Origin of the sequence: Mesorhizobium tamadayense (assembly GCF_003863365.1) — a bacterium.
Taxonomy (GTDB): Bacteria; Pseudomonadota; Alphaproteobacteria; order Rhizobiales; family Rhizobiaceae; genus Mesorhizobium; species Mesorhizobium tamadayense.
In genome coordinates, this window is sequence record NZ_RQXT01000036.1 from 1 (window position 1) to 57,671 (window position 57,671).

General features: G+C 63.1%; 51 protein-coding genes and 1 pseudogene (1 of these 52 running past the window's edge). 30 read left to right on the forward strand and 22 right to left on the reverse strand.

Annotation, left to right across the window (positions count from 1 at the left end; all coding sequences use genetic code 11):
* The 14 genes from EH240_RS24560 to EH240_RS24635 all read left to right on the forward strand — a co-directional run.
* A partial coding sequence (locus tag EH240_RS24560; RefSeq protein WP_148101151.1) for a Fic family protein occupies positions 1 to 964 on the forward strand: 964 nt, incomplete at its 5' end.
* 526 nt (positions 965 to 1,490) lie between these two features.
* Positions 1,491 to 1,817 (forward strand): DUF736 domain-containing protein, encoded by a 327-nt coding sequence (locus tag EH240_RS24570; protein ID WP_125003454.1) that lies wholly within the window; start codon positions 1,491 to 1,493, stop codon positions 1,815 to 1,817.
* 187 nt (positions 1,818 to 2,004) lie between these two features.
* Positions 2,005 to 2,265, forward strand: a complete 261-nt coding sequence (locus EH240_RS24575; protein ID WP_125003456.1) for a DNA -binding domain-containing protein — start codon at positions 2,005 to 2,007, stop codon at positions 2,263 to 2,265.
* Between the two features lie 121 nt (positions 2,266 to 2,386).
* Positions 2,387 to 2,710, forward strand: coding sequence for a transcriptional regulator domain-containing protein (locus EH240_RS39180; protein WP_245436336.1), 324 nt, complete (start codon positions 2,387 to 2,389; stop codon positions 2,708 to 2,710).
* Complete coding sequence (locus EH240_RS24585) at positions 2,661 to 3,152, forward strand: DUF2285 domain-containing protein (RefSeq protein WP_125003458.1); 492 nt, start codon at positions 2,661 to 2,663, stop codon at positions 3,150 to 3,152. Before EH240_RS39180 ends, EH240_RS24585 begins: the two co-directional genes overlap by 50 nt.
* Before the next feature lie 128 nt (positions 3,153 to 3,280).
* Positions 3,281 to 3,562, forward strand: coding sequence for a helix-turn-helix transcriptional regulator (locus tag EH240_RS24590; protein ID WP_125003461.1), 282 nt, complete (start codon positions 3,281 to 3,283; stop codon positions 3,560 to 3,562).
* Between the two features lie 102 nt (positions 3,563 to 3,664).
* Positions 3,665 to 4,183, forward strand: coding sequence for a DUF2840 domain-containing protein (locus EH240_RS24595; RefSeq protein WP_125003463.1), 519 nt, complete (start codon positions 3,665 to 3,667; stop codon positions 4,181 to 4,183).
* 20 nt (positions 4,184 to 4,203) lie between these two features.
* A complete protein-coding gene (locus EH240_RS24600; protein ID WP_425374830.1) occupies positions 4,204 to 4,725 on the forward strand; it encodes a S26 family signal peptidase in 522 nt (173 codons plus the stop codon).
* Between the two features lie 70 nt (positions 4,726 to 4,795).
* The gene (locus EH240_RS24605; RefSeq protein ID WP_125003468.1) at positions 4,796 to 5,131 is read left to right on the forward strand and encodes a DUF736 domain-containing protein; all 336 of its coding nucleotides are present in this window, start codon (positions 4,796 to 4,798) and stop codon (positions 5,129 to 5,131) included.
* Positions 5,132 to 5,179: 48 nt separating this feature from the next.
* Positions 5,180 to 5,908 (forward strand): lytic transglycosylase domain-containing protein, encoded by a 729-nt coding sequence (locus EH240_RS24610; protein WP_245436338.1) that lies wholly within the window; start codon positions 5,180 to 5,182, stop codon positions 5,906 to 5,908.
* 243 nt (positions 5,909 to 6,151) lie between these two features.
* A complete protein-coding gene (locus EH240_RS24615) occupies positions 6,152 to 7,891 on the forward strand; it encodes a relaxase/mobilization nuclease domain-containing protein (RefSeq protein WP_125003472.1) in 1,740 nt (579 codons plus the stop codon).
* A gap of 22 nt (positions 7,892 to 7,913) precedes the next feature.
* Positions 7,914 to 9,893: a conjugal transfer protein TraG gene (locus tag EH240_RS24620; RefSeq protein WP_125003474.1), complete on the forward strand. Its 1,980-nt coding sequence runs from the start codon at positions 7,914 to 7,916 to the stop codon at positions 9,891 to 9,893.
* A gap of 5 nt (positions 9,894 to 9,898) precedes the next feature.
* Positions 9,899 to 10,354 carry a CopG family transcriptional regulator gene (locus EH240_RS24625; protein ID WP_125003476.1) on the forward strand — a complete coding sequence of 152 codons (456 nt, stop codon included), beginning with the start codon at positions 9,899 to 9,901 and terminating at the stop codon, positions 10,352 to 10,354.
* A 492-nt stretch (positions 10,355 to 10,846) separates the two neighbouring features.
* Entirely contained in the window at positions 10,847 to 11,182 is a 336-nt protein-coding gene (locus tag EH240_RS24635) for a hypothetical protein (protein ID WP_125003478.1), read from the forward strand.
* A gap of 45 nt (positions 11,183 to 11,227) precedes the next feature.
* Here EH240_RS24635 and EH240_RS24640 read toward each other — a convergent pair whose 3' ends face one another.
* The 6 genes and pseudogenes from EH240_RS24640 to EH240_RS24665 all read right to left on the reverse strand — a co-directional run.
* Positions 11,228 to 11,587, reverse strand: a complete 360-nt coding sequence (locus tag EH240_RS24640; protein WP_125003479.1) for a helix-turn-helix transcriptional regulator — start codon at positions 11,585 to 11,587, stop codon at positions 11,228 to 11,230.
* 9 nt (positions 11,588 to 11,596) lie between these two features.
* Complete coding sequence (locus EH240_RS24645) at positions 11,597 to 11,851, reverse strand: type II toxin-antitoxin system RelE family toxin (protein ID WP_245436340.1); 255 nt, start codon at positions 11,849 to 11,851, stop codon at positions 11,597 to 11,599.
* Between the two features lie 62 nt (positions 11,852 to 11,913).
* Complete coding sequence (locus EH240_RS24650) at positions 11,914 to 13,530, reverse strand: ABC transporter ATP-binding protein (RefSeq protein WP_125003483.1); 1,617 nt, start codon at positions 13,528 to 13,530, stop codon at positions 11,914 to 11,916.
* A gap of 1 nt (position 13,531) precedes the next feature.
* Positions 13,532 to 14,656 (reverse strand): ABC transporter permease, encoded by a 1,125-nt coding sequence (locus tag EH240_RS24655; RefSeq protein WP_125003485.1) that lies wholly within the window; start codon positions 14,654 to 14,656, stop codon positions 13,532 to 13,534.
* Positions 14,649 to 15,572: an ABC transporter permease subunit gene (locus EH240_RS24660; protein ID WP_125003487.1), complete on the reverse strand. Its 924-nt coding sequence runs from the start codon at positions 15,570 to 15,572 to the stop codon at positions 14,649 to 14,651. Before EH240_RS24660 ends, EH240_RS24655 begins: the two co-directional genes overlap by 8 nt.
* 425 nt (positions 15,573 to 15,997) lie before the next feature.
* Positions 15,998 to 17,338 (reverse strand): annotated as a pseudogene (locus tag EH240_RS24665) (peptide ABC transporter substrate-binding protein); the annotation flags it as partial.
* 241 nt (positions 17,339 to 17,579) lie between these two features.
* Here EH240_RS24665 and EH240_RS24670 point away from each other — a divergent pair.
* Together EH240_RS24670 and EH240_RS24675 are read left to right on the forward strand one after the other, a co-directional pair.
* Positions 17,580 to 18,077, forward strand: a complete 498-nt coding sequence (locus EH240_RS24670; protein WP_425374831.1) for a TadE/TadG family type IV pilus assembly protein — start codon at positions 17,580 to 17,582, stop codon at positions 18,075 to 18,077.
* Entirely contained in the window at positions 18,077 to 18,538 is a 462-nt protein-coding gene (locus tag EH240_RS24675; protein ID WP_206075320.1) for a pilus assembly protein TadG-related protein, read from the forward strand. The genes EH240_RS24670 and EH240_RS24675 overlap by 1 nt, the downstream gene beginning before the upstream one ends.
* A 9-nt stretch (positions 18,539 to 18,547) precedes the next feature.
* Here the strand turns inward: EH240_RS24675 and bglA are convergent, their stop codons facing one another.
* The 10 genes from bglA to EH240_RS24725 form a co-directional block, all read right to left on the reverse strand.
* Complete coding sequence (gene bglA / locus EH240_RS24680) at positions 18,548 to 20,203, reverse strand: beta-galactosidase BglA (protein ID WP_125003494.1); 1,656 nt, start codon at positions 20,201 to 20,203, stop codon at positions 18,548 to 18,550.
* Positions 20,203 to 22,203 (reverse strand): glycogen debranching protein GlgX, encoded by a 2,001-nt coding sequence (glgX, locus tag EH240_RS24685; RefSeq protein WP_125003496.1) that lies wholly within the window; start codon positions 22,201 to 22,203, stop codon positions 20,203 to 20,205. Before glgX ends, bglA begins: the two co-directional genes overlap by 1 nt.
* Positions 22,204 to 22,264: 61 nt before the next feature.
* Positions 22,265 to 23,893 (reverse strand): alpha-D-glucose phosphate-specific phosphoglucomutase, encoded by a 1,629-nt coding sequence (locus tag EH240_RS24690; RefSeq protein ID WP_125003498.1) that lies wholly within the window; start codon positions 23,891 to 23,893, stop codon positions 22,265 to 22,267.
* 3 nt (positions 23,894 to 23,896) lie between these two features.
* A complete protein-coding gene (gene glgA, locus EH240_RS24695) occupies positions 23,897 to 25,342 on the reverse strand; it encodes a glycogen synthase GlgA (RefSeq protein WP_125003500.1) in 1,446 nt (481 codons plus the stop codon).
* A gap of 147 nt (positions 25,343 to 25,489) precedes the next feature.
* Positions 25,490 to 26,755 carry a glucose-1-phosphate adenylyltransferase gene (gene glgC / locus EH240_RS24700; RefSeq protein ID WP_125003502.1) on the reverse strand — a complete coding sequence of 422 codons (1,266 nt, stop codon included), beginning with the start codon at positions 26,753 to 26,755 and terminating at the stop codon, positions 25,490 to 25,492.
* Between the two features lie 52 nt (positions 26,756 to 26,807).
* A complete protein-coding gene (glgB, locus tag EH240_RS24705; protein WP_125003504.1) occupies positions 26,808 to 29,030 on the reverse strand; it encodes a 1,4-alpha-glucan branching protein GlgB in 2,223 nt (740 codons plus the stop codon).
* A 340-nt stretch (positions 29,031 to 29,370) separates the two neighbouring features.
* Entirely contained in the window at positions 29,371 to 31,833 is a 2,463-nt protein-coding gene (locus EH240_RS24710; protein WP_125003506.1) for a glycogen/starch/alpha-glucan phosphorylase, read from the reverse strand.
* A gap of 143 nt (positions 31,834 to 31,976) precedes the next feature.
* On the reverse strand, positions 31,977 to 32,759 hold the full coding sequence (locus EH240_RS24715; protein WP_125003508.1) for an ATP-binding cassette domain-containing protein: 783 nt from the start codon (positions 32,757 to 32,759) through the stop codon (positions 31,977 to 31,979).
* Between the two features lie 2 nt (positions 32,760 to 32,761).
* Positions 32,762 to 33,826 (reverse strand): ABC transporter permease, encoded by a 1,065-nt coding sequence (locus tag EH240_RS24720; protein WP_125003567.1) that lies wholly within the window; start codon positions 33,824 to 33,826, stop codon positions 32,762 to 32,764.
* A gap of 158 nt (positions 33,827 to 33,984) precedes the next feature.
* Positions 33,985 to 34,962, reverse strand: a complete 978-nt coding sequence (locus EH240_RS24725) for a sugar ABC transporter substrate-binding protein (protein WP_167484148.1) — start codon at positions 34,960 to 34,962, stop codon at positions 33,985 to 33,987.
* Between the two features lie 283 nt (positions 34,963 to 35,245).
* On the opposite strand from EH240_RS24725, the gene EH240_RS24730 reads away from it, so the two are divergent.
* The 4 genes from EH240_RS24730 (at position 35,246) to EH240_RS24745 (ending at position 39,225) form a co-directional block, all read left to right on the forward strand.
* A complete protein-coding gene (locus EH240_RS24730) occupies positions 35,246 to 36,460 on the forward strand; it encodes an ROK family transcriptional regulator (protein WP_425374832.1) in 1,215 nt (404 codons plus the stop codon).
* A 2-nt stretch (positions 36,461 to 36,462) separates the two neighbouring features.
* Entirely contained in the window at positions 36,463 to 36,909 is a 447-nt protein-coding gene (locus EH240_RS24735) for an RbsD/FucU family protein (RefSeq protein ID WP_125003514.1), read from the forward strand.
* Positions 36,906 to 37,829: a carbohydrate kinase family protein gene (locus tag EH240_RS24740; protein ID WP_125003516.1), complete on the forward strand. Its 924-nt coding sequence runs from the start codon at positions 36,906 to 36,908 to the stop codon at positions 37,827 to 37,829. Before EH240_RS24735 ends, EH240_RS24740 begins: the two co-directional genes overlap by 4 nt.
* A gap of 253 nt (positions 37,830 to 38,082) precedes the next feature.
* On the forward strand, positions 38,083 to 39,225 hold the full coding sequence (locus EH240_RS24745) for a DegT/DnrJ/EryC1/StrS family aminotransferase (protein WP_125003518.1): 1,143 nt from the start codon (positions 38,083 to 38,085) through the stop codon (positions 39,223 to 39,225).
* Positions 39,226 to 39,230: 5 nt separating this feature from the next.
* On the opposite strand, the gene cysQ is transcribed toward EH240_RS24745, so the two are convergent.
* Genes cysQ through cysD form a run of 3 tightly spaced genes read right to left on the reverse strand, consistent with a single transcriptional unit; the run spans position 39,231 to position 42,875 of the window.
* Positions 39,231 to 40,019: a 3'(2'),5'-bisphosphate nucleotidase CysQ gene (gene cysQ / locus EH240_RS24750; RefSeq protein ID WP_167484149.1), complete on the reverse strand. Its 789-nt coding sequence runs from the start codon at positions 40,017 to 40,019 to the stop codon at positions 39,231 to 39,233.
* 10 nt (positions 40,020 to 40,029) lie between these two features.
* Entirely contained in the window at positions 40,030 to 41,967 is a 1,938-nt protein-coding gene (gene cysN / locus EH240_RS24755) for a sulfate adenylyltransferase subunit CysN (protein WP_167484144.1), read from the reverse strand.
* A 2-nt stretch (positions 41,968 to 41,969) separates the two neighbouring features.
* Positions 41,970 to 42,875: a sulfate adenylyltransferase subunit CysD gene (cysD, locus tag EH240_RS24760; protein ID WP_125003524.1), complete on the reverse strand. Its 906-nt coding sequence runs from the start codon at positions 42,873 to 42,875 to the stop codon at positions 41,970 to 41,972.
* A gap of 454 nt (positions 42,876 to 43,329) precedes the next feature.
* Between cysD and EH240_RS24765 the strand changes: the two genes are divergently transcribed.
* A complete protein-coding gene (locus EH240_RS24765) occupies positions 43,330 to 44,619 on the forward strand; it encodes an O-antigen ligase family protein (RefSeq protein ID WP_125003526.1) in 1,290 nt (429 codons plus the stop codon).
* On the forward strand, positions 44,616 to 45,551 hold the full coding sequence (locus tag EH240_RS24770; protein ID WP_125003528.1) for an NAD-dependent epimerase/dehydratase family protein: 936 nt from the start codon (positions 44,616 to 44,618) through the stop codon (positions 45,549 to 45,551). Before EH240_RS24765 ends, EH240_RS24770 begins: the two co-directional genes overlap by 4 nt.
* On the opposite strand, the gene EH240_RS24775 is transcribed toward EH240_RS24770, so the two are convergent.
* The 3 genes from EH240_RS24775 to EH240_RS24785 all read right to left on the reverse strand — a co-directional run bounded on the left by EH240_RS24775 (position 45,539) and on the right by EH240_RS24785 (position 48,872).
* Complete coding sequence (locus EH240_RS24775; protein WP_125003569.1) at positions 45,539 to 46,033, reverse strand: sugar transferase; 495 nt, start codon at positions 46,031 to 46,033, stop codon at positions 45,539 to 45,541. The two genes, EH240_RS24770 and EH240_RS24775, sit on opposite strands and share 13 nt — an antisense overlap.
* 38 nt (positions 46,034 to 46,071) lie before the next feature.
* The gene (locus EH240_RS24780; protein ID WP_245436342.1) at positions 46,072 to 46,638 is read right to left on the reverse strand and encodes a glycosyltransferase; all 567 of its coding nucleotides are present in this window, start codon (positions 46,636 to 46,638) and stop codon (positions 46,072 to 46,074) included.
* A gap of 203 nt (positions 46,639 to 46,841) precedes the next feature.
* Positions 46,842 to 48,872 carry a UDP-N-acetylglucosamine 4,6-dehydratase gene (locus tag EH240_RS24785; RefSeq protein WP_167484145.1) on the reverse strand — a complete coding sequence of 677 codons (2,031 nt, stop codon included), beginning with the start codon at positions 48,870 to 48,872 and terminating at the stop codon, positions 46,842 to 46,844.
* Between the two features lie 299 nt (positions 48,873 to 49,171).
* Between EH240_RS24785 and EH240_RS24790 the strand changes: the two genes are divergently transcribed.
* From EH240_RS24790 to EH240_RS24825, 8 genes are all read left to right on the forward strand, one after another.
* Entirely contained in the window at positions 49,172 to 50,602 is a 1,431-nt protein-coding gene (locus EH240_RS24790) for a phosphomannomutase (RefSeq protein ID WP_125003574.1), read from the forward strand.
* Complete coding sequence (locus EH240_RS24795; protein ID WP_125003530.1) at positions 50,602 to 52,017, forward strand: mannose-1-phosphate guanylyltransferase/mannose-6-phosphate isomerase; 1,416 nt, start codon at positions 50,602 to 50,604, stop codon at positions 52,015 to 52,017. Before EH240_RS24790 ends, EH240_RS24795 begins: the two co-directional genes overlap by 1 nt.
* Positions 52,018 to 52,099: 82 nt before the next feature.
* A complete protein-coding gene (gene gmd, locus EH240_RS24800) occupies positions 52,100 to 53,092 on the forward strand; it encodes a GDP-mannose 4,6-dehydratase (protein ID WP_125003532.1) in 993 nt (330 codons plus the stop codon).
* A gap of 21 nt (positions 53,093 to 53,113) precedes the next feature.
* Positions 53,114 to 54,070 (forward strand): GDP-mannose 4,6-dehydratase, encoded by a 957-nt coding sequence (locus tag EH240_RS24805; RefSeq protein WP_125003534.1) that lies wholly within the window; start codon positions 53,114 to 53,116, stop codon positions 54,068 to 54,070.
* Between the two features lie 21 nt (positions 54,071 to 54,091).
* Complete coding sequence (locus tag EH240_RS24810) at positions 54,092 to 54,877, forward strand: ABC transporter permease (protein WP_125003535.1); 786 nt, start codon at positions 54,092 to 54,094, stop codon at positions 54,875 to 54,877.
* A 2-nt stretch (positions 54,878 to 54,879) separates the two neighbouring features.
* On the forward strand, positions 54,880 to 56,115 hold the full coding sequence (locus tag EH240_RS24815; RefSeq protein ID WP_125003537.1) for an ABC transporter ATP-binding protein: 1,236 nt from the start codon (positions 54,880 to 54,882) through the stop codon (positions 56,113 to 56,115).
* Positions 56,112 to 56,972, forward strand: a complete 861-nt coding sequence (locus EH240_RS24820) for an FkbM family methyltransferase (RefSeq protein WP_125003539.1) — start codon at positions 56,112 to 56,114, stop codon at positions 56,970 to 56,972. Before EH240_RS24815 ends, EH240_RS24820 begins: the two co-directional genes overlap by 4 nt.
* A protein-coding gene (locus EH240_RS24825; RefSeq protein ID WP_125003541.1) for an FkbM family methyltransferase crosses the window boundary here: on the forward strand, positions 56,972 to 57,671 show its 5' portion. Its footprint extends 698 nt past the window's final position; only the first 700 of its 1,398 coding nucleotides appear in the window; its start codon is at positions 56,972 to 56,974; its stop codon lies off the right edge, out of view. The genes EH240_RS24820 and EH240_RS24825 overlap by 1 nt, the downstream gene beginning before the upstream one ends.

The window sequence follows — 57,671 nt, forward strand, 5'->3', positions numbered from 1 at the left end:
ACTCGAGGCCAAGGCGCACGTTATCGTCCAGCGCAAAATCGATGAGATGTACTCCAAAGGAGATTTGCCGAGCCCGACGTCGGTTGAGTTCATCGCTTGGGTGCATCGCATATTCTATCGCGAGATGCCCGCAGAGTTCAGGTTCATGGAACGACCAGATGGATCGAAGGTCGAGATCGTTCCCGGCGAGTTCAGAAAGATTTCGAACGACGACGTGGTTGTCGGAAGACATCAGCCCCCCTCTTCAGATCGGGTCGAGGCCTTCATGGCGCACTTCTCAAAGCGTTTTAGAGTGGCGGAAAAATGGGCGAGCACCCGTATCATTGCCATCGCTTCCGCTCACCACCGTTTCAACTACATTCACCCATTCCCTGACGGGAACGGCCGTGTGTCCCGGTTGATGTCGCATGCGATGGCGTTGAAAGCAGGCATCGGGGGACATGGCTTGTGGTCGATTTCCAGAGGCCTGGCCCGCGGTCTTAAGGATCGAGGCGAATACAAACGGATGATGGACCACGCAGACAGCCCTCGTCGCGGAGACCTCGATGGTCGAGGCAATCTCTCGGAAGCAGCTCTTAAGGACTTTTGCGAGTGGTTCCTTACCGTGGCACTCGATCAAATACGCTTCTGCACAGCGATTTTCGACCTTGATCGCCTGGAAGATCGGTACCGCTTGCTGATCAAGGACATCAGCGACGACAAACGCGCGCCCGATCTCTTAGCGGCAGTCCTCAAACACGGATCACTCGAGCGCGGTGATGTTCATCTTGTTCTCAAGACATCGGAAAGAACGGCACGGAACACGATGTCAGCACTGGTTAGACAAGGTTTCCTAAAGTCCGAAACGCCCAAAGCCCCTGTCCGCATTGCTTTCCCGCTGGACTATCGCGAGAGACTCTTCCCGAATCTGTTCACCGATGCGGAATTGACTATACCCGATCCGCGACCCCTAGCGTTCCGCTGACAGCGGTCGACGCGACAAGCTTAAATGATTTGGTGGCGGTTGCTACCGAATGGCGCCTTTGTGGCAGCGCCTTCGCAGTGCAGCGGCACGACCTGGGTACGACTACGCTACATTCTCCCCTATGCAGGCCGGTTCGACGATGCGAGTTCTGGGATCGGACCCGGGGAGAGCGGGACGATCGGCCGGGAGCCCGTTTGCCGGTTGGTGGTGAGATTGCATCGGGTCGCCATCGCGGATCTCCCTGATCCCGGCCCGTCACAGCGAGCGCACCCAAGCGGTCTCATCGATGGGTGTATCTGGCCGAAGGACGGCTTCGCCTCGATCGCCTTCGACGCAACGGCGTATCACGACTTTCTTCCCCTGACGGCTGCGCCGTCATTCCTCGCGAAGCAACAAAGCCCTTCCCACGCCATCCTCCGCTGACGCTTCGGCCCAAGGGTGCGCCGGCGATCGCCTCCGGCCTGTCGATCACCATCGAGACCGCAATGGTGCGGGCTCGAGACAGACAGGATCAAGGAGAACTGCAATGGCTACCATCGGTACCTTCAAGAAGTCCGGCAACAACGAGTTCACTGGCGAAATCGTCACGCTCAGCGTCCAGGCCCGCGGCGTCCGTATCGTCCCCGAAACCCGCGCCAGCGGTGAAAACGGCCCCAGCCACCGGGTCTTCGTCGGCCGGGCAGAGATCGGCGCCGCCTGGGCCAAGCAGTCCAACGAGGGCCGCAACTATCTGGGCCTCAAGCTCGACGATCCGAGCTTCACCGCCCCGATCTTCGCAAACCTCTTCGACGACGAAGACGGTGAGGGCTACAGCCTGATCTGGTCCCGCCCGAGCCGCCGCAACGCAGAATAGGAGGCAAACAACAGGTTCCGCCCGGCCCAACCGGGCGGAACCTCAAGTGACTAACTGGAGTGGTACGGCGCACAGCCGGAGCGATGCCAGCACAGCATCGCGTGATGCTCTTTGAGCCTCCTCCACCGCAGAGGTGACATGTGTAAGGTTCGTGTTTTAGGTCTCGCATGTTGGGGAAGTGCAAATCATGATCGAGCCATTCGACGACACCGCTCCCACGGGGGACGGCCTTACCGACTATGATCGCAGCCACGTTAAGCTCTATATGCGCTTGTTCGACGCCGATGCCGACGGTGCTGATTGGCATGAGGTGGTCAAAGTTCTCTTCGGGATCGACCCGGCCATGGAGCCGCAGCGGGCTCGACATGTCCACGATACCCACTTGGCGCGGGCGCGCTGGATGACGCGCACCGGTTACCGCCACCTTCTGCGCCAAACTGATACCTAGCGAATATTTCCAGGGTGATGCTGAAAGAGCATCACCCGATGCGTCCGAAGGGCCTTCCGCCAGTCTCCAGGGTCGGGAATCGATTCGTGCACAACTTGCAGTTTTAGCGAGGAGCTGCACGATGAAGCCCGACACGTCGCATTGGCGAGACAACAGCAGCTACGCGTTCTTCGACGACCTGCCAATCGAAGGCCTAGCCTGGGAATGTCTGCGCCGCTCAGACTCTTATCAGCGGCATTATCTGGCACTTGTGCGTGAGGGAATTGAGAGGGATCCCTTCCCAACCGAAGCACAGAAACGCTGGGGGTTGCGATTTCGCGGCCCGACCCGACTTGTCCGCATTGACGCAAGACGTTGTGTGGTCACCTCTCGCCAACCCCGCGGTTGTGACCCTCATGGCATCGCCAGATTTCCTGTCACGCGAATCTTCTACAGCGCCCGTTGAGCTTGGCAAACAGCACGAGAGTCCACAGGGATTTCATGCCATCCGCGATAGCGGGATCGCGACACAGCTTCTTCTCCTTCCTGGGAGCGCGGCGAGCCGTTCCCTCACGGCCTTGATCCCGCTCGATTCCCAAACGCTCGGACGGGTTGAGGCCCTCGTCCGTTTCTGGCGCTCCTGTCATAGGCGGCCCGTGCCGCCGGATACACGAATGACCAATCAGCAGAGGCGCCGCCTGCGCCTCATGATGCAGGCCGCCGATGGCCGCAAGAACGGCGCCAGCTACCGTGAAATCGCGACTGCTTTCTATGGGACAGGACGTGTTGCCTCCAACCCATGGAAAACCTCGTCCCTTCGCGACACCGTGATCGGTCTCGTCAAGGGCGGCGGAGCCATGATTTCCGGCGGTTATCTGCAACTCTTGCGCCACCGCAAGCGGGCCTAGCGCCCCGGGGGGTGGCAAATTGAGCCCCCCAATCTTCCCCATCCCTCACGAAGCCGCCTTTCCGCCACCGTGATCGCAATCCGCCGCTAAGCGCCGGCGGCTCACCAAAGCTCCACGAGGCCCGACAAATGCGACCTGATCTAGCCGTTTTGCCGCCGTGCTTTCTGCGTACCAAGGAAGCTGCCCAGTTCCTCAGCCTGTCTTCGCGCACGCTCGAAAAACACCGCACCTACGGCACTGGTCCCGCCTACCGCAAACTTGGCGGCCGCGTCGTCTATGCCGTTGACGACCTCCAGGCCTGGGCTCAGCGCGGCGCAGTGACTTCGACTTCTGACCCGCGCGGCTCAGTGCTTCCCGCCAAGCGCCATCCCCCTGCAGCTTCCACGCCGACCGGACGCTACGTGCGTTGAGCTGCGCTCAATCTGTGCAAAGAGCGCCGCGGATCCAACACACCGGCGCAGATCAGCAATCACTCATCGCGGTTGCTTTCCGCAAGATCAGGACACAGGCCAATGGGCACTGTCGTTGACTTCCGTTCAGGCCGATCGGCGCCAGGCGCTATTGCCGGCGAAGGCTTAACCCATGTCGAGCTGACCTGGGTCGAGAAAAAGATCGAGTACTGGATCCGCTTCGGTTCGGTCACTCGGGAGAAGGTACTCGATCGGCGCCGGCGCATCGTCTCCTTTCGTCCCGGTGACATCTTCGCCTTCGTCCGATGGGCAGCGAACGACTCCGACACGATCATCTCCCGCGTCGATATCGTGCGCGCGGTCGCCGAGGGCGAAGCCCATCAGACCCTGCCATTCGTGCGGCCCGGCGGTGACATTCTGCTCACGGCTCAAGGCTGGCCCAAGGTCGAGCGCGTGCTGCGGACGATCGATGGCATCGAGCAACTCGGCATCGATCCAGGAGCGGTCTCGCCCGATCACTGGCGGCACGTCCACAACCGAATGACGGTTGGGCAGGCGCCTCGTACTTATACCCTGGATCTTCACCGAGCCTACCTCGTGCGTCGGCGGGTCCAGCCATGATGCGGTCACCGATTGTCCTCATGACGGCACTGGCGACCATGGGAGCGCTCTGCCCGGTTCTCAAGCCAGTCCCGCCGAAGTTTGTCTGGAACGCGTCGGCCAGCGCACCGATCGGTCTCTATCGGATCGATGCCAGAGGACCGTTTGGAGCCGATGATCTCGTCGCCGTCGACCCGCCTGAAACGCTTACAACGTTCCTAGCTGACCGCGGCTACCTGCCGAAGGGCGTGCTGCTGCTGAAGCATATCCTTGCAGTCTCCGGTCAAACCGTCTGCCGGAACAAGTTCACGATTTCGGTCGATGGCAGTGACATGGGCGTTGCGCTTGAGCGCGACCGCGCAGGGCGTGAATTGCCAAGCTGGCAGGGCTGCCAACATATCCCAGTCGGCGCCGTTTTCCTCATGAACCGCAAGGTCCGCGACAGCCTCGATGGCCGCTACTTCGGCCTCATCTCCACCGATCACATGATTGGCCGCGCGGTCCCGCTGTGGACCGACGAGCAGGGCGACGGCCGCTTCCAATGGCGCGCTTCAGCGCGGTGAGCGCGTCACCGGCGGCGCCCTTTCGTGCCGCCCAATCGTCACCGCGCACATCAAACAAAGGAGAAAGCACATGCCACAGATCGGAGAATTCACGCGCAATCAAGCCGGCTATTCGGGGCGAATTCGCACGCTCAGCCTTAGCCTTGATGCCGCGATCGTCGCGGCCGAAGCGAGCGATGCTGACAATGCGCCCGACTATCGTGTGCATGCTGGTGGCGAAGATGGCATCGTGATTGGCGCCGGTTGGAAACACTCCAGCGAGAAGGCCGGCGAATTCATATCGCTGCAGATAGACGACCCGACCTTCGCGCAGCCGATCCGCGCTTATCTGTTTCAGTACGGCGACGACAAGAAGTCCTGGTCTTTGCAGTGGTCGCGCCAGCGCGACCGCGCCGAGAAGGACTAAGCGATGTCGGCGCGCCGTCGTCCGGCGAGCCAAGCGGGAACGCACGCGTTGTCTCGCGCGATCTGGCGCTCAGCCCTCTTTCTGCTTGGCGGGCTTTGCATCACAGGCGTCGTGCCCCCGGCTGCGGAGGCGCAGACCCCGCCTGCCGTCATGCCGCCGGCGCGCAGTCGTTACGACACTCACATCGCGGAAGCGGCGAAGCGCTTCCGCCTTCCGCCGACCTGGATCCGAGCCGTCCTTGGCGCCGAAAGCGCAGGCGACGAACGCGCCACATCGCGCAAGGGCGCCATGGGGCTGATGCAGATCGTGCCCGACACGTGGTCCGACCTGCGCCGTCGGTACCTGCTCGGGGGCGATCCCTACGATCCGCACGACAATATCATCGCGGGCTCGGCCTATATCCGCGAGTTGATTGATCGCTACGGATCGCCCGGCTGGATTGCCGCCTATAATGCTGGTCCTCGGCGCTACGAAGCGTCGCTGCAAGGCAGGCGGCTACCGCGGGAGACGCTTGCCTATGTCGCGATCGTTGCGTCCGCCATCGTCAGCGCTGGTACATCGAAAGCTAACAGCCCGGCAGTCTCCGAACGGTATGGCTGGAAGTACGCTCCACTCTTCGCCGCGCAGCCGAGCGACAGCAGGGGCGACCGTTCGACACAGCCGGAGCGCTCCCGCGATGACGCTTCAAACGCTGTACCCAAGGAAGGATTGGGCGACGCCGAACCTCGATCGACCGGCCTGTTCGTCTCCAAAGCGAGCAAGAAGTCCGCGCCATGAGCCGCCCCGACGCTCTTCGCCCCATCTCGTGCTTGCGCGTGCCATGGCGTGCGGACAGGGCAGGTGCAGGCAACCCGACCGAGCGATGGCAGGATAAAAAGGCGCACATTGCGCGCCGGTCGGACGGTAGGATTTGCCAGGTTTTCAGGCCCGCGTCGCACATTGCGGCCTCTATGGGCAATGTGCGCCGAACGCCAGAAGCCTTGTATTCGCGTCGTCTTTTCCACATTGCGGGACAGCCCCATGGCCGATGAGCGCGCGTTTCGCATTCGGCCAGGTCGCATCCGCTCGACCCGCGCCCAGCAGGCACGGCCCTTCATCGCCCAAGCGCTAGCAGCGGCGAAAAAAGCTGGCGGTGGCGTCTCGCGCTCGGGAAAAGTCGTTTCCGGCAACCGCTCCCGGTTTGGTCACGGTCAGCGCGCCAGCATCCAGGCCAATCGCCTGATCACCTCGCGATCGCGCGGCGCAGTCGTAAAGGCTCGCGTTGTACGTCGTACCGCGAGCGCTGCCTCACTCGCCACACACCTCAGTTATTTGCGTCGCGAGGGCGTAACCCGGGACGGAGAGAAGGCAGGGTTGTTCGGGCCGCAGACGGGGGATGCCGACGGCGCGGCCTTCGCGGCGCGCGCCAAGGATGATCGGCACCATTTCCGTTTCATCGTCTCTCCCGACGACGCCCTCGAGATGGCGGACCTCAAATCCTTTACCCGCGATCTGGTTGGGCAGATGGAGAAGGACCTCGGCACGCGGCTCGACTGGGTCGCGGTCGATCACTGGAACACCGAGCATCCGCACGTTCATCTGATCGTGCGCGGCGTGCGCGACGACAGCCAAGATCTGGTCATCTCGCGCGACTATATCAAGGAAGGAATGCGCGACCGGGCTCGCGACCTGATCACTCAGGAACTGGGGCCGCGAACCGATCTCGACATCCGCCGCTCACTCGAAAGCCAGATCCAGTCCGAACGCTGGACCCAGCTCGATCGCCAGTTACTACGCGACAGCCGCGACACCGGGGTCATTGATCTGGCCCAACGCCTTCATAACCATCCCGACGAATATCATGCGCTCAAGATCGGCCGTCTGCGGAAGCTTGAAGCGCTCGGTCTCGCCGACCAGGTCGGCCCGGGCCAATGGGTCCTCGACGACCAGGCCGAAGCGACGTTGCGCGAGCTGGGCGAGCGTGGCGACATCATAAAGCGCATGCACCGCGCACTGACCGAGCGAGGGATCGAGCGGGGTTCGGCCAGTTACGTGTTGGCCGCCGAAAGTCTCGATACACCCATTGTCGGCCGGCTGGTCGATCGCGGACTCGATGATGATCTGCGCGGTACGGCCTACGCGGTTGTCGACGGCATTGACGGACGTATCCATCACATCAGACTTTCCGCTCTGGATGCCGCCGGCGACGGCCCGCCGGGATCGGTCATCGAACTGCGCAAATTCGATGATGCGCGCGGCCAACGTCGGGTCGCGCTTGCGGTGTGCTCCGATCTCGCTGTGGATGAACAGGTTACGGCACCGGGTGCGACCTGGCTCGACCGCCAGGCAATCGCTGTCGAGCCTGCCGCACTGGCGGAGGGAGGCTTCGGCGCCGAGGTCCGCGATGCCTTAGACCGCCGGGCCGAACATCTGGTCAATCAAGGGCTCGCAGAGAGGCAAGGCAACCGGATCATCTTCACCGCGAACCTGCTCGATACGCTGCGCCGCCGCGAACTGGAGATGACTGGCGACAAGCTCGCGGCCGATAGCGCACGGCCCTTCAACCGCGCCGCCAGCGGCGACTACGTCGCCGGCGCCTATGGCCGGCGCTTGTCTCTGGCCTCAGGCCGTTTCGCCATGATCGACGACGGCCTTGGCTTCCAACTTGTACCCTGGACGCCCTCCCTCGAAAAACATCTCGGCCAGCACGTCTGCGGTGTCGCTCGTAGTGACGGCGGCATCGACTGGAGCTTTGCCCGCAAGCGCGGGCTCGGTCTCTGAAGCCAAAAGAAAGGACCATGCAATGTCCGCCACGAAAATCCTCTGGGGCCAGATCCTCACTGTCTTCCTGATCGTCCTGCTGACGACCTGGACGGCGACGCAATGGACCGCATGGCGGCTTGGCTTCCAGGCGCAACTCGGACCGACCTGGTTCGAAGTCGCCGGCCTGCCTGTCTACTATCCACCCGCCCTGTTCTGGTGGTGGTATTTTTATGATGCCTACGCTCCGCACATCTTCGTGGAGGGCGGACTGATCGCCGTGTCAGGCGGGTTCCTGTCAATCATTGTTGCGATCGGCATGTCGGTATGGCGGGCGCGCGAGGTCAAGAACGTCCAGACCTATGGTTCGGCGCGATGGGCCGACAGGAAAGAAGTGGAGGCTGCCGGGCTGCTCGGCGCCGACGGTGTGGTGCTCGGGCGCTATCAGCGTCATTACCTTCGTCATGATGGTCCCGAGCATGTGCTATGCTTCGCCCCGACCCGTTCGGGCAAGGGCGTTGGCCTGGTGGTGCCGTCGCTGTTGACCTGGCCGGGCTCAGCGATTGTCCACGACATCAAAGGCGAAAATTGGCAAATCACCGCCGGGTTCCGTGCTCTGCACGGTCGTGTCCTGCTTTTCGACCCCACCAATTCGAAATCGTCGGCCTACAATCCTTTGCTGGAGGTCCGCCGTGGTGAATGGGAGGTCCGCGACGTCCAGAACATCGCCGACATTCTGGTCGATCCGGAAGGAAGCCTCGAGAAGCGCAACCATTGGGAAAAGACCAGTCACGCACTTCTGGTCGGCGCGATCCTTCACGTCCTCTATGCCGAGAAGGACAAGACCCTGGCCGGCGTCGCCGCCTTCCTTTCGGATCCGAAGCGCCCGATCGAGTCCACGCTGGCGGCAATGATGAAGACTGCCCATTTGGGAGAAGCAGGCCCGCACCCGGTCATCGCCAGTGCGGCGCGCGAACTGCTCAACAAATCTGACAATGAGCGGTCGGGCGTGCTCTCCACGGCGATGTCCTTCCTCGGCCTCTATCGCGACCCCGTCGTCGCCGAGGTGACGAGGCGCTGCGATTGGCGCATCAGCGACATCGTCGGCGCCAAGCAACCAACGACACTCTACCTGGTCGTGCCGCCCTCGGACATCAATCGGACCAAGCCGCTCATTCGCCTTATCCTCAACCAGATTGGGCGTCGCCTGACCGAGGACCTTCAGGCGAAAGGTCATCGGCATCGGCTTTTGCTCATGCTCGACGAGTTTCCTGCGCTCGGCCGCCTCGACTTCTTCGAGTCTGCATTGGCTTTCATGGCCGGCTATTGTCTGAAGAGCTTCCTGATCGCGCAGTCGCTTAACCAGATCGAGAAGGCCTACGGCCCGAACAACTCCATCCTCGACAATTGTCATGTGCGCGTGAGCTTCGCAACGAATGATGAAAGGACCGCCAAACGCGTGTCTGACGCGCTCGGCACTGCGACCGAGATGCGGGCGATGAAGAACTATGCCGGCCACCGGCTTTCGCCCTGGCTCGGACATTTGATGGTGTCGCGGCAAGAGACCGCCCGCCAATTGCTGACGCCTGGCGAGATCATGCAGCTTCCGCCGACCGACGAGATCGTCATGGTGGCGGGCACCCCACCGATCAGGGCGAATAAGGCACGCTATTACGAGGATGTCCGCTTCCGGGAACGCGTCCTGTCGCCGCCCGAGCTGGCCCGATCTGAGAAGGCTCCTCCTTGTGATTGGAGCAGCCCACCGATACTGAAACGGCCCCAGCTCGACGAAGCCCCCGGCACGCGGGGCGATGAAGATCCGACCGGGTCCGAACGGCGCCAACAACCCGAACTGAACAGCGTGCAGCCGACCGAGAAAACGGCTGCGATCGAAAATGAGTTCGAACTCGACGCGGCCGACGACGTTGATGACGATGCAGTCCGCAATCGACGCCTGGCGCGGCTCATGCAGGGCGTGGCACGGCAGGTCTCGCTCGACCGAGATGACGGCATGGAGTTGTAGCCGCCATGATCAGCCGCAAGAAGAAAGCGCAAATCTCCGTCTATCTCGATGAGGCGATCATGAAGATGCTCGCCGACTATGCGGCCCGGCGCGACCAGCCCCAATCCATGATCGCAGAGGCCGCGATCGCGTCGTTTCTGTCGCCGGATGCCGACGAACGTCGCGAGGCTGCTATCGCTAAACGCCTTGATCAAGTTGATCGCCGCCTCGCCCGACAGGAGCGCGATATCGGCATCGCGGTCGAGACCCTGGCGGTGTTCGTGCGGTTCTGGCTCGTGACCACGCCAGCTTTGCCGGAACCTGCGGCCCAGGCGGCTCGCGCCAAGGCGGCCGAACGCTATGAGGCTTTCGTCTCGGCCTTGGGCAGGCGTTTGGCCAAGGGACCGAAACTGCGGCAGGAGATATCGGAGGATATCGATCCAGTTGACGACAAGGGAATGCCGTCCCCAGCCGGAATGTAGGCTCTTGTTCGCGCCAGCTGCTCATCGGCCTGATGGCGAGCTCCCTAGGTGCCAGACATTTTCCTGTGCCGTTTGCCCGCCAATGCTACCCAACCGGCGGGGAACCGGCGGGGAGTGTCGCGGCTGTCGTCCCCGACATGCCTCGAATTGCCAATTCCCGGAGAAAGCGACTGAACGGCACTATATCTTGATAGACATTGGCTCGCTCGAGGGCGGGCATGAAGTCGGCGCGGCGTTGCACCGGAATGACGGTCCAGGGATTGGCACCGGCTGCCATCAAGAAGCCTGACGTTCGATATGGACCACTGCGAACAGAAGAAACAAGCACTTGGGCGCTTTGTCGCTCCCGCCCTGCGTTAACGTCCAGCACCGAACAACAAGCTTGAACAGCTGTTGCCGATCATTGTGCTCGACGGGGAGCCCTTATCTTGGCCTAATGGCGTCCTGCCTGACTGAAAGAGGGCGATTGGGACGGCGAGACCAGGTGAAAGTATGAAGTTCACGCCGACGACTATTTTGCCGCTGACCGCGATGCTGCTTCTCGCAGCAGGCTGCTCCTCGATCGTCGCATCGATGGATCCGGGGAAATACGACAAGATGAGCTGCGCCGAGCTCAACAGCGCGCTTGGCGAAACCGCCACCGATATTTCGCGGACGGCGATCAGCCGCGGGAAGGTTGCCAAAACCAGCGTGCCGAGTTGGCTGCTCGGCGGCGAGCGCGTCAAGGCGGTAGTTGCCAATCGCGACACGGCCAAGATCGAACGGTTGCAGCAACAGCAGCAGGCGGTTGTCGCGGCAAGAGCGCGCAAGTGCCCATCATCGAACTAAGTTCGCTCGGCCGGCGTGCCCTGGATAGCCTTGATGCGGGTTTGCTCAGTCTTCGTCGACAAGTTGATCGACAGGCACCCCGAGCGCGCGCGACAGGCGCAGCCACAGGCTGACATCCCCACCCCGCTTGCCATTTTCGACGGCCGAAAGCATGTTCTGCGAAATGCCAACTTCCGCCGCAAGCGCTGCCTGCGTTCTTCCTTTTCTGGCCCGCCAGAAAGCGAGCGGCGATACCGCGTTGACGAAAGCCAGCGCCTCCTCGGCGGTTAAGCCGGGGGCCTCGCCGGCACGATAGCTTGCCACTTCACGGGCCCGCGCGGCGCGGTCCTGTAGCGCATCAAGCGCGGCGCGCGGCAAGACAGCCATTTCGTCGCCTTTCGGCGTGGTGAAATAGTGAATGCTCATTGTCGCTTCCTATTCGTAGATGGAGCTGCGTGGCCCGATCCTGCTGACAATGATCTCGCTTTCCGTTTCGGTGAAGATGACGCGGTAGTCTCCGACACGCAGGCGCATCTCATCCGAACCGACTAGCTTCTTGACGTTTTTCGCCGTTGCCTCCGGGGTCTCGGCATAAACCGCAATCTTGGCGACGATCCGAGGCGCATCAGCCTTGTGCTTGCGGAGCGATTGATTGCGGCTGCCAGGTAAACAACCTGCTTCACGACTCAAATATCTCATACTGTGATATAGTTCAACCCGAATAAATCTCATATTGTGATGCCAATTAGCCCTCAGGCACTGATCCTGAACCGCGTCGTATCGATCGCGGCGTTCATCAGCGTCTGCGTGTAGGCGGCCTGCGGGTCGCCGAAGATCTCCTCGGTCGGCCCTTCCTCGACGATCTTGCCCTGCTTCATGACGATGATGTAGTCGGCCATGGCGCGCACCACGGCGAGGTCGTGGCTGATGAAGAGGTACGATAGTTGGTGGTCGGCCTGCAGCTTGCGCAGGAGCTCAACGATCTGCTTCTGCACCGAGCGGTCGAGCGCCGAGGTCGGCTCGTCGAGCACCACCACTTTCGGCTTCAAGATCATAGCGCGGGCAATCGCGATGCGCTGGCGCTGGCCGCCGGAGAACTCGTGCGGGTAGCGGTTGCGCGCGTTGGGGTCGAGGCCGACCTCGCGCAGCGCCTCGACGGCGCGCTGGTCGCGCAGCTTGCCGGTCAGCGAGGGCTCGTGCACAAGCAGTCCTTCGGTGATGACCTGGCCCACCGTCATGCGCGGCGACAGCGAGCCGAACGGATCCTGGAAGACCAGCTGCAATTCACGCCGCAGCGGCCGCATCGCCCGGCGGTCGGCTTCGGAAATGTCGCGGTCGCCGAAGCGGATCACGCCGTCGCTGGGGAGCAGCCTCAGCAGCGCGCGGCCGAGCGTCGACTTGCCGGAGCCCGACTCGCCGACGATGCCGATCGTCTGGTTGCGCTTCAGTCGGATCGAGATCTTGTCCACCGCGCGCAGCATCAGCGGCTCGCCGCCGAGGAAGCCGCCGCCGATCTTGAAGACGACCTCGACATTGCGGCCTTCGAGCAGCACCGGAGAACTGGCCGGGGGCGGCGCCTTGGTGCCGGTCGGCTCGGCCGCGAGCAGCATCTTTGTGTAGGCATGCTGCGGGTTGGCGAAGAGCGCTTCCGCATCGCCCTCCTCCACCACCTCGCCCTGGCGCATGACATAGACGCGGTCGGCGAAGCGGCGCACGATGCCGAGATCATGGGTGATGAAGACGATCGCCATGCCGAACTTGCGCTGCAATTCGGCAAGCAGCATCAGGATCTGCGCCTGGATGGTGACGTCAAGCGCCGTGGTCGGCTCGTCTGCGATCAGGATGTCGGGATCGTTCGCCAGCGCCATGGCGATCATGACGCGCTGGCGCTGGCCGCCCGACATTTCGTGCGGATAGGATTTCATCCGCCGCTCGGGATCGGGGATGCGCACCAATCTCAACAGTTTCAGCGCCTCTTCGCGCGCCGCCCGGGCATTCAGGCCGCGATGTCGGCGGATCGGCTCGATGAGCTGGTTGCCGATTGTGTAGAGCGGATCGAGCGAGGTCATCGGCTCCTGGAAGATCATGCTGATCTTGCGGCCGCGAACCTTGTTGAGCTCGCTTTTGGTCATCTCCAAGAGATTGCGGCCGCGATAGTCGACCTGGCCGGTGGCTTCGCCATTGGAGGAAAGCAGGCTCATCGCCGCCATCATCGTCTGGCTCTTGCCGGACCCGGATTCGCCGACCACGGCGACCGTCTCGCCGGCGTTGACCTTGATGTTGATGCCCTTCACCGCCTCGACGGTGCCGTCGAGGGTCTGGAAGCGGACGCGCAGGTCCTTGACGCTGAGGATCGTTTCGGAAGCCATGTCAGCGATCCTTGGGGTCGAGCGCGTCGCGCAAGCCGTCGCCCACAAAGTTCAGCGCGAACAGCGTCGAGACGAGGAAGAAGGCCGGGAACAACAGCAGCCAATTGGCGTAGCCGATATTCTTGGCGCCGACCGAGATCAGCACGCCCCAGCTGGTCATCGGCTCCTGCACGCCAAGGCCGAGGAAGGAGAGAAAACTCTCCAGGATGATGACCTGCGGCACCAGCAGCGTCATGTAGATCACCACCGGCCCGAGCAGGTTGGGGATGACGTGGCGCGCGAGGATGCCGCGCTGGCCGACGCCCATCGCTTCGGCCGCCTGGACATATTCCTGCCTGCGGATCGACAGCGCCTGGCCGCGCACGATACGCGCCATGTCGAGCCACAGCACCGCGCCGACCGCCAGGAACATCAGCACGAAGTTGCGGCCGAAGAACACGACCAGCATGATGACGAAGAAGATGAAAGGCAGCGAATAGAGCACGTCGACGATGCGCATCATCACCTCGTCGACCCTGCCGCCGGCAAAGCCGGCCGTCGCGCCATAGATGACGCCGATGACGCCGGCGACGACGCCGGCGAGCAGGCCGATGGCGAGCGAAATGCGCCCGGCCATCAGCGTGCGAGCCAGCAGGTCGCGCCCGGTGTTGTCGGTGCCGAATAAGAAATACTGCTGCCTGACGGCCGAGCTCATCGTTGCTTCGTGCCCGTCGGGCGACTTGCTCTCGATCCTGGTGTCGTCGAAGGCGTCGGAGCGGTCCAGATAGCGGATGTTGCGATCGTCGATCGGCTTGGTCGAGGTGACCGTCACGATGATGCGATTGCCTTCCTGGTGCCACTCCTTGATATCGACGCGCATGCGCTTGATCGCGTCGGTCAGCGCGCCGTGGATCATGTCGGGCTTCGGGTATGCCGACAGGCTTGGCGGCGTGCGCACATAGTCGCCGTAGATGGTCGTGTATTCATGCGGCACGGCCCACGGGCCGAACACGCTGATGACGGCAATGAATGCCAGATAATAGAGGCTGAACATGGCGGCGCGGTTGCGCTTCAGTCGCGCCCAGGCGTTGCCCCAGAGCGAGCGGCCGACGATCGGCTCCGGAACAGCTACGGCGAGCTCAGTCATAGCGCACCCTCGGATCGACGACCGCGTAGAGGAGATCGACGATCAGGTTGAAGATGATGGTGAAGAGCGCGATCACCACCACGGTTCCCATGACTAGCGTGTAGTCGCGATTGAGGGCGGCATCGACGAAATAGCGGCCGACGCCGGGAATGGAGAAGATGGTCTCGACGATGATCGAGCCGGTGAGAAGCGCCGCCGCCGCCGGGCCGGTGAAGGAGACGATCGGCAGGACGGCGCCGCGCAGCGCATGCTTGACCACCACCGACCAGTCCGACAGGCCGAGCGCGCGGGCGGTGCGGATATGGTGCGAGCGCAGGCTCTCGATCATCGAGCCGCGCATCAGGCGGGCGACGATGGCGATTTGCGGCAAGGCCAGCGTCAGCACCGGCCCGACCTTGTTGATGAGCGCGCCGTCGCCCCAGCCGCCGATCGGCAAGAGCTTCCAGGACAGCCCGAAGGCGAGCTGGATGACGGGCGCGATGACGAAGGTCGGGATGGTGCTGCCGGCGGTGGCTAAAGCAATCACCGAATAGTCGGCGAGCTTATTCTGATTGAGCGCCGCGATCGTGCCCAGGATCGAGCCCAGAATCAGCGCCAGCACAAGGGCCGACGCGCCGATCTGCACCGAGATCGGCAGGCCCTTGGCGAAGAGTTCCGTGACGGTGAAGTCGGGCAGGTTGTAGCTCGGGCCGAAATTGCCGCGCAAAAGATTGCCGAGATAGTGGACATATTGCAGCCAGAGCGGGTCGTTGAGGCCGAACTGGGCTTCGAGATTGGCTCTGATCTCGGGGCTCAAGCCCCGCTCCTGATTGAACGGGCCGCCGGGAGCGACGCGGATCAGGAAGAACGCCACCGTCACGATGACCAATAGCGTCGGGATGGCGGTCAACAGCCGCCGGAAGACATAACGCAGCATCGGCGCTCCGCTTCAGCCAGGGCGACAGCTCTCCGGACGAGACCGTGGCGCGCTGGCATCTCTGATCTTCGCACCGGCATTCCCGAAAATCCAACGACTTTCGGTCCGGCACGACGACAGACCGCAGCCGCCGCTCCCAAAAAAGGGAGCGGCGGTACGGCCAAGGTTACTTGTCAGTCCTTGGAGATGAAGCGGGACGGATGGATGTCCATCACATTGTCCTCGAAGCCATGCAGCTTCGAGGAAACGATGTCGTGATAGCTGTAGTAGAGAAGCGGGATCTCGCCGACGTCGTCGACGAGGATGCGCTCGGCCTCGGCGAGGTCCTTCATGCGCTCCTCAGGCTTGCCGCCGGCGGCGGCCGCCTTGTCCATCGCGGCCTCATAGGCCGGGCTGTTGTAGTTCGAGTAGTTGTTGCCGCTCGCCTTGCGCGAGATGCCGAGGAAGGTCTCCGGATCCTTGTAGTCGGCGATCCAGGCGGCGCGGGCGACGTCGTAGTTGCCCTTCTGCTCGAGGAAGCCGTAGTGGGTCTTGGTGTCGGTGTTGAGCAGCGTGATCTCGACGCCAAGCGGCTTCAGCTGTTCTTGAATGGCGACAGCTGTGTTCTTGTGATTTTCCGAGGTGTTGTAGCGGATCTCCATCTTCAACGGATGCTCGGGTGTATAGCCGAGTTTCTCGAGGATCTTCTTTGCAGCGTCCTCGCGGTCGATCTGCGACATGTCGGCGTATTTGGCCAGTGCCGGCGTGTAGCCCTCGATGCCCGGAGGCACCATCGAATAGCCGGGCAGCATCGAGTTCTGCCAGACCTTCTCGGCGAGGAAGTCGCGATCGATCGCCATCGAGATGGCGTTACGCAGCTCGACATTGTCCCACGGCGCCTTGTCGGTCTTGATCGCATAATAGTACGTGCCCAGATATGGCCCGACACGGACCTGGTCACCGAATTTGGTTTTGAGATCGGCGAGCTGTTCGGTCGGCAAGTCACCATAACTGTCGAGTTCGCCGGCCTCGAAGCGCTTCATCGCCGACGAGCGATCCTCGGTCGGGATGTAGTTGACCACGTCGAGCTTGACGCTCGCGGCGTCCCAGAACTTCGGGTTCTTGACCAATTTCATATGGTCGTTGGGAACCCATTCGGCCAGCGTATAGGCGCCGTTGGAGACCAGCTTGCCCGGCTTGATCCAGTCGGCGCCGAGCTTGTCCATCGAGGCCTTGTTGACCGGATAGGTCGCCTGGTGGGTCAGCATCTCCAGGAAGTAGGGCGTCGGTGCCTTCAGCGTGACCTGCAGCGTGTTGGCGTCGACCGCCTTCACGCCCATATCCTCGGCCTTGCCTTTCTTGGTGTTGAAGTCCTCGGCGCCCTTCACCGGATAGAGCATGGAAGCGTATTCGGCAGCGGTGGCCGGATCTTCCAGACGATGGAACGAATAGACGAAGTCGTCCGCCGTCACCGGGCTGCCATCCGACCAGAGGCCGTCCTTGCGCAGCTTGAAGGTGTAGACAGTGCCGTCGTCGGACACCGTCCAGCTTTCGGCGGCGCCCGGAATGAGGTTCGTCTTCTGGTCGTGCATGACGAGGCCCTGGAACAGGTCGCGTATGATATCGGCTTCGTAGACCGTCGACGTCTTGTGAGGATCGACCGTCTCCGCCTCGGCGGCGGATCCGCGGTTGTAGACGGTCTCGGCGAAGGCCGGCGTGTAGAAGGTGCCGGCGGCCAAGGCCATGGTAGTGGCGAACACAGTCGCCTTCAGCAGATTTTTCAGCATGAAGTCTCTCCCTTTGGACGCGGCCCCTCAACCACGCTTTAAGTGTTGACGCCCCGGAACCGTTCAACGGGTTCCTTTTGAGCGCGCGCCGCCGGTCCCTTCCGGCGGCTGGTGGCGGCGAGACTAGACAGAGGATTATCTTATTTCAACTGCCCACTGCTTGACGTTAAGTGAACGGCACCCTGCTAAAACAGTGGAATCTAAAGCTTAAGCGCGCTGTTCAACTCAGTGCAGCTTTCGGTTGTTCCAGCCGTTTTCGGTTTCTGCAGGCAGGTCTTGGCATTCTCCGGACCATGCTAAAAACCGAAAATCGCCCGCTTCATGGTCTCGTTTCCGGGCTGACGCCGCGGCCACGTCGGCGGTCGAATTCGCCATGCTGGCGCCGATCTTCATCCTGCTGCTGCTCGGAATGGTTGCATACGGAATCTACTTCGGCGCCAGCCATTCGGTCCAGCAGATCGCCGCCGACGCGGCGCGAACGGCGATTGCCGGCCTCAACCAGACCGAGCGACAGACGCTGGTCACCAACTTCATCACCCACGACGTCGCAGGCTATCCCTTTGTCGACCCGAAGAAGTTGACGGTCGACGCCAAGGACAGCGCCGTCGACGGCAGCCAGTTCATCGTCTCGGTCAGCTATGACGCGCGCAACCTGCCGATCTGGAACCTGTTCCGGACGCTGCCGTTGCCAGCCAAAACGATCCAGCGTCAGTCGACGATCCAGGTCGGAGGCATATGATGCGCAATCGCGCGGGGGGACTGACGGGCGCGACGCGGCGGCTGATCGCCGACCGGCGCGCCAATTTCGCCGTCATGACCGCGCTCTGCACGCCGGTGGCGCTGGCGCTGACCGCTTTCGCGATCGACGAGGGCTCGCTTTACAACGAGCGCCGCGCCGCGCAGTCGATCGTCGATCTCGCCGCGATCACCGCCGCCGCCAACATCAACAATGCCCAGAAAGCGGTGCTGACGACGCTGAAGGACAACGGAATCACGTCCGTGGCCGTGCAGCAACAGGGGACCGACATCGCGCCGACCGGCAGCAAGGCGAAGCCGGCGGTGACGACGCTGCTCAACAGCGTGACCGCACCCGTCGACGGCCTCGTTTACAATGTGCTTGCAGCGCTCGGCGTCCATGTCGGCGAGGCCGATGTTCGGGTGACCGGCGCGACTTGTGGACGCTCCGTGCTCGTCCAGTAGAGCAATCCGTCAGATAATTCTCCCGACGAAGCAACCCACAGGCGGCAGTGCCAGCGCAATCTCTTCGAGAACACCGCCAAGAACGCCGGCGATGTCGACGGCAAGAGCCGTTATCTCGACATCCCTGATCTCCGCCGGCAACGTCCAGCTCGCCGGCTCACCGGCGAAGTTGAAGACGCATAACAATTTCTCGTCTTCGTGCTGGCGGATGAAAGCCAGCACATCGCCCTCGGCTTCGAGAAAGCGGATCGAGCCGTCGATCAGTGCCGGATGGCGCTTGCGCAAGGCCAGGATCGAGCGATACGCGGCAAGCACGGAACCGTCTTCGCTGTTTTGCACATCGACCGCCCGGCCACGGTGCGCCAGCGGTACCGGCAGCCAGGGCTTGCCAGTCGAGAAGCCGCCATTCTCGGCCTCAGCTTCCCAGACCATCGGCGTGCGGCAGCCGTCCCTGCCCTTCACGCCCGGCCAGAAGCGGATGCCCAGCGGATCGCGCAGATCCTCATAGGCGAGCTCGGCTTCCTCCAGCCCAAGCTCCTCGCCCTGGTAGAGGCAGATCGAGCCGCGCAGAGAGCAAAGCAGCGCGATCGCGAATTTTGCCACCGCGTCCGGGTTCTCGCCAGGCCGCGTCCAGCGGCTGACATGGCGCACCACGTCGTGATTGGAGAAGGCCCAGCAGACCCAGCCGTCGGCAACTGCGCTTTCAAAAGCTTCCACGCAGCCGCGCACATGAGCCGCCGAGAATTGCGGGCCGAGCAGGTCGAAGGTGTAGCACATCTGCAGCTTGTCGCCGCCGGATGTGTAGGCGGCGAGCGTTTGCAGCGAGCGCTCCTCGTCGCCCACCTCGCCGACCGCGGCACGGTCCGGGTCCTCGTCGAGCAGCGCGCGAAAGCGTTTCAGGAAATCGAGGTTTTCTGGCCGCGTCTTGTCGAAGAGATGCTCCTGGAAGGCATAGGAGGTGGTGGCATCGTTGGTGCCGGCGACGCTCTCGGCCAAAGGCGGGTTGTCGCGCAGCCAGCGGTCGTGGACATAGTAGTTGACGGTATCCAGCCGGAACCCGTCTACGCCGCGCTCCAGCCAGAAGCGCACAGTGTCCAAAAGCGCGTCCTGCACTTCCGGGGTATGGAAATTGAGGTCCGGCTGCGCGGCCAGGAAATTGTGCATGTAGTACTGCCGGCGGGTGGCGTCCCACTCCCAGGCGGGGCCGCCGAACAGGGATTGCCAGTTGTTGGGCGCGCTGCCATCCGGCTTCGCGTCGGCCCAGACATACCAGTCGGCCTTCGAATTATCGCGGCTGGCGCGGCTTTCGACGAACCATTCATGCCTGTCGGACGAGTGCGAGATCACCTGGTCGATGATGAGCTTCAGGCCGAGCCGGTGCGCCTCGGCGACCAGCGCGTCGAAGTCCTCGAGTGTGCCGAACATCGGATCGACGTCGCGATAGTCCGACACGTCGTAGCCCATGTCGGCCATGGGCGACTTGAAGAAGGGCGAGAGCCAAACGGCATCGACGCCGAGCGAAGCGACATGGGCGAGCCGCGCCGTGATGCCCTTGAGATCGCCGCTGCCGTCGCCGGTCGTGTCCTGGAAGGAACGCGGATAGATCTGGTAGATGACGCAGCCGCGCCACCATTCGGCCCCTTGCCCAGCATTGCCATCAGCCATCACGAACCCTTTCCGGCGCGGACCTTGGCAGCGCGCCGCTCGATCATAAATGTCACGCTGCGGCCGGGCAGTGGCCGCACAAGGTCGACCGCAATCGCCTCGATCGCCGGATCCCACTCAAATCCTTCACGGGCGGGCAAGGTGAAGACGCATTGGCGGCGGTCGCCATTGACCAGAACGGCAAGGCGACCGCCCCCGCTATGGCCGAGCATCATGACGAGGCGATGTCGGCCGGGATCGTTCCACTCGGCCTCGTCGAGCGGCGCGCCGGTTTCGGTCAGCCAGGCGACGTCCGGAGTGGCTGAGGTGTCGGCCGGCTTCCCGATCAGGAAACGCGTGTCCGACAGAGACGGGAAGGCCCGGCGCATCGCCGAGAGTGACGCGGCGTACCGTTCCAGCGCCTGATCGCGGCCAGCCCAATCGAGCCAGGTGATGGCGTTGTCTTGCGCATAGGCGTTGTTGTTGCCCTGCTGCGTTCTGCCGAACTCGTCGCCGGCGGTCAGCATGATGGTGCCGCGCGAGGCAAAGAGCGTCGCAAGCAGCGCGCACTGGTCGCCGAAGCGGGCCTTGGCGACTTCCGCGTCATCCGTCTCGCCCTCGATCCCGTTGTTCCACGACAGGTTGTCGTCATGGCCGTCGCGATTCTCCTCGCCATTGGCCGCGTTGTGCTTCTCCTCATAGGCGACGATGTCGGCCAGCGTCATGCCGTCATGCGCGGCGATGAAGTTGACGCTGCGGCTCACCGGCTGGCCCGCCCTGCCGAAGACATCCGAGGAACCGGCTAGCCGCGTGGCTAAAGCGCCGACCATACCGGCATCGCCGCGCCAGAAGCGCCGGACGTCATCGCGGTAGCGATCGTTCCATTCGAGATATGGCGGCCGGAAATTGCCGAGCTGATAGCCGTCCGGACCGATATCCCACGGTTCCGCGATCAGCATGCGGTCGGCGAGCGCGGGATCGCCCGCTATCGCTTCGAGCAATTGCGCATCCGGGTCGAAGGCACCATCGACACGGCCGAGCACCGGCGCCAGGTCGAAGCGGAAACCATCGACTCCGGCGTGGCGGACGAAATGGCGGAGCGTGTCGAGCACCATCTGCTGCACGATTGGATGATCGCAGGCGACCGTGTTGCCGGTGCCGGTGTCGTTGGCCAGCCGGCCGTCCGGCAGATGCCGATAATAGGCCTGCGCATCGAGGCCGCGCAGCGACAGTGTCGGCCCCAGCCGGTCGCTCTCGCCGGTGTGATTGAAGACGAGGTCGAGGATGGTGCCGATACCCGCCTCGCGCAGCGCCGCGACGGTGGCGCGCAATTCCTTGAGGCCGCCGGGCGCGAGGCGTGGGTCGAGCGCCATGAAGGTGACGGGGTTGTAGCCCCAGGCGTTGTGGAGCCCCAATGGCGGCAGATGCCGTTCGTCGATCGAGGCGGTCACCGGCATCAGCTCGACGGCGGAAACGCCGAGACGCTTCAGATGCTCGATGACGGCCGGATGGGCGAGCGCCGCGATGGTGCCGCGCTGCGCTTCAGGCACATCCGGATGCAGCTTGGTGAAGGAGCGGACGTTCAGTTCGTAGATCAGGCCACCGGGTTGGAACAACGGCGGCTTGGCAGTCCACGGCTGGGGCAGCGCGCGCGCCACTGCCTTCGGCATCAACGGGGCGGTGTCGGCACCTTCGTTGCGTTTGGCGGCAAGTCGCCAGTGGTATTGGTAGGGCCTGTCGATCTCGACCGCATAAGGATCGGTGAGCAGCTTGTCCGGATCGAACCATAAACCGCGTTCCGGTGCATAGTCGCCGTCAGCACGAAAGCCATAGCGCGCGCCTTCTGAAAGGCTGGAGATGAAGAGCGCATGCACGCCTTCGCCGTCCCGCTTCAGCTCCAGCCGGTCGATCTCGCGGGCTCCCGTATCGTCGAAGATCGATACCCACAGCCGTCTTGCCGACGACGACCAGACGGCAAAGCGGATACTTTCGCTGGTCACGGTGGCGCCGAGCTGGGTCACGGGTACCTCCCGCCCCCTCCTTCTCCCACAAGGGGAGAAGGGGGAGCCTCCTCCGCCACCCTCAAGTAATCACGCTCGGCTTGTTGCGGCCGGTGTGGCTCTTGATGCCGGCGATGTCGTCGGCGGCGGCGATGAGGTCGGCGAGGGCTTCCTGCGTGTCGAGGTCGTGCCTCGCCTTGTCCGGCTCGTAGCGCTCGATGTAGACGCGCAGAGTGGCACCGGAAGTGCCAGTGCCCGACAGGCGGAAGACGACGCGCGATCCGCCCTCGAACAGGATCCGGATGCCCTGGTTCTTGCTCACCGAGCCGTCGACCGGATCATGATAGGCGAAGTCGTCGGCGCTGGCGATTGTCATGCCACGCACGCTGGTGCCGGGCAGCGCGCCGAGCTTGGCGCGCAATTCGTCGACCAGCTTATTGGCGCGGTCGGTCTCGACCTCTTCATAGTCGTGGCGCGAATAATAGTTGCGACCGTAGGTTTCCCAATGCTTGGTGACGATGTCCTTGCAGCTCTCGCCGCGCACCGCGAGGATGTTGAGCCACAGAAGCACGGCCCACAGCCCGTCCTTCTCGCGCACATGGTTGGAGCCGGTGCCGGCGCTTTCCTCGCCGCAGATCGTCGCCATGCCGGCGTCGAGCAGATTGCCGAAGAACTTCCAGCCGGTCGGCGTCTCGTAGATGCCGATGCCGAGCTTCTCGGCGACGCGGTCGGCCGCACCGCTGGTCGGCATCGAGCGGGCGATGCCTTTCAGGCCTTCCTTGTAGCCCGGCGCCAGATGCGCGTTGGCGGCAAGCATCGCCACCGAATCGGACGGGGTGACGAAGATGCCCTTGCCGATGATCAAATTGCGGTCGCCGTCGCCGTCGGAAGCGGCGCCGAAATCCGGCGCATCCGGGCCCATCATCTCGTCATAGAGATGCTTGGCGTGCACCAGGTTCGGGTCGGGGTGATGGCCGCCGAAGTCGGGCAGCGGCTTGAAGTTGCGGCAGGTGCCGTTGGGCGCGCCGAGCCGGCGCTCGAGTATCTCCTTGGCGTAAGGGCCGGTCACCGCGTGCATGGCGTCGAAGCGCATGCGGAAGCCATATTTGAAGTTGGCGCGGATGGCGTCGAAGTCGAACAGGCTTTCCATCAGCTCGGCATAGTCCTTGACCGGGTCGATGATCTCGACCGTCATGCCGCCGGCCTGAACGGTACCGATCGTATCGATGTCGATTTGCCCGATGTCGGTGATCTTGAAGCTCGAGATCGTCTTGGTCTTCTCGAAGATCGCATCGGTGATCTTCTCCGGCGCCGGGCCGCCATTGCCGGCATTGTACTTGATGCCGAAATCCTCGTGGGGGCCGCCCGGATTGTGGCTGGCCGACAGGATGATGCCGCCGAAGGTCTTGTATTTGCGGATGATGTTGGAGGCGGCCGGCGTCGACAGAATCCCGCCCTGTCCGACCATCACCTTGCCGAAGCCGTTGGCGGCGGCCATGGCGATGGCCTTCTGGATGACCTCGCGGTTGTAGAAGCGGCCGTCGCCGCCGATCACCAGCGTCTTGCCCTCAAAACCTTCCAGCGCATCAAAGATCGACTGGATGAAGTTCTCGGCATAATGCTCCTGCTGGAAGACCGGCACTTTCTTGCGCAGGCCGGAGGTGCCGGGCTTCTGGTCGGTGTAGGGTTTGGTGAGGACGGTCCGTATCATGCTTCAGGCAACCCTTTTCGAAAGCAGCAAGCGATAGAGTTCGACATATTTCTCGGCGCTTTTGTCCCAGGAGACATCGGCCTTCATGCCCTGGCGCTGGATCGAGGCCCAGGCGGCGGGCCTGGCATGCGCCTCGACCAGGCGGTGGATCGCATGCAGCAGCGCGCCGCCATTGTTCGGCGCGAACTGGAAGCCGGTGGCGACGCCCGCCGAAAGTGCTGCCTCATTGGCGTCGATGATGGTGTCGGCGAGACCGCCGGTGCGGGCGACGACCGGCACGCAGCCATAGCGCAGGCCGTAGAGCTGCGTCAGCCCGCAGGGCTCGAAGCGCGACGGGATGACGATGGCGTCGCAGCCGCCCTGCATGATGTGGGAAAGCGCTTCGTCATAGCCGATGACGACGCCGACGCGGCCGCGGTGGCGCGCGGCGGCGGCGAGCAGCGAGCCTTCGAGGCCGGCGTCGCCCGACCCCAGGATCGCCAGCCGCGCCCCGGCGGCAGCGACGCCGTCGACGACCGCGGCCAGTATGTCCATGCCCTTCTGCCAGGTCAGCCGGCTGACGACGCAGACGATCGGGCTGTCGTCGTTCTCGAGGTTGAAGCGGTCCTCTACAGCCTTGCGGTTGGGGCCGCGGGCAGCAAGCGTCTCGGCCGAATAATTGGCCACCAGATGCTTGTCGGTCGCCGGATTCCAGATGTCGACGTCGATGCCGTTGACGATGCCGTAGAGGTCGGTGGCGCGCATGTTGATCAGACCGTCGAGGCCCATGCCGAATTCCGGCGAGCGTATCTCCTGCGCGTAAGTCGGGCTCACCGTGGTGATCGCCCAGGCGGCCTGCAGGCCGGCCTTGAGGAAGCCGACGCCGCCGTAATATTCGACGCCGTCGAGCTGCATCGCCACGGCCGGCAGGCTGAGCTCGCCGAAGATGCCGGCGCCGTACTGGCCCTGAAACGCCAGATTGTGCACGGTGAGCAGCGACGGCACGCCGACCGCCTTGCCGTAGCGCATATAGGCGAGCGTCATCGCCGACTGCCAGTCATGGGCGTGCACGATGTCGGGCTGGTAGCCGGAGATCGCGCCGCCGGCGATGTCGCCGCCGACCTGGCTCAGCGCCGCGAAGCGCCGCCAGTTGTCGGGCCAGTCCGAGCCGGTGACGGTGCCGTAGGGGCCACCCTGGCGATCGAACAGATGCGGCGCGTCGAGGACGAAGAGGTCGAGATCGCCAACCTTGACGGCATGGACCGAAGCCTTGCCGCCCTGCAGCAGCGGGTACTGGTAAACGGCCTTCTTTTTCTTGAAGGCCGCCATCACCACCGGATAGCCGGGAACAAGCGTGCGCATCGCCACGCCCTTGCCGGCGAGCGCGATCGGCAGGGCGCCGGTCACGTCGGCAAGCCCGCCGGTCTTGATCAGCGGGAAGATCTCGGGCGTGACCGAAAGAACCTGCATGCGCTTAACGATCCATTGCTAGTGCATACCGCCCAAAAGTGTGTAGCGGTTTTGAGATAACGCCGTGGACAAAACAAACTAAAATGACAGCTTGTTGATCAAACTGACAACGTGCTGATCAAATTGACAGCTTGCTGATCAACCCCATCAGGTTGACAACTTATTGATCATATCCTGTGTGATTAGGCAGATACCTTTTTCCGAAACGCGGAAGCGCTTGGCGTCGAGCGCCGGATCCTCGCCGACCACCAGCCCTTCCGGGATTTGGACGCCGTGGTCGATGACGACGCGCGTGAGATGCGCGTTGCGGCCGACTTGGACGTCGGGCAGCATCACCACCTCCTCGAGCTTCGAATAGGAATTGATGCGCGCGCCGGTGAAGATCAGGCTGCGGCGCAGCGAGGCGCCGGAGACGATGCAGTCGCCGGATACCAGCGAGGATATCGCCTCGCCGCGGCGGCCGTCCTCGTCATGCACGAATTTTGCCGGCGGCTTCAATTCGGCATAGGTCCAGATCGGCCAATCGCGGTCGTAGAGGTCGAGCTCGGGCGTGATGTCGGTGAGGTCGATATTGGCTTCCCAATAGGCGTCCACCGTTCCCACGTCGCGCCAGTAAGGCTCGGACTCATGCGAGGAGCGCACGCACGACTTGGCGAAGCGGTGGGCGATCGCCTTACCGTGCTGGACGATATAAGGGATGATGTCCTTGCCGAAGTCGCGGCTGGACCCGGCCTCCGCGGCGTCGCGGCGCAACTGCTCCATCAGGAACTTGGTCTTGAAAACATAGATGCCCATCGAGGCAAGCGCGAACTCGGGCTTGTCGGGGATGCCTGGCGGATCGGCCGGCTTCTCGACGAAAGCGATGATGTTGTCCTTGGCATCGACATGCATGACGCCGAAGCCGGTTGCCTCCATGCGCGGCACTTCGAGGCAGCCGACGGTGACGTCGGCGCCGGCATCGACATGCTGGCGCAGCATCAGCTCGTAATCCATCTTGTAGATGTGGTCGCCGGCAAGGATGACCATGTATTCGGGGCCATAGGCCTCGATGATGTCGATGTTCTGGTAGACGGCGTCCGCGGTGCCCTCATACCACTGCGTCTCCGACACGCGCTGCGAGGCGGGCAGGATGTCGAAGCTCTCGTTTCGCTCAGGCCGCAGGAAGTTCCAGCCGCGCTGCAGGTGGCGGATCAGCGAATGCGCCTTGTACTGGGTGGCGACGCCGAGGCGGCGGATGCCGGAGTTGAGCGCATTGGAGAGCGCGAAATCGATGATGCGGGTCTTGCCGCCGAAATAGACGGCGGGCTTGGCGCGCCGGTCGGTCAGCTCCTTGAGGCGGCTGCCGCGGCCGCCGGCCAGGACATAGGCCATGGCATCGCGCGCCAGCGGCTGGGTTCTCTTGATTTCTGCCATAGTTACCCTCCCAAGTAAGCTGTTCGGACCATTGCTTTGGCAAGATGAGATATCATCTGCCTTCGTCCGGGACGAATTCCAGCATGATCGTCGACAACGGCGGCAACAGCATAGCCGCCGATATGCCGCCGCCTTCTTCGCTCGCCACGACCATGCCGACATTGCCCATGCCGGAGCCGCCATAATCGGCGGCGTCAGTGTTCATGATCTCGCGCCACTCGCCCGCCTCCGGCAGCGGCACGCGATAGTTCTCGCGCGGCACCGGCGTGAAATTGGAGATGATGGCGATCGGGTTGCCGTCCGGCGCGCTGCGCAGCCAGGCAAAGACTGAATTGTCGCGGTCGTCGACGATCAGCCAGGAGAAGCCCTCCGGCTCGCAGTCGCGCGCATGCAGCGCCGGGCGCGAGCGGTAGAGATAGTTCAAGTCCCGCACCGCCTGCCAGACGCCGCGGTGCGGGGCGTGGTCCAGCAGGTCCCAGTCGAGCGCGCGTTCCTCGCTCCACTCGCGGCGCTGGGCGAACTCTTGACCCATGAACAGGAGCTTCTTGCCGGGATAGCCCCACATGAAGGCGTAGTAGGCGCGCAGCGTGGCGAATTTCTGCCAGTCGTCTCCGGCCATCTTGTGAAGCAGCGAGCCCTTACCGTGCACTACCTCGTCATGAGAGAGCGGCAGCACGAAATTCTCGGAGAAGGCGTAGACCAGCCCGAAGGTGATATCGTTGTGGTGGTGCTTGCGATATATCGGCTCCTTGGAGAAATACTCCAGCGTGTCGTGCATGAAGCCCATGTTCCACTTGAAGCCGAAGCCAAGCCCGCCTTCATGCACCGGCTGCGAGACTTTTGGCCATGAGGTCGATTCCTCCGCGATCGTCATCACGCCAGGATGGTGGCCGTAAAGCTCCTTGTTCATCTTCTGCAGGAAGGCGACCGCCTCGAGGTTCTCGCGCCCGCCCTTCTCGTTGGGGATCCACTCGCCCGCCTTGCGCGAATAGTCGAGGTAGAGCATCGAGGCGACCGCGTCGACGCGCAGGCCGTCGACATGGTATTTCTCGGCCCAGAACAGTGCGTTGTTGACGAGGAACGACACCACCTCGCGGCGGCCGAAATTGTAGATTGCCGTGTTCCAGTCGGGATGAAAACCCTGGCGCGGGTCTTCATGCTCGTAGAGCGCGGTGCCGTCGAATTTCACCAGGCCATGCTCGTCGACCGGGAAGTGCGCCGGCACCCAGTCGAGGATGACGCCGACGCCGGCGCGATGCGCGCCGTCGACGAAGCGGGCGAAGCCTTCGGGATCGCCGAAGCGCGCGGTTGGCGCATAGAGGCCGGTCGTCTGGTAGCCCCAGGACGGGTCGTAGGGATGCTCGGAGATCGGCAGGAACTCGATATGGGTGAAGCCGGTGTCGACCGCGTACGGGATCAGCCGCGCGGCGAGCTCGTCCCAGGTGAGGAACGTGCCGTCGTCGCGGCGCTGCCACGAGCCGGCGTGGACCTCGTAGATCGAGATCGCCTCGCGCCGGGGATCGGCCTTTTGCCAGAAGCTGCGGTGCGCCTCGTCGCCCCATTGATGCGCCATCGGCGGCGCCGTCACCGAGGCGGTCGCCGGACGCAGCTCGGATTCGAAGGCGAACGGATCCGCCTTGAGCGGCAGCCTGACGCCGTCGGGACCGATGATCTCGAACTTATAGGGCCGGCCGGAGCCGAGATCCGGAATGAACAGTTCCCAGATGCCGGTGTCCTTGCGGCCGCGCATGGTGTGCCGGCGGCCGTCCCAGTCGTTGAAGGCGCCAACCACCGAGACCCGCCTGGCATTCGGCGCCCATACGGCGAAGTGCACACCGGTGGCGCCCTCATGCTCGATGATATGGGCGCCGAGCTTGTCGAAGAGCCTTAGGTGCGAACCCTCAGCCATGTAGTAGTCGTCCAGCGGTCCGAGCACCGGGCCAAAGGAATAAGGGTCGGTAAGCCACCAGTCGCCGCCGGCGTTTTTCGCGTGATAGCGCAGCGGCTGACGCTTGCGGATCGAAAGCTTGCCCTCGAAGAAGCCGGCATCATCGCTGCGGGTGAGCTCGCCGACCTCCTTGCCGGTCAGCGTGTAGGCAGTGACGAACTCCGCATTGGGCACGAAGCAGCGGGCGACGAAGCCCTTGCCGGCCTCATGCACGCCAAGAACGGCAAAGGGATCGCCATGCGTTCCGGCGACAATCGCCGCGACATCACCGGCTGACGCCAGTCCGTCCGGCCCGCTTGTCGCAGCGGTCGCGCGCGGCTTCCTCATCAGACGGTCGCCCTCCCCGGGCACCTTTGTTTTGGCGCATGTCTTAGTCCAGCATGCACCGTTCTTAGTCTTGGTGCATGTCGCAAAACCGCTACGCACTTTTGGGCGACATGCATCAATCTTTGTTTTGGTGCATGCCGTGATCCCAAAACCGCTACGCACTTTTGGGCGACATGCACCGATCTTTGTTTTGGTGCATGCCGTGATCCCAAAACCGCTACGCACTTTTGGGCGACATGCATCAATCTTTGTTTTGGTGCATGCCGTGATCCCAAAACCGCTACGCACTTTTGGGCGACATGCACCGGGGCCACATCGTTCGTGACCTCATGCAATCACATCAGGCCGGCACGTTCCAGATTTCTTTCGCATATTGGCGGATGGTGCGATCGGACGAGAACCAGCCGACCCGGGCGACGTTGCGGATGGCGCGCGCGTACCAGTCGGGACTGTTGCGCCAGACATCGTCGACCTCACGCTGGCAGGCGGCGTAGGAGTCGAAATCGGCCGCCACCATGAACCAGTCCCTCTGATAGAGGTCGTTCATCAGGTCGCGGTAGCGGCTGGGATCGTCGGGCGAGAAGACGCCGGACGAGATCGCCGACACCGCTTGCGACAGCTCCGGCGAGGTTTCGATCACGCCACGCGGGTTGTAGCCATTGGCGCGCCGTTCCGCGACTTCCGCCGTGGTGAGGCCGAAGATGAAGATATTGTCGTCGCCCACGTGCTCCTTGATCTCGACATTGGCGCCGTCGAGCGTGCCGATGGTCAAGGCGCCGTTGAGGGCAAACTTCATGTTGCCGGTGCCGGAGGCCTCCATGCCCGCGGTCGATATCTGCTCGGACAGATCGGCGGCCGGCATCAGCACCTCGGCCAGGCTGACATTGTAGTTCGGCACGAACACAACCTTCAGCAGGCCGCGCACCGAGGGGTCGCCATTGATTACCCTGGCGACGTCGTTGGCCAGTTTGATGATGAGCTTGGCATTATGGTAGCTGGGAGCCGCCTTGCCGCCGAAGAATTTCACCCGCGGCATCCACTCCCGCTCGGGATGCGATCGGATCTGGTCGTAAAGCGCGATCGCCTCCAGGATGTTGAGGAGCTGGCGCTTGTATTCGTGGATGCGCTTGACCTGGATGTCGAACAGCGCCGAAGGATCGAGCCTGATGCCGAGCCGGTCGGCGACGAGGTTGGCAAGCCTCGCCTTGTTCTGCCGCTTCACGGCGGCGAACTTCTCGCGGAAGGCGGCGTCGTCGGCGAGTGGATCGAGATCCTTGATCGCCTCGATGTCGTCCATGAAGCGGCCGCCGATCGCCTCGCGCGCAAGCGCGGTCAGGCCCGGGTTGCACTGGATCAGCCAGCGCCTGGGCGTGATGCCGTTGGTCTTGTTGTTGATACGGTCCGGATAGAGCCTGTGCAGATCGGCGAACACCGTCTCCTTCATCAGCTCGGTGTGCAGAGCCGAGACGCCGTTGATCGAATGCGAGCCGACGAAGGCGAGATTGCCCATGCGCACGCGGCGGTCGCCGTTCTCCTGGATCAGCGAGATGCGGGCGATCTGCTCGCCGGAGAAGTGGTTGTTCGCGCGGGCCTCGAGCAGCACCTGGGCATTGATGGCGTAGACGATCTGCATATGGCGCGGCAGCAGGCGCTCGAAGAGCGGCACCGGCCAGCTTTCCAGCGCCTCCGGCAGCAGCGTGTGGTTGGTGTAGGCGAAGGTGCGCTTGGTGATGTCCCAGGCTTGGTCAAAATCCATGCCGTGGACGTCCATCAGAAGCCGCATCAGCTCCGGCACGGCGACCGCGGGATGGGTGTCGTTCAGGTGGATCGCGGCCTTGTCGGGCAGCGACTTCAGGTCGCCATATTGGCTGAGATGGCGCTGGACGATGTCCTGCAGCGAAGCGGTGGAGAAGAAATATTCCTGCCTCAGCCTGAGCTCCTGCCCGGCCTTGTGGGAATCGGCAGGATAGAGCACACGTGACAGCGCGTCGGCCTTGTTGCTTTCGGCGAGCGCGCCGATGTGGTCGCCAGCATTGAACTTGTCGAGCAGGATCGGGTCGATCGGCATGCCGGACCACAGCCGCAGCGTGTTGACGCGCTTGGCGCGCCAGCCGGCGACCGGCGTGTCATAGGCGACGGCCAGCACATGCTCGGTCGGCTTCCAGACGTGCCGCTCCAGCCGGCCGTCCTTGGAGGTGATCGATTCCACCGAGCCGCCGAAGCCGACCTCGAAGGAACGCTCGCGCCGCTCGAACTCCCACGGGTTGCCGTGGTCAAGCCAGGTCTCCGGCAGCTCGACCTGCCAGCCGTCATGGATCTCCTGGCGGAACATGCCGTTGGCGTAGCGGATGCCGTAGCCGTGCGCAGGAATATCAACGGTCGCCATGCTTTCCATGAAGCAGGCGGCGAGCCGGCCGAGGCCGCCATTGCCGAGGGCTGCGTCCGGCTCGAGGCCCGCGATGAGGTCGAGATCGACGCCGAGCGAGGCGAGCGCCTCGCGCATGTTCTCCATCAGGCCGAGATTGGAGAAGGCGTCGCGCATCAGGCGCCCGATCAGAAATTCGAGCGAGAGATAATAGACGCGCTTTTCCTGCTGGTCGTAAGCTTCCCTGGTCGCCTGCATCCAGTGATCGACGACGCGGTCGCGCACCACCTTGATCGAGGCGGTCAGCCAGTCATAGGGCGTGGCAACCGCGGTGTCCTTGCCGACCCTGTACTTGAGCGACATCAAGACTTCTTCGGCGAGCGTCTTGGGATCGGGATTGTCGAGAGCGGGGGCTTCGATCGTCATGGTGGGTGTCATGCTGCCTCTCGTGTTGGTACCACGATCATACCGGCTTTCACCGTTACTCCCAGCCCTTCCTACTGCATTGCAACATACATTCAATCGATTTAGGTCGCGATGCATCGGGCTCCCCTGCGGCAACTTACCGTAGTGGACGGAGCTTAGGCCGCCAGCGCGTCCTCCGGCGGCTTCTTGGCGCCGGTCATGAGCGCGACGGCATCCGACATGGAAATCTGCTTGGGATCGACGACGCAGAGGCGCCGCCCGAGCCGGTGGATGTGGATGCGATCGGCCACCTCGAAGACATGCGGCATGTTGTGCGAGATGAGCACGATCGGCAGGCCGCGCTTCTTGACGTCGAGGATCAGTTCCAGCACGCGGCGGCTTTCCTTGACGCCAAGGGCCGCGGTCGGTTCGTCCATGATCACCACTTTCGAGCCGAAGGCGGCGGCGCGCGCCACCGCGACGCCCTGGCGCTGGCCGCCCGAGAGCGTCTCCACCGCCTGGCTGATGTTCTGGATGGTCATCAGGCCAAGCTCGGTGAGCTTGTCGCGGGCGCGCTTTTCCATCGCCGGGCGGTCCAGCATGCGCAACCAGCTGCCAAGAGGTCCGGGCTTGCGGATTTCGCGGCCAAGGAACATGTTGTCGGCGATCGACAGCGCCGGCGAGAGCGCCAGGTTCTGGTAAACCGTCTCGATGCCGGCTTCGCGGGCTTCGATGGGCGACTTGAACTGCACCTGCTTGCCGTCGAGCTCGATCACCCCCTCATCGGCATGCACGGCGCCGGAGATCGCCTTGATCAGCGTCGACTTTCCGGCGCCGTTGTCGCCGATCACCGCCAGGATTTCTCCGGGGTAGAGATCGAAGTCACAGTTGTTGAGCGCGGTCACGCGGCCATAGCGCTTGGTGAGGCCGCGCGCGGTGAGGACAGGCTCTTGGGTCATGGTTACACCGAAACCTTTCTGATCCACTGGTCGATCGCCACAGCGCCGATGATGAGGACGCCGGTGAGCAGCACCTTCCACTGCGGGTCGGCGCCCAGCATGTTGAGGCCCATCGAGACGACGCCGACGATCATGGCGCCGAACAGCGTGCCGAGGATCGAGCCGCGGCCGCCAAAGAGCGAGATGCCGCCGATCACCGTCGCGGTGATCGCCTGCAAATTGTAGTCGGTGACGGCGGCCGACGGCGAGATCGAGCCGTTGCGGCCGATGGAGACCCAGGCCGCGAAGGCGGCAATCAGGCCGGCAAGCGTGTAGACGGCCATCAGCACCTTCTTGGTCTGGATGCCCGACAGCTTCGCCGCCTCGGGATCGTCGCCGACGGCATAAACATGACGGCCCCAGGCGGTGTGATTGAGCACGTACCAAAGGATCGCCACCAGCACGACGGTGGCAATGACACCGGCCGTCAGCACCGCAGAGCCGACCCTGAAGCTCATAGCGAACAGATGCAGAAGCGGCGCCTGGGCATCGACATCGGCATCGCGGATCGTCTCATTGGCGGAATAAATGAAGTTCGTCGCCATGACGATGTTCCAGGTGCCGAGCGTCACGATGAAGGGCGGCAGCTTCATGTAAGCGACCAGCAGGCCGTTGAGCAGGCCGCAGGCGGCGCCGGCGGCAAGCCCTACGACCACCGCAAGAAGCGTCGGCAGACCGTAGGTGATGGCGCAGTTGCCCATGATCACGGCCGAGATCACCATGATCACGCCGACCGAGAGATCGATGCCTGCGGTCAGGATGACTAGCGTCTGGGCGGCGCCCAGAATACCGACGATGGCGATCTGCTGCAGGATCAGCGTCAGCGTGTAGGACGAGAAGAAACGTCCGCCGATGGCAATGCCGAAGATGATGATCGACAGCACCAGCACGATCAGCGGCACCGCCGCAGGCGTCGAATGCAGGAAGTGCTGGGCGCGCTTGACGAACGACGTACCATGCTCCTCGAAAGCGGCGACGCTGGTGTCGCTGCCCGAGAGTGCCTTCTCGAATTCCTGAATCTGCGACATGTATCCTCCCGTCTCGCGGAGCTTCGTCATGACTCCGTGCCGCGTTTTTTGCATTCCGGTCTGTCGCCGGGCTTATCAGCGCTTACGAAAATGCATCGTCCACCCGATGCGGCCGGGGATCAAGCCCCAGCCGCAAGGTTTGTGCGCTCTTCAGGGCATCAGCCCCAGCACTTGGCGAGGCCTTCCTTGGTGTCGATGGACTTCACGCCGTTCGCCGGCTTGTCGGTCACGAGGTTGACGCCGGTGTCGAAGAAGTTCTTGCCTTCGGTCGGCTTCGGCTTGGTGCCGTCCTTGGCATAAGCGGCGATCGCCTCGATGCCGAGCGCGGCCATCTGCAACGGATACTGCTGCGAGGTGGCGCCGATCACGCCTTCGGTAACCGACTTCACGCCCGGGCAGCCGCCGTCGACGGAGACGATCAGCACCTGCTTTTCGAGGCCGACAGCCTTGAGCGCCTGGTAGGCGCCAACGGCGGCGGGCTCGTTGATGGTGTGGATGACGTTGATGGCATTGTCCTTCTGCAGGAGGTTCTCCATCGCCTTGCGGCCGCCTTCCTCGTTGCCGTTGGTCACGTCATGGCCGACGATGCGCGCATCGTCCTCGTCGCCGATCTTGTTCGGATCCTTCACGTCGATGCCGTAGCCCATCATGAAGCCCTGGTCGCGCAGCACGTCGACGGTCGGCTGCGAGGGGGTGAGGTCGAGGAAGCCGATCTTGGCGTCCTTGGCCTTGTCGCCGAGCGTTGCGGCAGCCCAGGCGCCGATCAGCTTGCCGGCTTCGAGATTGTCGGTGGCGAAGGTCGCATCGGCGGCGTCGATCGGATCGAGCGGCGTGTCGAGCGCGATCACTAGCAGGCCGGCGTCACGCGCCTTCTTCACCGTCGGCACGATGCCCTTGGTGTCGGAAGCGGTGATCAGGATGCCCTTGGCGCCGTCGGCGATGCAGCTTTCGATCGCCGCGACCTGGCTCTCGCTGTCGCCGTCGATCTTGCCGGCATAGGTCTTGAGGTCGACGCCGAGTTCCTTGGCCTTGGCGGTGGCGCCCTCCTTCATCTTGACGAAAAAGGGATTGGTGTCAGTCTTGGTGATCAGGCAGGCGCCGACGCCGGCGGCCGACGCAGACGAGGCGAACGCCATCAAGCCCAACCCGGCAGCCGCGAACACGGTGGATTTCAGCAGCGATTTCTTGGTCACGATTTTTTCCTCCCAATTGAACCATTCCGGACGCCGGCCAACCCGGCGCCTCAAGCGCATCCAACCATTTCTCCCAGCGTGGACGCTACCCCAAAAGACACCAGTCCGAGACATCTGTCAATAATTAAATCACTCTTATTTATTATTGACAGACTTGCGCCGTTCACTCATTCTGAACGAAAAGCAGCGTGGGGAAACCAACGGGAGGAACAGGGTGGAAACCGGCATGGCGAGGCGCGGTTCGCCCGAGGCTCGGGAGAGCCGGCTGCATCGTGGCACCAACCAAAGCGGCATGCGCGACCACAATGAGCGGCTCGTGCTGTCCCTGGTTCGCCAGCATGGCAGCCTCGCCAAATCCGACATCGCGCGCATGACCGGCCTGTCGGCCCAGACCGTGTCGGTCATCATGCGCGAGCTCGAGGAAGACAAGCTACTCGTCCGCCAGGCGCCGCAGCGCGGCAAGATCGGCCAGCCCTCGATCCCGATGGCGCTCAACCCGGAAGGCGCCTTCTTCATCGGCCTCAAGATCGGCCGCCGCAGCGCCGAGCTGGTGCTGATCGACTTCCTCGGCAACGTACGCGCGATGCTGCAGAATTCCTATCGCTATCCGGCGCCGCGCGAGACGGTCGAGTTCGTCAGCGCCGGCATCAAAAAAATGCGCGGCGAGCTGACGCCGGCGCAGGACAAGCGCATTGCCGGCCTCGGCATCGCCATGCCGTTCGAGCTCTGGAACTGGGCCGACACAGCCGGCGCGCCGCGCGAGATCATGGACGAATGGCGCCACCGCGACATCCGCGCCGACATCCAGGCGCAGTGCGACTTTCCGGTCTATCTGCAGAACGACGCCACCTCCGCCTGCGGCGCCGAGCTCGTCTTCGGCCAGGCGGGAGCCGCGCGCGACTTCGTCTATTTCTACATCGGCGCCTTTGCCGGCGGCGGCATCGTGCTCAACGGCCGCCTGTTCGGCGGGCCGACCGGCAACGCCGGCGCGCTGGGTTCGATGCCGGTGCCCGGGGCCGACGGCAAGCCGACGCAGCTCATCGACGTCGCCTCGATCGCCATACTGGAAAAGGCGCTGAGCGCCAAGGGCATCGACGGCTCGTATCTGTGGACCTCGCCGCAGGAATGGGGCGAGATCGGCGCCGAGCTCGACGACTGGATCGCCGGCGCCTCGCAGGCGCTTGCCTATGCTATCGTCGCGGCCTCCTCTGTCATCGATTTCGAAGCGGCGGTTATCGACGGCTGGATGCCCCTCGCTGTAAGGCGGCGACTCGTCGATGCGGTCACGGACGCCATCGCCGGCATCGACGCGGAGGGACTGAAGCTGCCCATCGTGCGCGAAGGAACCGTGGGCATCCATGCGCGGGCGCTGGGCGGCGCCAGCCTGCCGCTGTCGGAGCGCTTCCTGATCGGACCGACCACGATTTCCAGGAGCGCCTGACCATGCTGATCGGCATCCCGCCGCTGCTCGGCCCGCAGCTCCTGGCGACGCTGCGGGCCATGGGCCATGGTGACGAGATCGCCATCGTCGATGGCAATTATCCCGCAGAGGAACAGGCGCGCAGGCTGATCCGTGCCGACGGCCATCCCATCATTCCGGTGCTCGACGCCGTTTTGAGCCTGCTGCCGGTGGACGAGGCGGTGCCGGAGGCTTTGTTCCGCGCCTCGGTCAAGGGCGATCCGGCAATTGCCGACCCCGTGCACCACGAGATCGAAGCGGTCTGCGCGAAACGCGCGCCGGGCCACAAGGTGATTGCGCTGGCCGGCGCCGACTTCTATGCACGCGTCAAGGCCGCGCATGCCATCGTGGCGACCAGCGAACCCAGGCTCTACGCCAACATCATCATCCGCAAGGGCGTGATCCATCCGCCGGAGACCGACAAGAAATGATCCTTTGCTGTGGCGAAGCCCTGATCGACATGCTGCCGCGCACGACGACGGACGGCGAAGCGGCCTTTGCGCCTTATGTCGGCGGGGCGGTGTTCAACACGGCGATCGCGCTCGGCCGGCTGGGTGCTCCGGCGGGCTTCTTCTGCGGCCTCTCCTCCGACCTGTTCGGCAGCCAGCTCCGGGAAGCGCTCGGAGCAAGCAAGGTGAGCTCGACCTATGCGCCCACCTCGCCAAAGCCCACCACGCTCGCCTTCGTGCGGCTTACCAACGGCCAGGCGACCTACACCTTCTATGACGAGAACACCGCCGGGCGCATGCTCACCATCGAGGACCTGCCGAAGCTGGGCGCCGAGATCGAGGCCATGCTGTTCGGCGCCATCAGCCTGATCTCGGAGCCCGCCGGATCCGCCTATGAGGAGTTCATGCGGCGCGAGCACAAGAGCCGGGTGATGATGCTCGACCCCAACATCCGGCCGAACTTCATCCCGGACAAGGCCAAGCATCTGAGGCGCATCCGCGAGATGATGGCGATGGCCGACATCGTCAAACTGTCGGACGAAGACCTCGACTGGTTCGACGAAGCGGGCCCGCACGAGGATGTCGTGCGCAACTGGCTGGACCGCGGCCCGAAGCTGATCGTCGTCACCCATGGCAGCGAAGGCGCGGTCGGTTACAGCAGGGAGCACAAGGTCACGGTCGTGCCGCAAAAGGTGAAGGTCGTCGACACGGTCGGCGCAGGCGACACCTTCAATGCCGGCATCCTCGCCTCGCTGCACGAGCAGGGCCTGCTCACCAAGGCGGCGATCGGCAGCCTGCCGGAGGACGCGATCCGCAAGGCGCTGGAGCTTGGCGCCAAGGCGGCCGCGGTGACCGTGTCGCGGGCCGGCGCCAACCCGCCCTGGCGGCACGAAATCGCCTGAGCCGCGATCCGTAAGCGGCGCAAGGCCCTCTCCAGCCGATCACTTTATGTTTCCAAAGGCCGAAACAGCGCGACAAAAGGCGCCGAGAATGCGCGCGGAAGCCCGGAATTCCGACTTCTTCTGGCAATACGCCGGCAAAAGACGGTAACAGGCTGCGACACTTGCGCTAATTCGCCCCGGCTGCGGCCGGCTTTTTCAGCCGTGCCAAGTCTGGTACCAGCGGGCCGGTTTATTGGCAGCATTTGAGGCCGACATGCAGTTCATCGATCTTGGCGCGCAGCGCGAACGAATCCGCGACCGGCTGAAGGCCGCGATCGACAAGGTGGTCGAAGACGGCCGTTACATCCTCGGCCCTCAGGTCACCGAATTCGAGAACAAGCTCGCGGCGTATGTCGGCGTCAAGCACGTGGTGGCGTGCGCTAACGGCACCGACGCGCTGCTTCTGCCGCTGTTTGCGGCCGGCATCGGCCCCGGCGACGCGGTGTTCGTGCCGAGCTTCACCTTCGCCGCGACGGCGGAAGTGGTGGCGCTTGCCAAGGGCGAGCCTGTCTTCGTCGACGTCGATCCTGACACCTACAATATCGACATCGCCAGCCTCGAGGCGGCGATCGAGATGATCAAGAAGGAAGGCCGGCTGAAGCCGAAGGCGATCATCCCGGTCGACCTGTTCGGGCTTGCCGCCGACTACGAGGCGATCATGGCGATCGCCAAGCGCGAGAACCTGCTGGTGATCGAGGACGCCGCCCAGTCGATGGGGGGCTCCGCCGACGGCACGATGTGCGGCGCCTTCGGCCATGTCAGCTCGACCAGCTTCTATCCCGCGAAGCCCCTCGGCTGCTACGGCGACGGCGGCGCGATGTTCACAAATGACGGCGCGCTGGCCGACAAGCTCAGATCCTTCGCCTTCCACGGCAAGGGCGAGACGCAGTACGACAACGTCCGCGTCGGCATCAATTCGCGCCTCGACACGCTGCAGGCGGCGATCCTGATCGAGAAGCTCGCCATCCTTGAAGAAGAAATGGTCACCCGCCAGCTGGTTGCCGACCGCTATGCCAAAGGCCTCGGCGACATCGTGAAAGCGTCGCGCAATCTGGGTGGTGGCCGCTCGGCCTGGGCGCAGTATGCCATCGAGACGCCGAAGCGCGACGGGCTGAAGGCCCATCTCGGCGAAAAGGGCATCCCGTCGGTCATCTATTATGTGAAGCCGCTGCACGAACAGATCGCCTATCGCGACTACCCGCGCACGCCGACCGGCCTCGCCGTCTCGGAAAATCTGCCGAAGCAGATCCTCTGCCTGCCCATGCACGCCTATCTGAGCGAAGCCGACCAGGACCGCATCATCGAGACGATCCGCAACTATATCGGCTCGAACTCGGCGCAGGTGGCGGCGGCCTGAACCTCTCAGGCAGTGGGCGCGCTCTTCCCTGTCGCAATAAAATGCGGGTTGGCGAAATCGGAGTCGCTCGCCTGGTTGCGCTTGCCGTAGACAAGCGGCTGGCCGTCAAGCGTGCGCGTCATGCCGCCGGCGGCGCGCAGCACGGCGTCACCGGCCGCCGTGTCCCATTCCATGGTGCGGCCGAAGCGCGGATAGACGTCGGCCTCGGCGGCGGCGACGAGGCAGAATTTCAGCGACGAGCCGACTGAGACGATTTCGGCGGCGCCGAGATCGCGGATGAAGGCATCGGTTTCCGGCGTGTTGTGCGAGCGGCTGGCGACGACCGCGAGCGGTGTCGCGCCGGTCCGCGCCGCGATCGGCCGGCGGCCGACGATGCGATAATCGTCATCCACTTCGATGGATTCCGCCCTGCCCGGCCGTCCACTGAAAAAGCGCCCGGTGCAAGGCGCGAAGACGACGCCGACCTCCGGCACGCCATGTCGCACGAGCGCGATGTTGACGGTGAAGTCGGTGCGGCGGTTGACGAACTCCTTGGTGCCGTCGAGCGGATCGACGAGGAAGAAGGCGCCGTCAAGGTCGGGCGTCGCGATACCTGCCGCGACCTCCTCTTCGGCCACGCAAGGAATGTCGGGATAAGCGGCGCGCAGGCCGGCCAGGATGATTTTCTCGCTTTCGCGGTCGGCTTCCGTCACCGGCGAAGAGTCCGATTTGCTGTCGACCGCGCAACCCTCATGGAAGACGCGCATGACCTCGCGCCCGGCGTCGAGCGCCAGGCGCTCGAACACGCCGAGCACGGTCTCGTCGTCAGATACCGCCGCCGTTGTCGTATTGGTCTTCGGCAATGTCGCGCTCGTTCAGCCAGTGTTCCAGGGCCTCTACCATCTCCTCGGCCGTCTTGCCGAGCGTCTCGAGATGGATTTCGGGATTCTCCGGGGCTTCATAGGGTGAATCAACGCCGGTGAAATTCTTGATCTCGCCGCTCAGCGCGCGCGCATAAAGGCCTTTCGGGTCGCGACGGGCGCACTCCTCGAACGGCGTGTCGACGAACACCTCGACGAATTCGCCGTCGGTCATCAGCTCGCGCGCCATGCGCCGCTCGGCGCTGAAGGGCGAGATGAAGGAGACGATGACGATCAGGCCGGCATCGGCCATCAGCTTGGCGACTTCGGCGACGCGGCGGATGTTTTCTACGCGATCGGCGTCGGTGAAGCCGAGATCGCGGTTGAGGCCGTGACGGACATTGTCGCCGTCGAGGATGTAGGTGTGGCGGCCGGACGCGAACAGCTTCTTCTCGAACAGGTTGGCGATGGTCGACTTGCCCGAGCCGGACAGGCCCGTGAACCAGAACACCGCCGAGCGCTGGTTCTTCAGGTCGGAGCGGCCGCGCTTGCCGACATCGAGCGACTGCCAGTGGATGTTCTCGGCGCGGCGCAGCGAGTGCAGGATCATGCCGGCGCCGACGGTGGCGTTGCTGATGCGATCGATCAGGATGAAGGCGCCGGTCGTGCGGTTCTCCGCGAAAGGATCGAAGGCGATCGGCGCCCGCGTCGAGAGGTTGCAGACGCCGACCTCGTTGAGGTCGAGCGACTTCGCGGCCTCATGCGCGAAATCGTTGACGTTGACCCGGTACTTGAGATCGGTGACGGTCGCGCTCACCTGGTCGGTTTCGGTGCGCAGGATGTAGGAGCGGCCCGGCAGCAGCGCCTGTTCGTCGAACCAGACAATGTTGGCGGCGAACTGGTCGGCGACCTGCGGACGCGCGGCCGGCGAGACAAGCACGTTGCCGCGCGACACCTCGACCTCGTCCTCGAGAACGAGCGTGACCGCCTGGCCGGCAACCGCCTGCTCAAGGTCGCCGCCATGCGCGACGATGCGCTTGACCCGGGAGGCCCTGCCCGACTTGGCGACCACGACCTCGTCGCCTTGCGAGACCGTGCCCGAAGCAATCGTGCCGGCAAAACCGCGGAAGTCGAGGTTCGGCCGGTTCACATACTGGACAGGAAAGCGGAATGGCAGCTCGACGGCGGCCTCATCGACCGACACGGTTTCCAGATGCTCGATCAGCGACGGCCCGGAATACCAGGGCGAGCGCTCGGAGCGGCTGGTGACGTTGTCGCCGAAGCGCGCCGACATCGGGATCGGCACGACGCTGGTGAAGCCCAGGCTTTGCGCGAACTGGCTGTAGTCGGCGACGATCTGGTCGAACACGGTCTTGTCGAAGCCGACGAGGTCGATCTTGTTGACGGCAAGCACGATGTGGCGGATGCCGAGCAGCGAGGCGATGATGGAATGGCGCCGCGTCTGGCGCAGCACGCCCTGACGCGCATCGATGAGCACGATGGCGAGATCGGCGGTCGAGGCGCCGGTCGCCATGTTTCGCGTGTATTGCTCGTGGCCGGGCGTGTCGGCGACGATGAACTTGCGCTTCGGCGTGGCGAAGAAGCGGTAGGCGACGTCGATGGTGATGCCCTGCTCACGCTCGGCCTCCAGCCCGTCGACCAGCAGCGCGAAGTCGACGTCGTCGCCAGTGGTGCCGTGCTTGCGCGAATCGCGCTCCAGCGCGGCGAGCTGGTCCTCGAATATCTGCTTGGTGTCGGAGAGCAGCCGGCCGATCAGCGTCGACTTGCCATCATCGACCGAGCCGCAGGTGAGGAAGCGCAGCAGCGACTTCTTCTCCTGCGCGGCCATGTAGTCGCGGATCGAGTCGGTCGGGGCGAGGCTCTTGGCCAAGATGTGGCGCATGCTCAGAAATACCCCTCGCGCTTCTTCTTCTCCATGGAGCCGGCCTCGTCGCGATCGATGAGTCGGCCCTGGCGCTCGGAGGTGCGGGCGGTCAGCATCTCGCCGACGATCGCCTCCAGCGTGTCGGCGTCAGATTCGATGGCGCCCGTCAGCGGATAGCAGCCCAGCGTGCGGAAGCGCACGAGACGGTTTTCGACCGCCTCGCCGGGGCGCAGTTGCATGCGGTCGTCGTCCTTCAAAATCAGCATGCCGTCGCGTTCGACGACCGGCCGCTCCTTGGCGAAATAGAGCGGCACGATCGGAATGCTCTCCTGCAGGATGTACTGCCAGATGTCGAGCTCGGTCCAGTTCGACAGCGGGAACACGCGGATCGATTCGCCCGGCGCGATGCGGGTGTTGAAGATCTTCCACATTTCCGGTCGCTGGTTCTTCGGGTCCCAGGCGTGCTGGGCGTTGCGGAAGGAAAAGATGCGCTCCTTGGCGCGCGACTTCTCCTCGTCACGGCGGGCGCCGCCGAAGGCCGCGTCGAAGCCGTATTTGTCGAGCGCCTGACGCAGCGCCACCGTCTTCATCACATGGGTATGGGTGTTGGAGCCGTGATCGAAGGGATTGATGTTGTCGCGCACGCCGTCTTCGTTGACGTGGACGAGCAGGTCGAAGCCGAGCTTCTGCGCCATCTGATCGCGAAAGGCGATCATCTCGCGGAACTTCCAGGTCGTGTCGACATGCAGGAAGGGAAATGGCGGCTTGGCGGGATAGAAGGCCTTCATCGCCAGATGCATCAGCACGGAGGAATCCTTGCCGACCGAGTAGAGCATCACCGGCTTGGAGAAAGAGGCCGCGACCTCACGGAAGATGTGGATGGATTCGGCCTCGAGCCGCTGCAGATGGGTGAGCGCGATATTCATAAACTATTGAGCGTTCTTTCGTGCCGGCCAGGCCTTGCAGCAGGCGATTGGCGCGTTTCCTAAAACAGCCCGTCAAGCCCTGGACACTTCTGGCGGGCGTTCTAGCAGATCGCCATCGCCCATAACAATGCAAGACACGCGCCGAGCGCCACGGTTCGGGAACGAATTTTCCAGCCAATCTCGATAATGTGGAAAATCCTCCCGAGCAAGCTGAGCAATTGAAAGAGGCGGAACAAACCTATTTGCTTCGATCGGCCAGATTGACTTCCAAGAGCTTTTGTCCACGCCGCCGATTTTTGGCTGGACATCCTCCGGCCGCCCTATCGGAGATCGCAGCCAGCGGCTATACCGGCGCGGGAACGGGGCGCGGCGCGGTAGAAGGGGATCGGTCGAGGACGGTTGTTCGACACCTCGGCGGGTCTGCGCACAACCTGGAAGATTGCGAAGCAAGGCATTGAACCCGTTTACATCGCTCCGGCGCCATTTCACGCCGACACAGATCAATATCTACTTCTCGACCATCTGCTTCTTCTCGCCGCCTGTGCTGGGATCGGTGGTGAGCTTCGTCTTTAACGGCGGCGCGCTCTGGTCGGTGTTTCTGCTCGCCTTCGGGCGGCGGCGGTTCAACATCGACCGGCCCATGCTCGCCGTGACGGTGGCGATCTATGCTTATTGCGCGGCCATGGTGCTGGCTTCGGCCGTCAACGGCGCGCTCGGGGCGGATCTGCAATATTTCCTGCCGTTGCTCACCTTGCTGTTCTTCCCGGTTTCCTATTCGACCTGGAGCATCACTGAGAAGCTCACCCTTGCGCCCATAGTCGTGCTTGCAAGCGCTGCGGCATGTTGCGGCGCGCTGGCGATCGCCGTCGTCCAGTACCGCTGGGTCGGCATGCGGGCCGAGGGCGGCGCCGGAAACGCGATCGTGTTCGCGACGGTCACCTGCCTTGCCGTCATGATGTGCCTTGCCGGCGCGCTATCGGGGATTGTGAAGGCCTGGAAGCCGTTGGCCGGCGCGGCGCTCGCGGGAACGCTGGCCGTCCTTCTTTCCGGGTCGCGCATCATCTGGCTTGCCCTGCCGATCGCCGCCATCGCCGTCGTCCTGATAAATCGCCGCAGGTTCGCCAGCGCCAATCTGACACGTCTGGCGCTGATCGCGGGCGCGGCCTGCCTAGTGGTCGCGGCCATCGGCTTCCCCGTCATCATGGACCGCATCGATTTCCTGTTCGGCGACTTGGATGCGCTGACCACCAAGAACGACCATACAACGGCGATCGGACTGCGGGTGGCGATGTGGGAGATCGGGGTCGGGGCATTTCGCGAGATGCCGATCTTCGGCCATGGCATCTCGGCCAGCCGGGCGCTGATGAAACAGGGCTTCCACAACCAGTTCGGCATGGAAGCGGGTTATAACCATTATCACAACGGCTTCCTGACCGCGGCGGTGCAGGCCGGCTTGCTGGGGGCGTTGGCCCTGGCGGCGATCTTCGTCGTCGCGGCCCGGAATGCGGCAAGGGTGCTGCGCCTCAGCGCCGACCCCGTGGAGCGGTTTGGTGCGACAATGATCGTTGTCACCGTCATCACCTATCTCGTCGGCGGGCTGACCGGAATCATCGTCGGCCACGACATCCTTGACGCGACGCTAATGGTGTTCCTGGTTTCCGGGACCTATCTGGCTTGCGGACGAACGGTGCCGCCGATCGGCAAGAGCGCCGCCATCCCATCGGCCGCCTCCCGGCGATCATGAAGGTCCTGGTCACCGGCGCGACGGGGCTGATCGGACGCCGAGTCGTCGCCCGGTTACGCCAGGCCGGGTTCGACGTGCGGATCGCCTCACGGCGGCCGGAAAAACTGGCGGCTGTCGGCGAGGTCCTTCCGCTGCCCGGCCCCAATGCGCCGGACGCGGCCTTCCTGGCACTGATGCGCGATGTGTCGCATGTCGTTCACTGTGCGGCGCTCAACAACGACCGTCGTGCGAGCGACGCCGACTATCAGGCGGCCAATGCGACGCTGACCGGGCGATTGGCCAAGGCAGCGGCCGCATGCGCCGGCGGGCGTTTTGTCTATCTCTCCTCGATCCGCGCCGTGGCCGGTCCCGGCTTCAGCGGCACCATCGACGAGGCGACGCCCCCTGCCCCGCAATGCGCCTACGGGCGCTCCAAGCGGGACGGCGAGATCAGGATGATCGAGGCTTACGCCGGACGCCCGGATGCCACGGCGCTGCGCCTGCCGCCCGTCTACGGCGAGGGCATGAGGGGCAACATGGACGCACTGATGCGGCTTGCCGACACCGCCCTGCCGCTGCCGGCCGGCACCCTCGGAGGACTTCGCTCGCTGATCTCGTCGGACGCCGCGGCTGGCGCGGTGCTGCACCTTCTGAGCCGCCCGGGACCGCTCCATCCGGCCTATGTCGCGGGCAATGCCGCCCCTCTTGCGCTGTCCGAGATCATCGCCGCGTTCCGGCGGGGTTTCGGCCGTCCGCCGCGCCTGCTGCCTGTGCCGGCCCTGCCGCTTCGGCTGGCAGCAACGCTGCTCGGCAGGCAGGCGTCATTGCAAGCCTTGACCGCGGCCCAGATCTGCGATGCGTCGCTGCTGACCTCGGAAGGCTGGATACCGGAGACCGATACGCTCGGCCGGCTTGAGGATCTGGCGCGAAAGAAGGCCTATCAGGCCCGGTAGAATGTGCCCAGCAATATTCTGGTATCGAGGCCGACCGAAGCGGCCTTCAGATAGGCCGCGTCGGTCTCGGCGCAGAGTTTTGGGTCGGACATGTCGATGCCCTTGATCTGCGCCAGCCCGGTGATGCCCGGAAGTGCTGCCAGCACGCCCAGTCGCTGCCGATGCCCGATCAGCTCCGTCTGCGTCGGCAGGCACGGACGGGGGCCGACAAGGCTCATCTCGCCCTTAAGCACATTCCAAAGCTGCGGCAGCTCGTCGACCTTGGTTCGGCGCAGCAGCTTGCCGACCGCGGTGACCGAACCGGTCGGCGCCTCGTGGGTGGGCAGGGAGGGCGTGTCCCGGTGCATGGTGCGCAGCTTGTGGCAGGCAAAGAGAGTGCCCTGCCGCCCGACGCGCGGCTGCGAGAAGATGGCGGGCCCCGGCGATGTCACCCTGATTGCCAGCATGGCGGTGAGCATGATCGGCGAGGTCACCGCCAGCATCACGGTCGCGACTAACACGTCGAAAGCCCGCTTTGCCGTCACGGCTCAGATCCTGCGCCAGAGGAAGGCGAGGTAGAGGCCGAGCGTGCCCATGAGGGTCTGCCGGTAGACGCCGCTTTTGCCGAGCAGGCTGAAGCGCCGGAGGAGACTACCCTTGCGCGCCCTGATGAACAGGCGAAGGCAAAGTGCTGCATCGCGCGCGATGAGGTCGCGGTTGACGGCAAGGCCCCTGAGATTGCTGTCGGTCCAGGTGGCGAACTGGCCTCGGAACAGACGCCCGAGCCTCGAAAGCCTCGCCTTCCACGAGACGTTGGCGCCGACCAGGTTTGCCGCGTGCTGCCGGGACCTGACCAGCGGCCGCGGCTCGTAGCGGACCTTGTCGCCGGCGGCGGTGACGAGCGGAAATTGGCGGCAAAGCCCTTTCGCGGGCTTTGCACCAGCGTGACGGAACCCTTCAGCCAGCGGGACCGCCACGCCTCCGCGATCGCGAGCGTGGCGTCGATCGAGCTGTCGTCGGAAACCCAGAGTTCGACATGGGGCCAGGATTGCGCGAGCAAGGATTGCAATTGCTCGCCGATATGGGCCGCGCCATCCCTCGTGCCCATGGGAACGGCCACGCGCTGATCTTTTCCGGTCACGGCCTCAGAACCTGCAGGGCATTCGAACAGGCCTTCAATAGCCAATTGCGGGCGGGCGGCACAGGTCTAAAGCATGTCGCGTGAAAAAGAATTCACGCGACCTGCTTTAGGTCTTTGATTTTAAGCATGTCTTTGTCCCGAAACCGCTGCACACTTTCGGGAGACATGCTTTAGCCGACCTGCCCGGCCGTTTTCGGCACCGCCTGCTCGGGCGCGCCGCTTTGCTCCGCCCGGTAGAGCCCGGCCAGGATCGCAAGCGCCGCCGCCTTGTCCCGATCGCGCAATGCGGCTTGCAGCGCCGTCAGCGCGGCCTCGATCCGCGGCCACTCCACGACGTCGGTCCTGAGGCCGAAGATCTTGGCCGTATCGAGCTTGACGACCTCTTCGTTGTCGCCATGCAGCGCCTCGTGCAGCTTCTCACCAGGCCTGATGCCGGTGAAGCGGATCGGAATGTCGGTGTAGGGGCTCTTGCCGGCCATACGGATCATGGTTTCGGCGACTTCGAGGATCGGCACGGGCTGGCCCATGTCGAGCATGTAGATGGCGTAGTCGTCCCTGCCCTGGCGCTGCTCGGCATCGGCGGCCGACATGATGACGAGATCGACGGCCTCGGCCATGGTCATGAAATAGCGCGTCATCCGCCGGTCGGTGATAGTGACCGGCCCGCCGGCCTCGATCTGCGCCTGGAAGATGGTCGCCACCGAGCCGTTGGAGCCGAAGACATTGCCGAAGCGCACGGCGATGAATTTGGTGCCGGAATTGCGCAAGCCTGGGGCGCCGGCATGGTGGCCGTTCAGCCCCCCGGCATGGACAAGCGACGGCGCGGCTTGGGTTTCATGCAGCGAGGAGACGATCTGCTCGGCCGCCCGCTTGGTGACGCCGAGCACCGAACTCGGGTCGACGGCCTTGTCGCTGGAAATCAGCAAGAACTGCGGCACCCCGCATTCGGCGGCGACCTCGGCGCAGGCGAGCGTGCCGAAGACATTGGTCCCGATCGCCGCCTCCCAGTTCTCTTCCAGGAGCGGCACGTGCTTCAGCGCCGCGGCGTGAAAGATGATCGCAGGTTTGAACTCACTGACGAGGCGCAGCATGTGCGGCCGGTCGGTGACGTCGACGATGCGGCTGGTCAGCCGGTCGCGGTCGTTCTCGTCGATCAGCTGATCGAGCTGGAAAATGCCGAACTCGGAATTGTCGGCCACCAACACCGCCTCGGCGCCGAGCTCCAGCGAGCGCTTGACCAGGACGCGGCCGATGGAGCCGGCGCCGCCGGTGACCAGCACGCGCTTGCCGCCGACGAAGGCGCCGATGCGCGCGACGTCGGTGGCGACCGCCGAACGGCGCATGATGGTTTCCATCTCGACGGCATCGAGAACCAGCTTGCCGCCCTGCCCCAGTTCCGAAAGGCCGGAGAACTGGACGACGGCGATGCCGCTGTGGCGGGCGACGCGCACCAGCTCGGCATAGTCTTCGATCTCGCGCTCGACCCCCTTGCCGAAGATCAGGAGGTCGAGGTTTTCCGTGCCTTTGACATATTCTTCCAGCACCTCGACCAGCCGCGGCCTGAGCGCCACGACCGGAACGCCCTGGATCTGGGTGCCGAGCGGCGCATCGGCCTCGGTCGCCATGATGCCGGCGATGGCGTATTCGGCCGGCATGGCCGTGCGCGTGAAGCGCACGATCACGTCGGCCTCGCTCAGCCGGCCGATGAACAGCGCCTGCCTGATCGGCGCATCGCCGGCAGCGCGGCGCAGGATGCGCCAGGACGCGCCGTCGCGCAGGAAGCGATAGTAAAGCCTGGGCGCCGAGATGATGGTGAAGGAGACCAGGAAGAAGACGATGAACTGGCGCTCGTTGAGGCCGGAGACCGGCTGAAAAAAGGAGCGGAAGGCAATCGAGGCCAGATAGAGGACAATCGTCAGGCTGCCGCAGCCCTTCAGGATGCTGAAGAAATCGGGCGTGGAAGCAAAGCGCCAGACGGTGTTGTAGAGGCCGCAGGTGCGAAACAAAAAATGGGCTGCGAGCACGATGAGCACCCAGCAGGCCAGCCCGCCATAGGAGAACGCGTCGAAGGAAAGCCGCGACTGCGACAGGATAAGGCTGAGCGCCACCGCGACCAGGACCATGACAAGGTCCTGAACCATGATGATGGCGCGCCGCATCTTCGGTCTGAGGCCCGATACGGCTTCTACATATGCGGTCATTGGGTAGTACTGAACTCCAAGCGTAGGGATGCTACCAGAACGGCGTAGGACAAAACACCGTCCGCCGCCACTCCAGATTGCAAATCCCCAACCCCGTCACCCGGTTATCGCCTTAGCGCGGAGTTTGGAGGAGGGCTAGGGGGTTTTTGGGGGTCATTTTGAAAGTTTTATAAGAAACTTCTAAAATTCTCATGACGTCCCGCAAAAGAGGAAAGGCGAAGACGAGGCATTTTTTGAGGTTGACAGCGCAACCCACTGCAATAATACCGGCCAGCCTTTCCACCAGCAGAAGCGAAATGATGAGATTCGGGTCAAGCGGCGTTCGAGGTTTGGCTTCGGAATTGGTTGGCAGAGCCAGCGAACTATATACTGAGGCCTTTGCCTGGCGGTTGCTTTCCAGCGGGGTCCAGCCGAATAGTCCGATCTTCGTCGGTCGTGACTTGCGCGAGAGCAGCCCCACTATCGCCAACGACTGCATGGGGGCACTGGCTGCGAATGGATTTCAGCCGATCGATTGTGGCGTCATTCCCACGCCTGCCCTCGCCCTCTACGCCCGAAACCACGGTGCGGCGGCTCTCATGGTGACCGGGTCACATATTCCTGCCGATCGTAATGGCATCAAATTTTACAACCGCGACGGTGAAATCAACAAGGCGGACGAGGCCGCGATAACGCAATATGTCACCGAAAGACTAAATGTGCATGTCTCGCCACCGATCCCTCTAGGAACGAACTGGCCTATTCGCCATAACCAAGCCGTCGCCGCCTATCGGGAGCGCGCCGACAATTTGCTTGAGGCGAACTCTCTTTCCGGCATGAGACTTGGCGTCTACCAGCACAGCTCGGTTGCAGCAGAATTTTTGGTGGAAGTTCTTCAATTGTTCGGCGCCAGCGTGGTTGCCGTTGGGAAAACCGGAACCTTCGTGCCTGTCGATACTGAAGCTGTGGATCCCGACACGATTGCAAGGTTGAAAGGCTGGGTCCGCGAATTCGACCTCGACGCCATCGTGTCGACCGACGCGGACGCCGATCGGCCTCTTGTCGCAGACGAGAATGGCGATGTTTTCCGCGGCGAACTGATCGGGCTCGCCACGGCCCTGTTCCTGAAAGCGGATACCGTCGTGACGCCGGTGACCTCAAACTCAGGCATTTCGAAAGCATTTGGTTTCGAAGTCCGGAGGACGAAGGTCGGTTCTCCATTTGTCATCGAAGCCATGGAAGCATCGTACGGCGCCGGCGGCGTCGTCCTCGGTTTTGAGGCCAATGGCGGTGTTCTGCTGGGCTCGGATTGCACGGTGAACGGGAAGACGTTGAGCGCACTGCCGACGCGGGACTCGCTTCTGCCGATCCTGGCTGTACTCGGTACTATGACATCGACAAAAAAGAAGCTGTCCCAGCTGCGCGAGCTCTGGAAGCTTCCGGTATGCGCGAGTGACCGGCTCCAGAATTTCCCCACGGAAAGTTCGAGGAGATTGATGGATAACCTTGCAAACCGGGACTCGCTGCAGCAATTTCTCGCCCCGTTCGGGACAGTAGACGAAGTCGACGAAACCGACGGCCTCAGGGTGAGGATGCGCACAAATGAGATCATACATCTGCGGCCCTCCGGCAATGCCCCGGAATTGCGCTGCTATTCGGAAGCTTCGACCGAGAGCAGAGCCACGGCGATCGTCGCCTCGGTGCTGAAAAGGGCGCAGGCATTCGCGTCACAGACGATAGAGGGTATCTGATGAAAGTGGTTCCTGTCATCATCAGCGGCGGAGCCGGCTCGCGGCTGTGGCCTGCCTCCAGGCAATCGCACCCCAAGCCTTTCCTCAAGGTGGCGGACGGGCATTCGCTCATCCAGCACACCGTGTTGCGCGCGGCTTCGATAGTGGGGGCCGCCGAGCTCGTCACCGTGACCTCCAAGGATCATCTCTTCCTCACGAAAGACGATTTTGACGAGCTGGATTCCGTCGTGCTGCCGCGCACCTTCCTGCTCGAGCCGGAGGGCCGGGACACGGCCGCCGCTGTCGCCGCGGCGACCATCCACGCCAAGGCAACTCAGGGTCCGGATGCGATCCTGTGCATTTTTCCCGCGGACCACATGATCGGCGACCTGCCAGCCTTTCAGAGCGCCATGAGCCGGGCGATCGAGCATGCGCGGCAGGGGCGCATTGCAACCCTGGGTATAAATCCGGACAGGCCGGACACGGCGTTCGGCTATATCGAGGCCGATGGCGAAAAAGTCGTCCGTTTCGTCGAGAAGCCGGACGTCGAGACCGCCAAATCCTATGTCGCCGCCAAACGTTTCTTCTGGAACGCCGGTATCTTCTGCTTCAAGGCGCAGGTCATGCTCGATGAGATGGCCCTGCATTGCCCGGAGGTGATCGATGCCGTTCTCGGCAGCTACGAGAACGCCGCAATCATTGACGGCGAGCGCGTTGCCAGCATCGAGCTCTCGGCCAAGCATTTCGCCCTGGCTCCGCGCATCTCGCTCGACCGGGCGGTGATGGAAAAAGCGCATAATCTCGCCGTCGTTCCTTGCGAGATGGGGTGGAACGACATCGGTTCCTGGAACGCAATGGCCGAACTGATCCCTCCCGACGAGAGCGGGAACAGGATCCGCGGCGATGTCCATATAGTGGATACCGTCGACACCTACATAAGCTCGGACAAACGGGTCATCGGCACGGTTGGCGTCAGCGACCTGGTGATTGTCGATTCCCCCGATGCGCTGCTCGTCGCATCCCGCGATCGCGTCCAGGACGTCAAGAGACTGTTCGAGGGGCTCAAGGCTTCGGGACACGAAGCGCATCTGCTTCACAGCACGGTGCACCGGCCCTGGGGCACCTATACCGTGCTCGAGGAAGGCGAACGCTTCAAGATCAAGCGCATCGAGGTGAAGCCGGGCGGGCGCCTGAGCCTGCAGATGCACTACCATCGTTCGGAGCACTGGGTCGTGGTCAGCGGCACCGCCAAGATTGTCAACGGCGACCAGGAGCTGCTGCTGACCACCAACCAATCGACCTATATCCCGTGCGGCCACAAGCATCGGCTCGAGAATCCAGGCAATATCGGCCTGGTGATGATCGAGGTCCAAAGCGGCGAATATCTCGGCGAGGATGACATCGTGCGCTTCGACGACGTATACGGTCGCACCTGACGAATCACAGGCTCGCGGGGCTGGGGCGGGCAACTATCAATCACAGGCGCTTGGGGGAGCACCAGACACACCGAGAACATTGATGACAAAAACAGCTTTGATAACCGGCGTCACCGGACAAGACGGCGCCTACCTGGCGGAACTCCTGCTCTCCAAAGGCTACGAGGTCCACGGGCTCGCCAGGCGATCGAGCACCGCCGACGTGAACACCACGCGCCTGAAATGGCTGGGCATCGAGAAGGACGTCCGGATCGTCGATGGAAATCTGACGGATTTGTCGGGTCTCGCCCGAACCATTCGCGACGTAAGGCCGGACGAGGTCTACAACCTTGCCGCCCAGTCCTTCGTCAAATCATCCTGGCAGCAGCCGATCCTGACGGGGAACGTCACCGGCCTAGGCGTGACAAATGTTCTGGAGGCGCTGCGCCTGGAATCGCCGGAGGCCCGTTTCTACCAGGCCTCGTCGTCCGAAATGTACGGTCTCATCCAGGAACCCATGCAGTCGGAGACCACGCCCTTCCATCCCCGGTCTCCCTACGCGGTGGCGAAGCTCTACGGCCATTGGATAACTATCAACTATCGGGAGAGCTTCGGGATGCATGCCTCCAGCGGCATCCTGTTCAACCACGAGTCACCGCTTCGAGGCATTGAATTCGTGACCCGCAAGGTCACCGATGCGGTCGCGCGCATCAAGAAGGGGCTGGCCAGCGAATTGCGGCTCGGAAACATCGACGCCAAGCGCGATTGGGGCCACTCCAAGGACTATGTGCGCGCCATGTGGCTGATGCTGCAGCAGGACGAGCCGGATGACTACGTGGTGGCGACGGGCAGGACGACGACCGTGCGCGACATGTGCCGGATCGCGTTCGAGCATGTCGGGCTCAACATCGACGACCACCTTGTCATCGATCCCGACCTATTCAGGCCGGCGGAAGTCGAGATCCTGCTTGGCAATCCGGCAAAGGCCAAGCAGAAGCTCGGCTGGGAAGCGACGATCTCGCTGGAAGAGATGATCCGTGAAATGGTGGATGCCGATCTCGAACGCCACAGCAACCCCGCTGGACGCCGGTCTTGAGCAGAAAGCCGCTGTTGCCTCATGGCTGATACATTGACCCATCGCATCCTGATAACCGGGGCAAGCGGGTTCGTCGGCTCGGCACTGTTGCAGTTGCTAGAGCGGGACCATGGCGGATGCAAGGTGTTTGCGTTCGGTCACGGCCCAAAGCAGACAAACGCCATCGACCTGCAGGACCCGGAAGCCGTCGAGGCGGCCGTGCGTGAGGTCCGGCCGACCGCGGTCGTGCACCTGGCGGCGGTCGCGATGCCCGCCGATGCAAACAACGCGCCGCGGCATGCCTGGAACGTCAATGTCATGGGGACGATGAACCTCGCCGAATCCGTGATGCGCCATGCGCCGCGGGCGCGGTTCGTCTATGTCGGCAGTTCGGAAGCCTACGGCGCCTCGTTCCAGAGCATTGAAGGCCCGGTGACTGAGACAGCGCCGCTTCGGCCGACGACGGCTTACGGCGCCACCAAGGCGGCAGCGGATGTGATGATCGGCCAGATGGCCTATGACGGGCTGCGCGCCGTTCGCTTTCGGCCGTTCAACCACACCGGCCCGGGTCAGTCCGATACCTATGTGGTGCCAGCCTTCGCCCGCCAGGTTGCCGAGATCGTGTCGGGCAAGAGGGAGCCGGTCATCCACACCGGAAATCTCGATGCGGAGCGCGACTTCCTGGATGTCCGCGATGTCGTGCGCGCCTATGCGGGCGCGGCGACGCTGGACCTCGATGCCGATCCGGACCACGTCTACAATCTCGCATCCGGCCAACCTCGGAAGATCCGAACCATCCTCGATAAGCTGATCGCGCAGGCAGGCATCGATATCGAAGTGCGCATCGATCCGGCAAAGCTCCGCCCGAACGACACTCCATTGGCGTGGGGTGATGCATCAAAGGCACGCGACAGGCTGAACTGGGGGCCTCTGGTGCCATTCGAACAGACAATTGCCGATGTTTTCGGATATTGGCACCAGGTCTGCAACGTCCGCTGACGGCGCGCAAAGGTCAAATCTATGTTCCGAAGCCTCTGGCAATATCGCCATTTCATCTTCTCCTCCATCAGAGGCGAACTGAAGGGACGTTTCGTGCGGTCGCGTCTGGGCGGCCTGTGGTTCATCCTCCACCCGCTGGCGCAGGCGCTCATCTTCTCGATCGTCCTTTCAGAGGTCCTCAAGGCGCGGCTTCCGGATACGGACAGCCCCGCTGCCTATCCGATCTACCTTCTGTCCGGCATGGCGGCGTGGACGCTGTTCAGCGAAATTCTCACGCGCAGCATGACCGTCTTCATCGAACAAGCGCCGGTGATGAAGAAGATCGTTTTTCCGCGTTTGTGCCTGCCCATCATCGTTGGCGGCACGGCGCTGATCAACCACTTGCTGCTGTTGTGCGCCCTTTTCATCATCTTCATCTTCCTCGGGCATCTGCCAGGCCGTACTTTGATCCTGCTGCCGGTCGGAATCATCCTGATCGCGGCAATTGGCTTTGGCCTTGGTGTCATCCTCGGTGTGATGAACGTATTCATCCGCGATGTCGCTCAGGTCATGACAATCGTGCTGCAGCTCTGGTACTGGCTGACGCCGATTGTCTATCCGGCCAACGTCTTGCCGGAAAAGTACGCCTTTGTGCTCAATCTCAACCCGATCGTGCCGTTGGTGGCGCTGTATCAGGACGCACTGTTGTTCAACCGCTGGCCAAGTCCGGAAAGCCTGATCGTGCCGGCGGCCTTGGGACTGGTGAGCATGGGCTTTGCGATCGTGTTCTTTCGGCGCGCAAGCCCTGAACTCATTGACGTGTTGTAACCGTGACCGTGCTTTCCATCAGTCACCTTTCAAAACGCTATGCAACTTATGCAAGCAACCTGAAGAGATTTGCGGGTTGGTTCGGGGCACCGGTCCAACCCACCGAGGAGTTCTGGCCGGTCAGGGACATCTCTTTTTCCCTCTCGGCCGGAGAGGCGCTCGGGCTCATCGGGCAGAACGGCGCCGGCAAGAGCACCCTTCTGAAGCTGATCACTGGCACTGTGCGGCCGACCGAAGGGACCGCGCATGTCAGCGGCCGCATCAGTGCCATTCTGGAACTCGGGCTCGGTTTTAATCCCGAATTCACCGGACGCCAGAACGTCTACCATGCCGGCGGGCTGATGGGCCTTTCACAGGCGCGGCTGAGCGAACTGATGCCGCATATCGAGGACTTCGCCGAGATCGGGGAATTCTTCGATCAGCCGCTTCGCACCTATTCGAGCGGCATGCAGGCGCGCCTGGCCTTCGCCCTTGCCACCGCTGAACGGTCGGAGGTGCTGATCGTCGACGAGGTGCTTTCGGTTGGCGACAGCTATTTCCAGCACAAGAGCTTCGACCGGATACGCAGTTTCAGGGCCGCTGGTACCTCGATCATTCTCGTCACCCACAGCCTCGGCGACGTAAGAGCACTCTGCGACAGGGTGATCCTGCTGGACAAGGGGCATGTCCTGAAGGACGGGCAGCCCGATGAAGTGGCCGACTATTACAACGCCCTGATCGCGGCCAAGGAGAATAAGAAACTGATTGTCGAGCAGCGGCGAGAAAAAGACGGCTGGGCGTTCACCAGGTCTGGGACATTTCAGGTCAAGGCATCAACGCTGGAACTTCTCGACACGGAGAGCCGCGAACCTGTGACGGTTGCGCAAGTAGGACAGTCTCTGATGTTGAGGTTAGTGGCGATAGCAGAGGCGGATGTTTCCCGCCTGGTGCTGGGCTACATGCTGCGCGACCGCACCGGCCACGTCGTTTGGGGCACAAACACTTGGCACACGGACCAAGCCCTTCAAAATGTCAAGGAAGGCGAGGAGATTGAGTTCCAGCTGCCCTTCACCTGTACTTTGGGCCAAGGCTCATACTCCTTCTCGCTGTCTCTGGCCAGTTCAGACACACATCTGGAGAATAACTACGAGTGGCAGGACAATGCACTAGTCTTCGATGTGATAAATGCAACCCGTCCGTTTTTCACAGGGACGTCTGCGCTTGACGCACGGTTCGTTATACGGGGGGCTGCAGCGTGAACGAACTCGAACGGGCAATAATGACAAGCGGTTGCGCCGACTGCGATGGCATCGCGAAGGTACAGGAGGCAGGGCGCATCCAGGACACGCCGAATGGCCCGGTTCAGATCATGCACAACGGCTTGCGGGTAAAGGCGGGTGGATATCATGGTGACTGGATGGCACAAATCATCCGTGCGCTGCGGGGTCATCATGAGCCACAGGAAGAGCTGGTCTTTCATCATATTCTGCGGTACGTCCGCCACAATTCCCTGATCGTGGAGCTGGGCTCCTTTTGGTGCTACTATACCTTGTGGTATTTGCATGAAATCGCCAATGCGACGGCGATCTGCATCGAGCCGGATCCAAACAATCTTCAACTGGGCCGGGACAATGCAAGCTTGAACCGGTTGGAAAGTCGCATCAGCTTTCACAATGGCTGTGTCGGCGGTGAGAGCCTCGAAAGCCTTGAGCTGCGTTGTGAGTCGGACGGACGAATTCGCGCGTTGCCTTGTTTCGATATGGCTGCGGTGTCCAAGTTGGCGAATGAGAGGACTATCGAGATCCTGCACATGGACGTACAGGGGGCAGAGGTGCCTTTCATTCGCTCAATGGCAGCAGCGGTGGCAGGCAGGCAGGTGCGATTCGCGCTTGTGTCGACGCACCATAGCAGCATTTCCGGCTCGCGAACGACGCATGCCGATTGCAGGGAAGCGCTGCTGGATTTCGGAGCCGTCATTCTGGCCGAACATGATGTGCAGCAGTCCTACAGCGGCGATGGATTGATCGCGGCGAGTTTCTTTCCTGAGGACCGGCGCATCGAACTTCCGCCTGTGTCGCTGAACAAAGCTCATTTTTCACTGTTTCCTGAACTCTGATGATCACCTCATACGCGCAGAATTTCGAAGACGTCATACTGTGGCGCGCCCTCAATTCTGTTGAGCGCGGCTTCTATATCGACATCGGGGCTCAGGATCCGGTCGAGGATTCCGTAAGTCTGTCCTTTTACGAGCAAGGCTGGCGCGGGGTGCACGTCGAGCCTACCGCCGCCTATGCTGCCAAGATACGCAAAGCGCGTCCGGATGAGGAGGTGATTGAGGCAGCCGTCGGAACAGGCACAGGTCTCCTGACTCTCCATGAATTTCCGTGCACAGGCCTCAGTACCGGGGACCCTGCCATTGCCGAGCAGCATGTCGAAGCTGGATTCCAGATGAAAGAGATTTCGGTGCCGCTTGTCAGCCTCCAGGATCTCCTGGACCGTCACGCCGAGAGGGAGGTTCACTGGCTCAAGATCGATGTCGAGGGCATGGAATCTGCGGTTATTGAAAGCTGGGGGTGTTCCGCAGTGCGCCCTTGGATCGTGGTGGTGGAAAGCACCTTGCCGCTTTCGACGGAAAAGAGTCATGAGAAATGGCAACCTCATCTCAACGAGCTCGGTTATGAATTCGTCTATTTCGACGGTTTGAATCGCTTTTACGTCAGCGAAGAACATCCGGAGCTGAAAGATTCATTCGGACCGGGGCCGAACCATTTCGATCAGTTCGTTTTTCCGGCGTCCAGCACATCTGACATGCTTG

Bases quoted from the DNA above. Each gene is read 5' to 3' on its own strand.
- EH240_RS24785 (WP_167484145.1), bottom strand. From the start codon at position 48,872: ATGACCGCATATGTAGAAGCCGTATCGGGCCTCAGACCGAAGATGCGG.
- glgC (WP_125003502.1), bottom strand. From the start codon at position 26,755: ATGGCAGAAATCAAGAGAACCCAGCCGCTGGCGCGCGATGCCATGGCC.
- EH240_RS24710 (WP_125003506.1), bottom strand. From the start codon at position 31,833: ATGACACCCACCATGACGATCGAAGCCCCCGCTCTCGACAATCCCGAT.
- EH240_RS24780 (WP_245436342.1), bottom strand. From the start codon at position 46,638: ATGGGCACGAGGGATGGCGCGGCCCATATCGGCGAGCAATTGCAATCC.
- EH240_RS24790 (WP_125003574.1), top strand. From the start codon at position 49,172: ATGAGATTCGGGTCAAGCGGCGTTCGAGGTTTGGCTTCGGAATTGGTT.
- glgB (WP_125003504.1), bottom strand. From the start codon at position 29,030: ATGAGGAAGCCGCGCGCGACCGCTGCGACAAGCGGGCCGGACGGACTG.
- EH240_RS24810 (WP_125003535.1), top strand. From the start codon at position 54,092: ATGTTCCGAAGCCTCTGGCAATATCGCCATTTCATCTTCTCCTCCATC.
- EH240_RS24690 (WP_125003498.1), bottom strand. From the start codon at position 23,893: ATGATACGGACCGTCCTCACCAAACCCTACACCGACCAGAAGCCCGGC.
- EH240_RS24635 (WP_125003478.1), top strand. From the start codon at position 10,847: ATGAAGTTCACGCCGACGACTATTTTGCCGCTGACCGCGATGCTGCTT.
- EH240_RS24615 (WP_125003472.1), top strand. From the start codon at position 6,152: ATGGCCGATGAGCGCGCGTTTCGCATTCGGCCAGGTCGCATCCGCTCG.
- EH240_RS24625 (WP_125003476.1), top strand. From the start codon at position 9,899: ATGATCAGCCGCAAGAAGAAAGCGCAAATCTCCGTCTATCTCGATGAG.
- EH240_RS24585 (WP_125003458.1), top strand. From the start codon at position 2,661: ATGGCATCGCCAGATTTCCTGTCACGCGAATCTTCTACAGCGCCCGTT.
- EH240_RS39180 (WP_245436336.1), top strand. From the start codon at position 2,387: ATGAAGCCCGACACGTCGCATTGGCGAGACAACAGCAGCTACGCGTTC.
- EH240_RS24655 (WP_125003485.1), bottom strand. From the start codon at position 14,656: ATGACTGAGCTCGCCGTAGCTGTTCCGGAGCCGATCGTCGGCCGCTCG.
- EH240_RS24590 (WP_125003461.1), top strand. From the start codon at position 3,281: ATGCGACCTGATCTAGCCGTTTTGCCGCCGTGCTTTCTGCGTACCAAG.
- cysD (WP_125003524.1), bottom strand. From the start codon at position 42,875: ATGAATATCGCGCTCACCCATCTGCAGCGGCTCGAGGCCGAATCCATC.
- glgA (WP_125003500.1), bottom strand. From the start codon at position 25,342: ATGCAGGTTCTTTCGGTCACGCCCGAGATCTTCCCGCTGATCAAGACC.
- cysN (WP_167484144.1), bottom strand. From the start codon at position 41,967: ATGCGCCACATCTTGGCCAAGAGCCTCGCCCCGACCGACTCGATCCGC.
- EH240_RS24620 (WP_125003474.1), top strand. From the start codon at position 7,914: ATGTCCGCCACGAAAATCCTCTGGGGCCAGATCCTCACTGTCTTCCTG.
- EH240_RS24795 (WP_125003530.1), top strand. From the start codon at position 50,602: ATGAAAGTGGTTCCTGTCATCATCAGCGGCGGAGCCGGCTCGCGGCTG.
- EH240_RS24605 (WP_125003468.1), top strand. From the start codon at position 4,796: ATGCCACAGATCGGAGAATTCACGCGCAATCAAGCCGGCTATTCGGGG.
- EH240_RS24730 (WP_425374832.1), top strand. From the start codon at position 35,246: ATGGCGAGGCGCGGTTCGCCCGAGGCTCGGGAGAGCCGGCTGCATCGT.
- EH240_RS24770 (WP_125003528.1), top strand. From the start codon at position 44,616: ATGAAGGTCCTGGTCACCGGCGCGACGGGGCTGATCGGACGCCGAGTC.
- EH240_RS24735 (WP_125003514.1), top strand. From the start codon at position 36,463: ATGCTGATCGGCATCCCGCCGCTGCTCGGCCCGCAGCTCCTGGCGACG.
- EH240_RS24640 (WP_125003479.1), bottom strand. From the start codon at position 11,587: ATGAGCATTCACTATTTCACCACGCCGAAAGGCGACGAAATGGCTGTC.
- EH240_RS24675 (WP_206075320.1), top strand. From the start codon at position 18,077: ATGCGCAATCGCGCGGGGGGACTGACGGGCGCGACGCGGCGGCTGATC.
- EH240_RS24775 (WP_125003569.1), bottom strand. From the start codon at position 46,033: ATGCTGGCGGTGACCTCGCCGATCATGCTCACCGCCATGCTGGCAATC.
- EH240_RS24660 (WP_125003487.1), bottom strand. From the start codon at position 15,572: ATGCTGCGTTATGTCTTCCGGCGGCTGTTGACCGCCATCCCGACGCTA.
- EH240_RS24725 (WP_167484148.1), bottom strand. From the start codon at position 34,962: ATGGCGTTCGCCTCGTCTGCGTCGGCCGCCGGCGTCGGCGCCTGCCTG.
- EH240_RS24720 (WP_125003567.1), bottom strand. From the start codon at position 33,826: ATGTCGCAGATTCAGGAATTCGAGAAGGCACTCTCGGGCAGCGACACC.
- EH240_RS24570 (WP_125003454.1), top strand. From the start codon at position 1,491: ATGGCTACCATCGGTACCTTCAAGAAGTCCGGCAACAACGAGTTCACT.
- EH240_RS24595 (WP_125003463.1), top strand. From the start codon at position 3,665: ATGGGCACTGTCGTTGACTTCCGTTCAGGCCGATCGGCGCCAGGCGCT.
- EH240_RS24805 (WP_125003534.1), top strand. From the start codon at position 53,114: ATGGCTGATACATTGACCCATCGCATCCTGATAACCGGGGCAAGCGGG.
- EH240_RS24715 (WP_125003508.1), bottom strand. From the start codon at position 32,759: ATGACCCAAGAGCCTGTCCTCACCGCGCGCGGCCTCACCAAGCGCTAT.
- EH240_RS24650 (WP_125003483.1), bottom strand. From the start codon at position 13,530: ATGGCTTCCGAAACGATCCTCAGCGTCAAGGACCTGCGCGTCCGCTTC.
- gmd (WP_125003532.1), top strand. From the start codon at position 52,100: ATGACAAAAACAGCTTTGATAACCGGCGTCACCGGACAAGACGGCGCC.
- bglA (WP_125003494.1), bottom strand. From the start codon at position 20,203: ATGGCTGATGGCAATGCTGGGCAAGGGGCCGAATGGTGGCGCGGCTGC.
- EH240_RS24740 (WP_125003516.1), top strand. From the start codon at position 36,906: ATGATCCTTTGCTGTGGCGAAGCCCTGATCGACATGCTGCCGCGCACG.
- EH240_RS24600 (WP_425374830.1), top strand. From the start codon at position 4,204: ATGACGGCACTGGCGACCATGGGAGCGCTCTGCCCGGTTCTCAAGCCA.
- EH240_RS24745 (WP_125003518.1), top strand. From the start codon at position 38,083: ATGCAGTTCATCGATCTTGGCGCGCAGCGCGAACGAATCCGCGACCGG.
- EH240_RS24575 (WP_125003456.1), top strand. From the start codon at position 2,005: ATGATCGAGCCATTCGACGACACCGCTCCCACGGGGGACGGCCTTACC.